General features: G+C 68.1%; 46 protein-coding genes and 3 tRNA genes (1 of these 49 cut by a window edge). 26 read left to right on the top strand and 23 right to left on the bottom strand.

Going from position 1 to position 46,224, the window contains the following annotated elements; all coding sequences use genetic code 11:
* The 3 genes from murJ to trxA all read left to right on the top strand — a co-directional run.
* Nucleotides 1-1,280 carry the 3' portion of a murein biosynthesis integral membrane protein MurJ gene (murJ, locus tag CJ226_RS04435; protein ID WP_102208454.1) on the top strand. Its footprint begins 337 nt before the window's first position, so 1,280 of the gene's 1,617 nt are visible here — the last part of the coding sequence; its start codon lies beyond the left edge, outside the window; it ends in the stop codon at nucleotides 1,278-1,280.
* Nucleotides 1,281-1,359: 79 nt separating this feature from the next.
* Nucleotides 1,360-2,334, top strand: coding sequence for a thioredoxin-disulfide reductase (gene trxB, locus CJ226_RS04440; RefSeq protein ID WP_025102858.1), 975 nt, complete (start codon nucleotides 1,360-1,362; stop codon nucleotides 2,332-2,334).
* 68 nt (nucleotides 2,335-2,402) lie between these two features.
* Complete coding sequence (trxA, locus tag CJ226_RS04445; protein ID WP_025102859.1) at nucleotides 2,403-2,726, top strand: thioredoxin; 324 nt, start codon at nucleotides 2,403-2,405, stop codon at nucleotides 2,724-2,726.
* Between the two features lie 72 nt (nucleotides 2,727-2,798).
* Here the strand turns inward: trxA and CJ226_RS04450 are convergent, their stop codons facing one another.
* The 11 genes from CJ226_RS04450 to rpmH all read right to left on the bottom strand — a co-directional run bounded on the left by CJ226_RS04450 (nucleotide 2,799) and on the right by rpmH (nucleotide 13,320).
* Nucleotides 2,799-3,323, bottom strand: coding sequence for a GrpB family protein (locus tag CJ226_RS04450; protein WP_062637735.1), 525 nt, complete (start codon nucleotides 3,321-3,323; stop codon nucleotides 2,799-2,801).
* A gap of 5 nt (nucleotides 3,324-3,328) precedes the next feature.
* Entirely contained in the window at nucleotides 3,329-3,664 is a 336-nt protein-coding gene (locus CJ226_RS04455; RefSeq protein ID WP_025102860.1) for a hypothetical protein, read from the bottom strand.
* A gap of 9 nt (nucleotides 3,665-3,673) precedes the next feature.
* Nucleotides 3,674-5,122, bottom strand: coding sequence for a sugar porter family MFS transporter (locus CJ226_RS04460; protein WP_082803015.1), 1,449 nt, complete (start codon nucleotides 5,120-5,122; stop codon nucleotides 3,674-3,676).
* Nucleotides 5,123-5,183: 61 nt separating this feature from the next.
* Entirely contained in the window at nucleotides 5,184-6,158 is a 975-nt protein-coding gene (locus tag CJ226_RS04465) for a ParB/RepB/Spo0J family partition protein (RefSeq protein WP_062637731.1), read from the bottom strand.
* The gene (locus CJ226_RS04470) at nucleotides 6,158-7,081 is read right to left on the bottom strand and encodes a ParA family protein (RefSeq protein ID WP_062637729.1); all 924 of its coding nucleotides are present in this window, start codon (nucleotides 7,079-7,081) and stop codon (nucleotides 6,158-6,160) included. The genes CJ226_RS04465 and CJ226_RS04470 overlap by 1 nt, the downstream gene beginning before the upstream one ends.
* Before the next feature lie 3,163 nt (nucleotides 7,082-10,244).
* Nucleotides 10,245-10,892, bottom strand: coding sequence for a 16S rRNA (guanine(527)-N(7))-methyltransferase RsmG (gene rsmG, locus CJ226_RS04475; protein WP_062637727.1), 648 nt, complete (start codon nucleotides 10,890-10,892; stop codon nucleotides 10,245-10,247).
* 24 nt (nucleotides 10,893-10,916) lie between these two features.
* Nucleotides 10,917-11,408, bottom strand: coding sequence for a R3H domain-containing nucleic acid-binding protein (locus CJ226_RS04480; protein WP_062637725.1), 492 nt, complete (start codon nucleotides 11,406-11,408; stop codon nucleotides 10,917-10,919).
* The gene (gene yidC / locus CJ226_RS04485) at nucleotides 11,405-12,475 is read right to left on the bottom strand and encodes a membrane protein insertase YidC (protein WP_060921330.1); all 1,071 of its coding nucleotides are present in this window, start codon (nucleotides 12,473-12,475) and stop codon (nucleotides 11,405-11,407) included. Before yidC ends, CJ226_RS04480 begins: the two co-directional genes overlap by 4 nt.
* Nucleotides 12,476-12,478: 3 nt before the next feature.
* Complete coding sequence (gene yidD, locus CJ226_RS04490) at nucleotides 12,479-12,829, bottom strand: membrane protein insertion efficiency factor YidD (protein WP_102208455.1); 351 nt, start codon at nucleotides 12,827-12,829, stop codon at nucleotides 12,479-12,481.
* Nucleotides 12,826-13,176, bottom strand: coding sequence for a ribonuclease P protein component (gene rnpA, locus CJ226_RS04495; RefSeq protein WP_102208456.1), 351 nt, complete (start codon nucleotides 13,174-13,176; stop codon nucleotides 12,826-12,828). Before rnpA ends, yidD begins: the two co-directional genes overlap by 4 nt.
* 6 nt (nucleotides 13,177-13,182) lie before the next feature.
* Complete coding sequence (rpmH, locus tag CJ226_RS04500; RefSeq protein ID WP_022879826.1) at nucleotides 13,183-13,320, bottom strand: 50S ribosomal protein L34; 138 nt, start codon at nucleotides 13,318-13,320, stop codon at nucleotides 13,183-13,185.
* Nucleotides 13,321-13,544: 224 nt separating this feature from the next.
* Here rpmH and CJ226_RS04505 point away from each other — a divergent pair, with 224 nt between their 5' ends.
* The 13 genes from CJ226_RS04505 to CJ226_RS04565 all read left to right on the top strand — a co-directional run bounded on the left by CJ226_RS04505 (nucleotide 13,545) and on the right by CJ226_RS04565 (nucleotide 27,778).
* The gene (locus CJ226_RS04505) at nucleotides 13,545-14,159 is read left to right on the top strand and encodes a hypothetical protein (RefSeq protein WP_102208457.1); all 615 of its coding nucleotides are present in this window, start codon (nucleotides 13,545-13,547) and stop codon (nucleotides 14,157-14,159) included.
* A 184-nt stretch (nucleotides 14,160-14,343) separates the two neighbouring features.
* The gene (dnaA, locus tag CJ226_RS04510) at nucleotides 14,344-15,735 is read left to right on the top strand and encodes a chromosomal replication initiator protein DnaA (protein WP_062637717.1); all 1,392 of its coding nucleotides are present in this window, start codon (nucleotides 14,344-14,346) and stop codon (nucleotides 15,733-15,735) included.
* 482 nt (nucleotides 15,736-16,217) lie between these two features.
* Entirely contained in the window at nucleotides 16,218-17,360 is a 1,143-nt protein-coding gene (dnaN, locus tag CJ226_RS04515) for a DNA polymerase III subunit beta (protein ID WP_025102872.1), read from the top strand.
* A gap of 52 nt (nucleotides 17,361-17,412) precedes the next feature.
* Nucleotides 17,413-18,627, top strand: coding sequence for a DNA replication/repair protein RecF (recF, locus tag CJ226_RS04520; RefSeq protein WP_062637716.1), 1,215 nt, complete (start codon nucleotides 17,413-17,415; stop codon nucleotides 18,625-18,627).
* Complete coding sequence (locus tag CJ226_RS04525; RefSeq protein WP_025102874.1) at nucleotides 18,620-19,129, top strand: DUF721 domain-containing protein; 510 nt, start codon at nucleotides 18,620-18,622, stop codon at nucleotides 19,127-19,129. The genes recF and CJ226_RS04525 overlap by 8 nt, the downstream gene beginning before the upstream one ends.
* A gap of 118 nt (nucleotides 19,130-19,247) precedes the next feature.
* Complete coding sequence (gene gyrB, locus CJ226_RS04530; RefSeq protein WP_025102875.1) at nucleotides 19,248-21,329, top strand: DNA topoisomerase (ATP-hydrolyzing) subunit B; 2,082 nt, start codon at nucleotides 19,248-19,250, stop codon at nucleotides 21,327-21,329.
* Nucleotides 21,330-21,401: 72 nt separating this feature from the next.
* Nucleotides 21,402-23,957, top strand: a complete 2,556-nt coding sequence (gene gyrA, locus CJ226_RS04535) for a DNA gyrase subunit A (RefSeq protein ID WP_025102876.1) — start codon at nucleotides 21,402-21,404, stop codon at nucleotides 23,955-23,957.
* The gene (locus tag CJ226_RS04540) at nucleotides 23,954-24,358 is read left to right on the top strand and encodes a DUF3566 domain-containing protein (RefSeq protein WP_025102877.1); all 405 of its coding nucleotides are present in this window, start codon (nucleotides 23,954-23,956) and stop codon (nucleotides 24,356-24,358) included. The genes gyrA and CJ226_RS04540 overlap by 4 nt, the downstream gene beginning before the upstream one ends.
* Before the next feature lie 161 nt (nucleotides 24,359-24,519).
* On the top strand, nucleotides 24,520-25,935 hold the full coding sequence (locus CJ226_RS04545) for a sensor histidine kinase (RefSeq protein WP_257996515.1): 1,416 nt from the start codon (nucleotides 24,520-24,522) through the stop codon (nucleotides 25,933-25,935).
* Entirely contained in the window at nucleotides 25,923-26,612 is a 690-nt protein-coding gene (locus CJ226_RS04550) for a response regulator transcription factor (protein ID WP_025102879.1), read from the top strand. Before CJ226_RS04545 ends, CJ226_RS04550 begins: the two co-directional genes overlap by 13 nt.
* Entirely contained in the window at nucleotides 26,609-27,517 is a 909-nt protein-coding gene (locus CJ226_RS04555) for a DUF4097 family beta strand repeat-containing protein (RefSeq protein ID WP_146008200.1), read from the top strand. The genes CJ226_RS04550 and CJ226_RS04555 overlap by 4 nt, the downstream gene beginning before the upstream one ends.
* 85 nt (nucleotides 27,518-27,602) lie before the next feature.
* Nucleotides 27,603-27,676, top strand: a tRNA-Ile gene (locus CJ226_RS04560).
* A 26-nt stretch (nucleotides 27,677-27,702) separates the two neighbouring features.
* Nucleotides 27,703-27,778, top strand: a tRNA-Ala gene (locus CJ226_RS04565).
* Between the two features lie 9 nt (nucleotides 27,779-27,787).
* Here CJ226_RS04565 and CJ226_RS04570 read toward each other — a convergent pair.
* Both CJ226_RS04570 and CJ226_RS04575 read right to left on the bottom strand, forming a co-directional pair.
* The gene (locus CJ226_RS04570; RefSeq protein ID WP_102208749.1) at nucleotides 27,788-28,909 is read right to left on the bottom strand and encodes a Xaa-Pro peptidase family protein; all 1,122 of its coding nucleotides are present in this window, start codon (nucleotides 28,907-28,909) and stop codon (nucleotides 27,788-27,790) included.
* A 50-nt stretch (nucleotides 28,910-28,959) separates the two neighbouring features.
* Nucleotides 28,960-29,406: a hypothetical protein gene (locus CJ226_RS04575; RefSeq protein ID WP_102208458.1), complete on the bottom strand. Its 447-nt coding sequence runs from the start codon at nucleotides 29,404-29,406 to the stop codon at nucleotides 28,960-28,962.
* A gap of 133 nt (nucleotides 29,407-29,539) precedes the next feature.
* Here CJ226_RS04575 and CJ226_RS04580 point away from each other — a divergent pair, with 133 nt between their 5' ends.
* Nucleotides 29,540-29,962 (top strand): NUDIX hydrolase, encoded by a 423-nt coding sequence (locus tag CJ226_RS04580; protein WP_062637704.1) that lies wholly within the window; start codon nucleotides 29,540-29,542, stop codon nucleotides 29,960-29,962.
* Between the two features lie 14 nt (nucleotides 29,963-29,976).
* Here CJ226_RS04580 and CJ226_RS04585 read toward each other — a convergent pair whose 3' ends face one another.
* Both CJ226_RS04585 and CJ226_RS04590 read right to left on the bottom strand, forming a co-directional pair.
* Nucleotides 29,977-30,459: an aminoacyl-tRNA deacylase gene (locus CJ226_RS04585; RefSeq protein ID WP_231868296.1), complete on the bottom strand. Its 483-nt coding sequence runs from the start codon at nucleotides 30,457-30,459 to the stop codon at nucleotides 29,977-29,979.
* A complete protein-coding gene (locus tag CJ226_RS04590; RefSeq protein ID WP_025102885.1) occupies nucleotides 30,456-30,953 on the bottom strand; it encodes a hypothetical protein in 498 nt (165 codons plus the stop codon). Before CJ226_RS04590 ends, CJ226_RS04585 begins: the two co-directional genes overlap by 4 nt.
* A 146-nt stretch (nucleotides 30,954-31,099) precedes the next feature.
* Here CJ226_RS04590 and CJ226_RS04595 point away from each other — a divergent pair, with 146 nt between their 5' ends.
* Together CJ226_RS04595 and CJ226_RS04600 are read left to right on the top strand one after the other, a co-directional pair.
* The gene (locus CJ226_RS04595) at nucleotides 31,100-31,657 is read left to right on the top strand and encodes a peptidylprolyl isomerase (RefSeq protein WP_025102886.1); all 558 of its coding nucleotides are present in this window, start codon (nucleotides 31,100-31,102) and stop codon (nucleotides 31,655-31,657) included.
* A 21-nt stretch (nucleotides 31,658-31,678) separates the two neighbouring features.
* Nucleotides 31,679-32,572 carry a rhomboid family intramembrane serine protease gene (locus CJ226_RS04600; protein WP_062637702.1) on the top strand — a complete coding sequence of 298 codons (894 nt, stop codon included), beginning with the start codon at nucleotides 31,679-31,681 and terminating at the stop codon, nucleotides 32,570-32,572.
* Between the two features lie 151 nt (nucleotides 32,573-32,723).
* Here the strand turns inward: CJ226_RS04600 and CJ226_RS04605 are convergent, their stop codons facing one another.
* The gene (locus CJ226_RS04605; RefSeq protein ID WP_025102888.1) at nucleotides 32,724-32,963 is read right to left on the bottom strand and encodes a cell division protein CrgA; all 240 of its coding nucleotides are present in this window, start codon (nucleotides 32,961-32,963) and stop codon (nucleotides 32,724-32,726) included.
* A 104-nt stretch (nucleotides 32,964-33,067) separates the two neighbouring features.
* Here CJ226_RS04605 and CJ226_RS04610 point away from each other — a divergent pair, with 104 nt between their 5' ends.
* Genes CJ226_RS04610 through CJ226_RS04615 form a run of 3 tightly spaced genes read left to right on the top strand, consistent with a single transcriptional unit; the run spans nucleotide 33,068 to nucleotide 34,670 of the window.
* Nucleotides 33,068-33,862 (top strand): class E sortase, encoded by a 795-nt coding sequence (locus CJ226_RS04610; RefSeq protein WP_062638016.1) that lies wholly within the window; start codon nucleotides 33,068-33,070, stop codon nucleotides 33,860-33,862.
* 23 nt (nucleotides 33,863-33,885) lie between these two features.
* Nucleotides 33,886-34,041 carry a membrane protein gene (locus CJ226_RS17800; RefSeq protein WP_036292274.1) on the top strand — a complete coding sequence of 52 codons (156 nt, stop codon included), beginning with the start codon at nucleotides 33,886-33,888 and terminating at the stop codon, nucleotides 34,039-34,041.
* Nucleotides 34,038-34,670 (top strand): aminodeoxychorismate/anthranilate synthase component II, encoded by a 633-nt coding sequence (locus tag CJ226_RS04615; protein WP_102208459.1) that lies wholly within the window; start codon nucleotides 34,038-34,040, stop codon nucleotides 34,668-34,670. The genes CJ226_RS17800 and CJ226_RS04615 overlap by 4 nt, the downstream gene beginning before the upstream one ends.
* Before the next feature lie 15 nt (nucleotides 34,671-34,685).
* Here the strand turns inward: CJ226_RS04615 and pknB are convergent, their stop codons facing one another.
* The 7 genes from pknB to CJ226_RS18005 are packed head-to-tail and all read right to left on the bottom strand — an operon-like array spanning nucleotide 34,686 to nucleotide 43,564.
* On the bottom strand, nucleotides 34,686-36,377 hold the full coding sequence (pknB, locus tag CJ226_RS04620; protein ID WP_062637698.1) for a Stk1 family PASTA domain-containing Ser/Thr kinase: 1,692 nt from the start codon (nucleotides 36,375-36,377) through the stop codon (nucleotides 34,686-34,688).
* A gap of 45 nt (nucleotides 36,378-36,422) precedes the next feature.
* A complete protein-coding gene (locus tag CJ226_RS04625; protein ID WP_082803013.1) occupies nucleotides 36,423-38,174 on the bottom strand; it encodes a serine/threonine-protein kinase in 1,752 nt (583 codons plus the stop codon).
* Nucleotides 38,171-39,625, bottom strand: a complete 1,455-nt coding sequence (locus CJ226_RS04630; protein WP_062637694.1) for a penicillin-binding protein 2 — start codon at nucleotides 39,623-39,625, stop codon at nucleotides 38,171-38,173. The genes CJ226_RS04625 and CJ226_RS04630 overlap by 4 nt, the downstream gene beginning before the upstream one ends.
* 1 nt (nucleotide 39,626) lies before the next feature.
* Nucleotides 39,627-41,012 carry an FtsW/RodA/SpoVE family cell cycle protein gene (locus CJ226_RS04635; protein WP_062637692.1) on the bottom strand — a complete coding sequence of 462 codons (1,386 nt, stop codon included), beginning with the start codon at nucleotides 41,010-41,012 and terminating at the stop codon, nucleotides 39,627-39,629.
* The gene (locus CJ226_RS04640; RefSeq protein ID WP_025102895.1) at nucleotides 41,009-42,313 is read right to left on the bottom strand and encodes a PP2C family serine/threonine-protein phosphatase; all 1,305 of its coding nucleotides are present in this window, start codon (nucleotides 42,311-42,313) and stop codon (nucleotides 41,009-41,011) included. Before CJ226_RS04640 ends, CJ226_RS04635 begins: the two co-directional genes overlap by 4 nt.
* A gap of 7 nt (nucleotides 42,314-42,320) precedes the next feature.
* Nucleotides 42,321-42,842 carry an FHA domain-containing protein gene (locus CJ226_RS04645; protein ID WP_025102896.1) on the bottom strand — a complete coding sequence of 174 codons (522 nt, stop codon included), beginning with the start codon at nucleotides 42,840-42,842 and terminating at the stop codon, nucleotides 42,321-42,323.
* On the bottom strand, nucleotides 42,839-43,564 hold the full coding sequence (locus CJ226_RS18005; protein WP_180964533.1) for a DUF3662 and FHA domain-containing protein: 726 nt from the start codon (nucleotides 43,562-43,564) through the stop codon (nucleotides 42,839-42,841). The genes CJ226_RS04645 and CJ226_RS18005 overlap by 4 nt, the downstream gene beginning before the upstream one ends.
* A 144-nt stretch (nucleotides 43,565-43,708) precedes the next feature.
* On the opposite strand from CJ226_RS18005, the gene CJ226_RS04655 reads away from it, so the two are divergent.
* The 4 genes from CJ226_RS04655 to CJ226_RS18010 form a co-directional block, all read left to right on the top strand.
* Nucleotides 43,709-43,791 (top strand) — tRNA-Leu (locus CJ226_RS04655).
* Between the two features lie 294 nt (nucleotides 43,792-44,085).
* Complete coding sequence (locus tag CJ226_RS04660; protein ID WP_102208461.1) at nucleotides 44,086-44,406, top strand: hypothetical protein; 321 nt, start codon at nucleotides 44,086-44,088, stop codon at nucleotides 44,404-44,406.
* 447 nt (nucleotides 44,407-44,853) lie between these two features.
* A complete protein-coding gene (locus CJ226_RS04665) occupies nucleotides 44,854-45,315 on the top strand; it encodes a hypothetical protein (protein ID WP_102208462.1) in 462 nt (153 codons plus the stop codon).
* A gap of 187 nt (nucleotides 45,316-45,502) precedes the next feature.
* Nucleotides 45,503-46,224 (top strand): hypothetical protein (locus CJ226_RS18010; protein WP_180964534.1); only part of this gene is annotated, 722 nt, incomplete at its 3' end.

The following is a 46,224-nucleotide window of genomic DNA, read 5'->3' on the forward strand; positions in this document are numbered from 1 at the left end:
TCGTGGCCGGGGGCCTGTCCTCGACCACCCAGGCGCTCGCGACCGCGCTCGCGTACTGGTGTCTCCCGCAGATCCTCTTCTACGGCCTCTACGCGCTGCTGGGCGAGGCTCTGAACGCGCGGCGTATCTTCGGGCCGTTCACCTGGGCCCCCGTCGTCAACAACATCGTCTCCATCATCGGGTTCCTGATCCTGGGATGGGCCTTCTCCCCGGTCTCGCGGAACTCCGCCGACTGGACGCCGGAGATGATCGCGACGCTCGGCGGCACGGCGACCCTCGGCATCGCCGTGCAGGCGCTCATCCTGCTGCTGTTCTGGAGGCGGACCGGGCTGTCCCTGCGTCCCGATTTCCATTGGCGGGGCGTCGGCCTCGGCAACGTAGGCAAGCTCGCGGGGTGGACCTTCCTGATGGCCCTGGCCTCGCTCTCCGCGGGCGTGCTGCAGGGCAACATCGTCAGCAACGCGTCGGAGTCGGGTGCATCGCTCGCCGTGACGGCCAACGCCTGGCTCATCTTCATGCTGCCGTATTCGGTCATCGTGCTGTCGATCGGAACCCCGTACTTCACGCAGATCAGCGAGCACGCCGCCGCAGGTCGCGATGACGAGGTCCGCGGGGACATCTCGCGCAGCATCCGCACTCTGCTGTTCTTCATCGTCGCCGCCGTCGCCGCCGTCGCCGCCGCGGCCATCCCCGCCTCCCGCGTCTTCACCGAGAGCCCCTCGGATGCCGAAGGCGCGGCCATCGTCCTCCTCTGCTATCTGATCAGCCTCATCCCGCTCACGATCCTGTTCATCGTCCAGCGCACCTTCTACGCCTACGACGACACGCGCACCCCCTTCTGGTTCACGATCTTCCAGTGCACGTTGATCGTCGTGACCGCACTGGCCGCGGCCGCGCTCCTGTCCGCAGAGGTCATCGCCCTGACCCAGCTGGCTGCCGCCGTGGCTCTCGGCCAGTCCATCGCCAGCACGCTGCAGACGATCGTGGCGACCTGGCTGCTGCATCGCAAGATCGGCGGGCTGGGCGTCCTCTCGTGGATGCGTGCCCTCGCGCTCTTCGCGATCGCCGCGATCCCGGCCGGTCTCGCCGGCTGGGGCACCTTCCTCCTCCTCGGCGGGACAACGGGATGGGCGACGTCCGGAGTCATTCCCGGCACCCTGGCGACCGCCGTCATCGGACTCGTCGTGGTGCTCGTCTACGTCGCGATCCTCGCGGTCTTCCGCGCCCCGGAGCTGAAGGCCGCCGGCGGGCTCGTCCGCCGCTTCCTGCCCGGCCGCTGACGCGGGAATGCCCCGCGGTTACCATGGGTTGAAGCAGTCGGACGTCTTTCGACGGCACCGCCTTTCTAACGGAGATCACATGCGTCAGGTCATCATCATCGGCTCCGGCCCCGCCGGATTCACGGCTGCCATCTACGCGGCGCGCGCGAACCTGGAGCCGCTCCTCATCGCGAGCTCCGTCGAGGTCGGCGGAGAGCTCATGAACACGACCGAGGTGGAGAACTACCCCGGCTTCCCGGAGGGCATCCAGGGCCCCGAGCTCATGGCCAAGTTCCAGGAGCAGGCCGAGAAGTTCGGCACCGAGGTGCTCTACGACGACGTCACCGAGCTCGACGTCGCCGGTCCCGTCAAGAAGGTCACCCTCGGTTCGGGCGCCACCCACGAGGCGAAGACCATCATCTACGCGACGGGTTCCGCCTACCGCAAGCTCGGTATCGAGGGCGAGGAGCGCCTCTCCGGCTTCGGTGTCTCCTGGTGCGCCACCTGCGACGGCTTCTTCTTCCGTCAGAAGACGATCGCCGTCGTCGGCGGCGGTGACTCGGCGATGGAGGAGGCCACCTTCCTCACGCGCTTCGCGGACAAGGTGTACGTCATCCACCGCAAGGACACCCTGCGGGCCTCGAAGATCATGCAGGAGCGCGCCTTCGCGAATGAGAAGATCGAGTTCGTGTGGAACAGCGAGGTCGTGGAGATCCTCGGCGACAACGCCGTCTCGGGCGTGCAGCTGCGTTCCACGGAGGACGGCTCGCTGCGCGACCTGCCCCTCGACGGCCTGTTCATCGCCATCGGCAACGACCCGCGCACCCACCTCGTCCACGAGAAGCTCGAGCTCACGCCCGAGGGGACGATCTGGGTCGACGGTCGCTCCTCGCGCACGTCGGTTCCCGGAGTCTTCGCCGCCGGCGACGTGATCGACCCCACGTACCGCCAGGCCATCACCGCCGCGGGGACGGGCACGATCGCGGCCCTCGACGCCGAGCACTTCCTCGCCGACCTGGAGGACTCCTCCGTCGAGGTCCCCGCGGCCGAGGCCGCCGAGGTCATCACGGCCTGACGACGGCCGGGAACACTTTCCCCCCGCCCGTTGTTGCAACAGGCGAACCTCGAACAAGGAGAACTCTGATGAGTGCAAAGGCAACGAGCCAGGCGACCTGGGAGCAGGACGTGCTGCAGGCCGATGGTCCCGTGCTGGTGGACTTCTGGGCCGAGTGGTGCGGTCCGTGTCGTATGGTCGCGCCGGTGCTGGACGAGATCCAGTCCGACAACCCCGACAAGATCACCATCCTCAAGCTCAACGTGGACGAGAACCCGGAGCTGGCCATGAAGTACCAGATCACGTCGATCCCGGCGATGAAGGTCTTCCAGGGCGGAGAGGTCAAGACGACGATCATCGGCGCCAAGCCGAAGTTCGCCCTCGAGCAGGATCTCGCCGCTTTCCTCGGCTGATCCCCCCGACCACGAGAAGGGCCGCACCTCCGGGTGCGGCCCTTTTCGCTCTCTCCGGGCCCCTGAGCGTGGTCAGCGCTTGTCGTACACGTCCACGGGTTCGAGACCGCGCGCGGCCCGGGCGCTGTTCACGATCTCCTGGATGACGGCCGTCTTTCCCGCGTTGTAGGAGCACACCCCGTCCGCCGCCACCCGCGCTGCGTCGTGCGTGGCGCGCTCGTATCGCTCCGCGTCTGCCGGATGCGTGCGTAGCCAGTCCCGCAACAGGCGCTGGGGCGCGAGATCCCACTCCGCGGCAGGGAAGAAGTGCGCGATGGCGAGGCGCTCCCCCGCCGACTCTCGGATCATCACCGGATGCGTGCGAACCCCGCTGCCCGTGCGCCAGCCGGCCGCCTCCAGTGTGGGCCTCCGGACGCCGAACTGCTCCCCTGTCTCCATGCGCACCGCGAGGTCGATGACCGGCTTCGCGCTCATCCCGGGAATCGCGGTCGAGCCGATGTGCTCGATGATCCAGTCGTCCGCACCGGCCGTCCGCATCGATGAGGCGAACTCCTCGAACCGCTGCGGCCACGACGGGTCGGAGGGAACGAGGAGCATCGGCGTCAGGAGGCGTCGGCGATGCGCGGGTCCCAGCGACGGTGGCGCTGCTTCTCGTCCAGAAGCCCCCAGACGGCCGGTGTGAGCTCCGGGTACTCGAGGGCGATCTGGCGCAGCACCCGGTAGTGTCGTGCGGCATTGGGTCGCACACCGTCGTTCGCAGCGATGTTGTCCGCACGGAGCAGGTAGACGACGAGTTCGTCGACGCTGGGCAGCTCCTCCATGAACTCCCAGGGGTCCTCACCGCCCAGAAGGCGCTCCTGGACGAGGACGGCGAGTTCGTCCGACGCCTCGGCGCGCAGCACTTCCAGGCTGGCGCGACGGGGGACGGATTCGGTCATCCCTCCAGCCTACGCGCGTGCGCGACGGGGTCGGCGCTCCACCTTGGCATCTTCGCTCATGTCCTCGAGCTCGCGGCCCTTGGTCTCCGGCACCTTGAAGAACACGAAGAAGAACGACAGCAGCGCGAAGAACGCGTAGAAGCCGTACGCGAAGGTGAGGCCGATCTCGGCGAACGCGGGGAACGTCGTCGAGATGAAGAAGTTGGCCACCCACTGCGCGGCCGCGGCGACGGCGAGGGCGCCGGCACGGATCGAATTCGGGAAGATCTCGCCCAGGAGCACCCACACCAGCGGCCCCCAGCTCGCACCGAAGAACACGACGAAGCCGTTGGCGCAGATGAGCGCGACGGTGGCCCAGGGGTCCGGGAGCGTCGCGGTTCCGGAGGCGTCGAGCGTGCCGAACGAGAAGGCGAGCGCCATGAGTCCGAGGGTCACCGTCATGCCGACCGAGCCGACGAGGAGCATGATCCGACGACCGACCCGATCGACGAGGAGGATCGCGACGATCGTGACGACGATGTTCGTGACGGAGGTGATGACGGACGTGAGGAGGGCACTGGACTCGTCGAAGCCCACCGACTGCCACAGCGTGGTCGAGTAGTAGAAGATGACGTTGATGCCGACGAACTGCTGGAACACCGACAGCAGGATGCCGACCCAGACGATCGGCTTGAGTCCCAGCCGGCTCCCCCGCAGATCCCGCAGCGACTCGGAGCGCTCCGTATCGATCGTGCCCGTGATCTCCTTGATCTTGGCTTCGGTGTCGATCGTCCCCGTGACGGTCTGGAGCACTTCCGCGGCGCGCTTCACCTCGCCCTTGCGGACCAGGTAGCGCGGCGACTCCGGCAGCCGCAACGACACGAGTCCGTAGACGAGCGCGGGGATGGCCGCGACCATGAACATCCACCGCCACGCGGTCAGGCCCCACAGCGGCTGGTCGGCCTCCCCCGCGATGCCCGCGAGCAGGGCGTCGGACAGGAGGGCGGCGAAGATGCCGAGGACGATGGCGAGCTGCTGCAGCGATCCGAGCCGACCGCGGATCGCTGCCGGCGAGACCTCTGCGATGTACGCGGGTGCGATCACCGACGCCGCACCGACGCCGAGTCCGCCGATCACGCGCCAGATGATGAGGTCGACGACGCTGAAGGCGAGACCGGAACCGATCGCCGAGACGAAGAACATGGCCGCGGCGACCACCATCACGGGGATGCGTCCGAACTTGTTCGAGACGGGCCCGGCGAACCAGGCGCCCACGGCGCAGCCGATCAGGGCGGACGACACGGCGAAGCCCTTGAGGCCGGTTCCGAGATCGAAACCGGAGACGTCTCCGGCCAGAGCGTCGACGGCGCCGTTGATCACCGCGGTGTCGAATCCGAAGAGGAATCCGCCCAGAGCCGCCGCGATACTGACGGCGATCACGCGACGCTTGATACTCGCTGGATCAGCTGGTCTGGACATGACATCCCCCTCGCATCGTCAAGATGACGCGAGTCTATGGCACCCCCGACCAGGGACGCGGTCACCGCGCGGAGCCGTACCCTTCTTCGCCCAGCTCCTCGAGAATGCGGTTCAGATCCTGGATCGATGCGAAATCAATCGTGACCTGGCCTTTTCGGGCACCCAGAGAGATCCGGACGCGCGTGTTGAGCCGGTCTCCGAGCTTGCCGGCGACCTCGTCCAGGTAAGCCCGCCGCGCACCCGGGGTGGGCTTGGGAGTCTTCCCTGCGGACGGCTGCGACTTGGCGGCTTCCTCCGTCGCGCGAACGGACAGGTCTTCATTGACGACCTTGTCCGCCAGCCGCTGCATCGCCTCCGGAGAGTCCACGCTGAGGATCGCGCGCGCGTGTCCGGCGGTCAGCACACCGGCGGCCACCCGCTGCTGCACCGGCACCGGAAGCTTGAGCAGGCGGATGGTGTTGCTGATCTGAGGGCGGGAGCGACCGATGCGCGTGGCCAGCTCCTCCTGGGTGATGCCGAAGTCGTCGAGGAGCTGCTGGTAGGCCGAAGCCTCTTCGAGGGGATTCAGCTCCGAGCGGTGGAGGTTCTCCAGCAGCGCGTCCCGCAGGAGATCCTCGTCGGCCGTGTCGCGGACGATGGCGGGGATCGCCTCGAGTCCGGCCTCGCGGGCGGCTCGCGTGCGCCGCTCCCCCATGATGAGCTCGTACTCGCCGTCGCTGTTCTTCCGGACGACTACCGGCTGCAGCACGCCGAACTCGCGGACGCTGTGCACGAGTTCCGCGAGATCCTCGGGGTTGAAGTGCGTGCGGGGCTGCCGCGGGTTCGGCACGATCGCCTGTGGGTCGACCTGGATCAGGTGGATCCCCGGCACCGCCTCGAGTTCGGTCTCGGGCGCGGCGTCGGCGCTCGTGGAGGGAGCCTCGGGGGTCGGAGCGATCTTCGCACCAGGGAAGAACACGTCGACGGGACGCTCGGTCTGGTCCGCCGTCGGGATGAGGGCGCCGATGCCGCGGCCGAGTCCAGTGCGCTTCGCCATTATTTCTCCTTGCTCTGCGTCTGTCGCGACGCGATTTCGACGGCGGCCTCGCGGTACGCGATCGCCCCGGCGGACTGACCGTCGTAGGCGATGACCGTCTGGCCGAAACTGGGGGCTTCCGACACACGGACGGAGCGCGGAATCACGGTGTCCAGCACCTGCGAGGGGAAGTGGGACCGCACCTCTTCCGCCACCTGCTGGGCCAGCCGCGTCCGTCCGTCGAACATCGTGAGGAGGATGGTCGACAGATGCAGACCCGGGTTGAGGTGCTTCTGAATCATCTGGATGCTGCCGAGCAGCTGGCTCAGACCCTCCAGGGCGTAGTACTCGCACTGGATGGGGATGAAGACCTCGTTCGCGGCTGTGAAAGCGTTGATCGTGAGCAGTCCGAGGGAAGGGGGGCAGTCGATGATGACGAAGTCCACCGGATGGTCCGCGAGGTAGTCCTCCAGCGCACGGCGGAGGCGGTGCTCGCGCGCCACCTGTGCGACCAGCTCGATCTCGGCACCCGCCAGGTGGATGGTGCTCGGCGCGCAGAAGAGATTCGGGCTCTCAGGGCTGGGCTGAACGATCTCCGCCAGGGGGAACTCGTCGATGAGGACATCGTAGACACTCGGGGTGTCGGCGTTGTGCGGCACCCCGAGGGCCGTGGAGGCGTTCCCCTGCGGATCGAGGTCGATGACGAGGACCTTCGCGCCCAGTCCCGCCAACGCGGATGCGATGTTCACGGCGCTGGTGGTCTTACCCACGCCGCCCTTCTGATTCGACACCGTCAGGATGCGGGTATCGCCACTGAAGTCGACGGAAACCCCTTCCAGCGCGCGGCGCCGGGCGGAGAGATCCGCGATTTCTCGCGCGAGGGGTGTATCCATCCCGAACGACTCGTTCGACGATGCCTTCTCGGACTGTTTCACGTGAAACATCCACTCCTTTCGGGGCCGCGTTCCACTCTAATCGCAGGGACCGACCTCGCATCACAGGCGCGACCAGGGAGCAGAACGCGCGCCTCCCGCAACGCGTCCCCCGAATGGACTGCATGGTGCGGACACAGACGTTTCACGTGAAACGCCTGCTGCCCTCTCGATCTGAAGATCGGCCTCAGCGCCACGTCTTGTTGCCGTGTCGTGCGGTGTGACGGGGGAAACTGGCTCCGCTGTCATCCGCGTCCCCAGGATCGCGTCGGGTCGAGAGCAGGCTTCCGTCAGGTCCGCGAATCAGCGCCTCGTTCACCAGATCCGTGGCGCTACGAGGCCCTGGCACGCCCGCCTCGGCAAACCGCAGATACCCCTCCCCGCCCCGCCGATGTTTCCGCGCAGTCCGGCAGCCCTGAATCCGTAAGGGCCCCGCCCCTGGGGCTCGTGCCGAGACATGGGCATTCCAGCACGCGCCCCCCGACCACTACGCGTCGTAATCCGAGACCGAGATTGCCGACACAGCGCCAGGCCGCCAGCCGCCAGCGCCCACAAAGCCCGCCTTTCTTGTCCGTGTCTGGGCGCCCCCTGCACCCGTCTAGCTCACCCGCACCACGCCATCCTCGTGTGAACGTCCACGCCGACCCTTGGTAGACCCCAGGAACACGGCGTAGTCCGCGTGCGCCGGGTGTTCCGGCCGCGCCTGCCTCCACCCGTCGCTGCCGCACGGGCCATGAGTGACGCACCCCCGGCACGCGCGATTCACGGGTCCGGTGAGCACGCACTGCTCATCATGTGTGAGAACAGGCGTAGAGTCCACACTTTCTGTGCCGTTTCACGTGAAACGCCCAGGGGTGCCCCCCTTGAGGCGAGCGCTCGCTTCATGTCGCCTGGTACCGCAGGTGATCCAGTAGGCCGGCGTCGTGCGACACCTTTCGAAGACCACGGGCGCTGACGCCCCCGGGAGTGCGCCCCCCACGCCGTCGCGCGATCGAGGAGCCAGCACCGGTTCTCGCCAGGGCCCGGCCCCGCGCCCGCCGCGACACCCCTAGGTCAACACACGAGTCCCGTGCGCACCCCGTCGAACCACGGCCACCGGTCGGTGCTCGGTCACGAACGAGACGTCCATGCGGTCCCCCCTCCGGAAAGCACAACTCACTCGTCCGCGCCCGCCGGGGTGCGCGCTGCCGCCTACAACCCAGAAAATCAGACAGCCCACGCCCGCCCCCCCTACGGGAGCACCCGCGCCGACCGCGACCGCGTACTGCCATCCCAAAGACCGCGTGCACCACAGTGAGCGCGACGAACACACGCCCGATCCCCCACGACTGACGCCCCACGACAGACTGACTCTCAGCGCGACGGGGTTCGCCAGATCACACAACCGCCTCCACCCCCGCCGCGCACTCGCGGCGGGGTTCACGTGAGACGGCTGTACGACGCCCGGAGCTCGGCTCTGCGCGCTGCGATCCTGGGCCGTCATCGCCGCGCAGTATGGACGCTGGGCTTGGTTCGCGAGAGGGCTATTCCCTCCACTGCCCGCCGTGCTTCCTCAGCTGCTGTCGGCCACCGTTTCACGTGAAACCGCCGGACGAGGGCCCGACGCTCGGCTCCGCGCGCTGCCGCCCTTGTTCAGCGCTGCCGCCCAGCATGAGGCACTGGCCTTAGATAGTGCGACGGGCCGTACCCGCTGCTGGCCACGCTCCCCTGCTGCTGTCCGCCACCGTTTCACGTGAAACATAGGCGCCGCACCCCACGCTCGGCCCTGCGCGCTGCACTCCCTGCCGAATCCGACGCGCAGCATCGGGCACCGAGCGCGGACAGCAAAGCCATGACCCCACTCACCGAGAGCCCTGCGCCCCCACCCAGCGTCCCCACCGTTCCTCGTGAGACCGCCGCGCAGCTCCCGACTCCCGGGCCTGCTCGCTACGCGCCTGACCCAAAGTCGCCGCGCGGCAGTACGTACCGGCCTCCGACAGCGAGACGGCATCTCCCCTGAGCGCCAGGGCGGGGCCCTCAGCTGCAGCCAGATGCCGTTTCACGTGAAACGACCGCCCACCTCCTCCACATTGCACCGGAGGTTCGGACGCCAGACGTCGCGTCTGCCGACGACACACCTCCGTGGTCCTCCCGTGCCTTACGGACCCTTGGCGAGCCGCAGTCGAGACACCTCGTCGCCCTTGTTGCACGTGAAACGGACCGGAGCCGACAGGGCGGGTCAAAACGACGCGGACCCCTCTCGTTAGGGCGTCCGAGTGGCTGAGCCCAGCCCATCGTCCGCGCCGTCGCGAGTACGCGCTGAGCAGGTCAGCGCTCGCATTGCTACCCGACTTCGAATCTGGGCGCTGCCCTCCGGATGACGGGCCCCACAACACGTGGAGCCAGACGTTCGTTACGAGTGGTTCGGCCCGGTTCTCGAACACCGTCTGGGACCCCCGGCCCCTGCTCGTGCAGGCATCGGAGCCCAGACTTGGCGACTCCCGCAAGACAAAGAATGGCAACAGTCACCGCGCGGACGCCGCCCCACCCCCAACGGGCGACGCGCGCGGCCCCCATCACTCGGATGGGCCACGTCCTGCCCTCCCCGGCAACACCTCCACCTCACCATCGCGCCGCTGGCACAACGACGTCAGCGGTACCCGCTGATGAAGCCGCAGATCGACACCTGTCAACGTATCGGCGTACGGCACTGTGCCATACTCCCCTGCGTTGCTGGCAGACCTTCTGGACGATGCAACTTTCCAGGCATGACGCCGTTTCACGTGAAACTACTTGAGTCCGCTACAGGGAGATCTGCCGTAGACCGCCCGTACTGCAGAGCTCACTCGCGCGATGCAGAGATCGAACCCGTCCAGTTCGCCGCAGCAAGTCGCAGGAGGGCCCATTGCGCGACGCACCGACTCAGCGAAGCCCAGCCTTGGCGCCTCGATCAGCGGAACATGAAGTCCATCGATTCGACAGCAGGACCAACCATGGCGGGGCGCGGTGAACGACGACCGCTCCGACTTCCATCCGTCCGAACACGTCCACAGCCGCAGCGGAGCGTCCCATGTCAGGTGTTCGCACGACAGCTCGTCAGGGAGAGAGATATCCAGGCGCAGTGTCGACGGGGCCGGGAACGTGAGGCACGGTAGGACACCGGGTCAGTCTCGTGTCCCAGGAAACGGCGACGTCTTCAGCGCACGGAGGCGCGGACGACCCGAGTGGTCTCCGGGAGCAATCCCTCGCCCAGGACCTCGACGCGAACATCCGCAAGCTTGAACTTCGCGATCTGCTTCCTCGCCGCTTCGATCTCGTTCGCGGCGTTCATCCCCTTCAACAGGGCCAGTTCCCCACCATCGCGGACCAGCGGAGCGGTGAGAGGGATCAGGGTCCGCAATGCGCTCACCGCTCGAGCCGTGACGACATCGAAGGCACCCTTCGCCCGCACGTCCTCGGCACGCGCGCGGAGAATGGTGACATTCGTGAGTTCCAGGTCGTTCACTTGCTCAGTCAACCAATTGATCCGACGCTCCATCGGCTCCACGAGCGTCCACGACACGTCGGGCCGCGCGATCGCGAGCACCAGACCGGGCAGTCCGGCCCCGGACCCGATATCCGCGACGGAGCCGTGGAAGAGGGGCGCGGCGATCGCGCTGTTCAGGATGTGGCGCGTCCACAAGCGCGGCAGTTCCAGCGGTCCGATCAGGCCCCGCTCCTCCCCCTCACGCGCAAGGGAGTCCGTGAACCGTCGAGCGAGCTGCAGTCGCTCTCCGAAGATCCGGGCAGCGACTGCCGGCTCCTGCTCGACGGTCTTCTCGCCGGGATCCTGAGTCTCGGACACGTTCCAGCGCTCGCCTTCCGCGCGTCAGTGCCGACGCAGGACCGTGTGTCGGTCCGCGCCCTCGCCGTACGACTCGGAGACGAGCCCTCGCTCGGCGGCGATGTCGTGGACCAGCTTGCGCTCGTAGCTCGACATCGCCGGCAGCGAAGCCTGCGACGAACCCTCATCGAGCTTCGCGGCGGCGGCCTCGACCAGAGTCACGAGCTGACGGCGCCGCGCGTCGCGGGATCCACCGATGTCGAGGATGAGGCGCGAGAACGAGCCCGTCTTGTTCTGCACCGCGAGACGCGTGAGCTCCTGCAGCGCCTGCACCGTATCGGGAGCGGAGAGCAACGCGAGCGCGTCACCCTCGGCCTCGACCGAGACGTACGCACGACCCTGACGGACGTCGAGGTTCAGATCACCGTCGATGTCTGCGATGTCGAGCAGCTCCTCGAGGTAGTCCGCCGCGACGTCCCCCTCGTTCTCGAGCTGCGCCACAGTGGGCTCTGTGCTCCCGGTCACGACCTCGCTCATGACGCGTTCCCCTTCTTCTTCGCACGCTTCTTGCCGACCGGCTGCTGCCGCTTCGGCGCCGCCGCCTTCGCCTTCTCGGCCTCCTCGAGCAGACGCTGCTGCTCGGCTTCGTATGCAGCCATCGGGACCACCTTGCCGGAGGAGTCGATCGCCTTCCCCTTGCGGGCGAGTCGCTCCTCGCGGGCCTTGGCGGCTTCGGAACCGGGAGTCGGCATCTCACGAATGACGAGGAACTGCTGACCCATGGTCCAGAGGTTCGAGATGAACCAGTACACGACCACGCCGAGCGGGAAGAAGACACCGGAGAAGATGAAGCCCAGCGGCAGAACGTAGAGCATGATCTTCTGCATCTGGTACGCCTGGCCGGTCTTGGCCTCCGGCGAGAGGTTCTTCGAGATGATCTGCAGCTGCGTGAAGAACTGCGACGCGATCATCAGGACGACCAGGGTGATCAGGATGATGATCGCCGTGACGTTCTGGGCCTCGATCGCGTTGCCGAGGTTCTCGTGCAGGGACGCGACGCCGAAGAGCTTGGCGTCGTAGAACTCCTGCGTGAGCTCCGCGCTCAGCAGCCCGACACCGCCGACGCCCTGCGTCGCATGCTTGCTGACGTCGCTCAGCACGCTGTAAAGCGAGAAGAAGATCGGCATCTGCACGAGCAGCGGCAGACAGCTCGACATCGGCGTCGTGCCGTGCTTCTTGTACAGCGCCATCGTCTCGCGGCTCATCGCCTCGCGAGAGAGCTGGTCCTTCTTGCCGCGGTACTTCTCCTGAACTTTGCGCAGTTCAGGAGCGATTTCCATCATCTTCCGCTGGCTCTTGATCTGCTTCACGAACAGCGGGATGAGCGCTGCACGGACCACGATCACGAGGCCGACGATCGAGAGGACCCAGGTGATGCCGGACGCCGCAGGGAGACCGACGGCCGTCAGCAGCCAGTGCCAGGCGACGAGGATGAGCTCGACGACCCACTTCAGCGGCCACAGGATCGTGCCGAGCAGATCGAATCCGCCGGATGCCGGTTCCGGGCTGGGGGTGGCACTGGCGAACAGAAGGTCAAGACCCACCGATCAGTCCTTTCGGGAGGGGACGACGAAACCGTGTGCGGTCAGGTCGTGACGGAAGTGTCGATGCGGTGTGACGTCGTCGACGCCTCCGCGAGACCAGGGGTTGCAGCGGAGGATGCGCCACGCCGAGAGCAGAGCCCCCCGCACGGCGCCGTGCTGCTGCACCGCACCTACAGCGTAGGCGGAACAGGAGGGGTAGTACGCACACACGTCCCCGTACATCGGCGAGACCACCTTGCGGTACCCCGCCAGAAAAGCCAGCACGGCGTTGCGCGGAAGGAGCGGAATGCTCCGGAGCACGTCGCGTCCGTGCATCTCGCCCGTGCCCACTGACGACGCCGGCAACGCGGTCATGATGTGGCCTCGACGGGCTCGAGCCGAGCGAGACAGCGGTGCACGTCACTGCGGAGGTCCGCATACGACGCGGTCGCCGACGCAGGAAGGGCACGGATGACGACATCCGTGCCCTGAGGAACACGCGGGAGCGCCTCCGCACAGACGGCTTTGAGTCGCCGACGGACGGTGTTGCGCACCACGGCGGTGCCCACCTGCTTGCTGATGATGAAACCGAAACGCGCTGCTCTGCTCTCACCCGTCGCCAGCATCGAGGTGAGGACGCGGGCCCCGCCACAACGCGATCCGCGTCGAACGACCAGTCGGTAGTCGCTCCCGCGGGTCAAACGGAACGGGCGGGCGAGCACAGCTGCTTACGCGGAGAGCTCGGTACGGCCCTTCGCGCGGCGTGCCGAGAGGATGGCACGGCCGGCGCGGGTGCGCATGCGAGCACGGAAGCCGTGCTTCTTGGCGCGACGACGGTTGTTGGGCTGGAAGGTGCGCTTGCTCATGAGATCACTCCGGGAATGCTGCCACCGGATTCACTTCGACCGGAGACATAGGGAACTGCCATACAGGCATAAGTCAACCGATTAAGGGTACGTCTTGGCGGCGCGCAGGGCAAATCTACCGTACGACCGTTCTCGTCCGCCCCGCGCGCGAGGGCGCCATCCGGCCGTCGATATGCTATCCGGACGGCCGATGAGCGGACGTGCCGTGCCAGCGAGAGGCCGCGATGACCCAGCAGCAGACCCCCTCCTCCGACTCCGGATCCGGGCCCGCCGGCGACGGCGGGGCAACACGTGCACTCTCCACCGCGGCGATCGCCACGAGCGCTGTCTCCCTGATCGTCCTGGTCGCCCTCGCTGTTCCGTACTACGCGCTCCAGAATCCTTGGCTGATCCCCGTGTTCGTCCTCGGCGCGGCAGCCGCGATCGGCGGTATCGCCGTCAGCGTCCGTGCACGACGGGCACCGTCGGCCGCGCGCCGGTCCGCCGGTCTCGGAGTGGCGGGGGCCGTCGCCGCCCTCATCCTCGCCCTCATCCTGCTGGTCGTCTTCCTGCTCGGACTCTGGTCGCCGCCGCTGAACACGGTGTTCCTCGAAGGAACAGGACCGCAGTCCGGGGTGACAGCCACCTTCAGCAGCGACACCGAGACCAGGACCCTCCCCTGGTCGGCGGTCGGGAACGCGCAGTACACCACGTCGGAGTCGTCGGCCTGGATCACGATCACGGCACCCACCGACAGCGACGATCAGACGGTGGGATGCAAGATCTACTGGAACGGCGAGCTGGTCGTCGAGGAGACGTCGGATTCCGGCACGGTCAGCTGCGAGTACGACGCCGACTGAAGGTACTCGCCTCCGCTCCACACAGGAGCTATCCACAGCCTCGGCCACCGCGACGGAGCCGTCACAGGGCTTGATTCTCCGCGGCAGGTTGCCGTTCCCGACGACGATGACTAGCGTGGGCATCCGTAGTTATCCACAGGGCAGCCTCTCCCGCGCTCCCTTCCCGAACATCGTCCGGAGCACCATGTCCTCACCAGCCCAGCCCGAAGTGCCGATCTGGACCACGGTGCAGGAGCTGCTGGAAGCCGACGACCGGGTCACCCCCCAGCTCCAGGGGTTCCTGAGTCTCGCGGTACCGGCCGGCGTGATGTCGGCGACGCTCTACCTCGAGGTGCCGAACGACCTCACCGCGGCCCAGATCAACAAGCGCCTCCGGCTGCCCATCATGGAAGCCCTCGCGCACGTCGGTGACGAGGTGACCTCCTACCGGGTCGTCGTGAACCACGAACTGGCCGAGCAGCCCACCGCCCCCATCGCCGTCGCGGACTTCGGTCGGCAGGAACCGGCGCGAGCCGAGTCCCCGATGGAGCAGCCCGCGGCCGTGCGTCACGAGTCGCGCCTCAACCCGAAGTACACCTTCGACAACTTCGTGATCGGCCAGTCCAACCGGTTCGCCCATGCCGCGGCGGTCGCGGTGGCCGAAGCGCCGGCCAAGGCGTACAACCCGCTCTTCATCTACGGCGACTCCGGACTGGGCAAGACCCACCTCCTCCACGCCATCGGCGACTACGCGCAGTCCCTCTATGCGGGGGTCAAGGTGCGATACGTGTCGAGTGAGGAGTTCACGAACGACTTCATCAACTCGATCGCGAACAACCGCGGTGCCGCGTTCCAGGCCCGGTACCGCGACGTGGACATCCTCCTCATCGACGACATCCAGTTCCTCCAGGGGCGCGCGGAGACGCAGGAGGCGTTCTTCCACACGTTCAACACCCTGCACGATCACAACAAGCAGGTCGTGATCACGAGCGATGTCGCGCCGAAGCACCTGACCGGCTTCGAGGACCGCATGCGCAGCCGCTTCGAGTGGGGCCTCATCACCGACGTGCAGGCACCCGACCTCGAGACCCGCATCGCGATCCTGCGCAAGAAGGCGCAGAGCGAAGCCCTCCACATCCCCGACGAGGTGCTCGAGTACATCGCCACGGTCGTGTCCTCGAACATCCGCGAGCTCGAGGGCGCACTCATCCGCGTCTCGGCGTTCGCGAGCCTGAACCGCTCGGCCCTCGACATCTCCCTCGCCCAGACCGTGCTGCGGGACATCATCGACACGGCCGAGGACAACATCATCTCGCCGACCGACATCATCACGGCGACCGCACAGTACTTCAAGCTCACCGTCGACGATCTCTACGGCTCCAGCCGCTCGCAGCAGATCGCCACCGCCCGGCAGATCGCCATGTACCTCTGCCGTGAGCGCACCAGCCTCTCCCTCCCGAAGATCGGCCAGCTCTTCGGCAACCGGGACCACACGACGGTCATGTACGCCTACAAGAAGATCAGCGAGCTCATGAAGGAGCGCCGCTCGATCTACAACCAGGTGACCGAGATCACCACGCAGCTCGGTCGTCGCTGACGCCTGAGCGCACGAGAGGGACGCCATCCGACACCGGACGGCGTCCCTTCGGCGTTTGACAGGTCCCCGACTGCCGGATCAATGCGTCTATGCACATGTGGATAACTTGTGGATGACCGTGGAACGCGCCGACGCAGATGTGTGTCGATCGGGGAAACCTGTGGATAACCGCGGGAAGGTCGAATCGCGATGGACCCTCGTCCACCCGCGGATTCCTCAGGGTCTCCACAAGTGACAAGTGTGTAGTTCCCTACTCGCGCTTGCTTTCCACCGACTTATCCACAGTATCCACAGGTGTTAACACCGTTAAGGAGTTAAGTCATTCAGGGTGCGATCCGATCACCAGACGGTGGGGAGAACCGGTCCGGCGCATGACAAGTCCTCCGGCGTAGGGAAGCGCAGGACTGTGGGGCTAGCATGGGATTCCCTGCACAGGCAGGGCCCGACGACGACCCGTCATGTTCGACGACAAGGGAGCACCCGTGAGGTTTCAGGTCAACCGCGATGTCTTCAGCGAGGCTGTGTCCTTCGTCGTCAAGCTGCTCCCTCAGCGCAATCCGCAGCCGATCCTCGCCGGAGTGCTGATCGAGGCCGATGGTTCGGGACTCACGCTCTCGGCCTTCGACTACGAGGCCTCCGCACGGACGACCATCGAGGCGACGGTCGAGACCCCGGGCACGATCCTCGTCCACGGCCGCCTGCTCTCGGACATCGCGAGCCGCCTCCCGAACGCCCCCATCGAGATCGCCGTGGAGGATGACGGCGGGATCGCGGTGACCTGCGGCTCGGCGCGCTTCACCCTCGCGGCCATGCCGGTCGAGGAATACCCGTCGATTCCCGAGGTCTCCGGATCCTCCGGCGTCGTCCCGGCCGACGAATTCGGCACCGCGATCGCCCAGGTCGGCTTCGCCGCATCCCGTGACGACGTGACTCCGGTGCTGACGGGTGTCCAGCTCGAGGTCACCGGACACACGCTCAGCCTCGTCGCCACCGACCGCTACCGGGTCTCGCTCCGCGACGTGCCCTGGGACGGGGAAGCCGTCGAGGCGACCGCGCTGGTCCCCGCTCGCACGCTCGTCGAGGTCGGCAAGACCTTCGGGCACGCCGGCACGATCCAGATCGCGTTCTCCGGAGCCGGAGACCGCGAGATCATCGCGTTCACCGCCGGCAACAAGACCGTGACCTCGCTGCTCATCAAGGGCAACTTCCCCCCGGTCCGGCGCCTCTTCCCCGAGCAGACCGACCACTACGCCGTCGTCAACACCGCCGACCTCATCGAGGCCGTCCGCCGTGTCTCCCTCGTGCTCGACCGCGCCGCGCCGCTGCGCTTCACGTTCTCGACCGACAGCGTCACGATGGACGCCTCCGGTAGCGAGCATGCCCGCGCCTCCGAGTCGGTCGACGCCATCCTCTCCGGCGGTGACGAGGTGACGCTGGGGCTCAACCCGCAGTACCTCATCGAGGCGCTCGGTGCGGTCAAGAGCGAGTTCGTGCGGGTGACCTTCACCTCCAGCGACAACGCCAACAAGCTCAGCCCCGTCCTCATCACCAGCCAGACCTCGGTAGACCAGGCAGGCCTGGACTCGTTCAAGTACCTGCTGCAGCCCAACCTCCTCCTGCGCTGAGCGCGAGCTCTCGCCCCGAGGGAGTGTCCGACCCGAAAGGTAGGCTGGCTCCGTGATTGTGGAGCACCTCAGCCTGGTCGATTTCCGCAATTACGCGACCGCGGAACTCGCCCTGCACCGAGGGCCGAACGTCCTCGTCGGGCGCAACGGCCAGGGCAAGACGAATCTCGCCGAAGCCGTGGTCTTCCTCGCGACGCTCGGGTCGCATCGGGTGTCGTCCGACGCTCCGATGGTGCGAGACGGCCAGGACTACGCGGTCATCCGTGCGCGGCTCTCCCACGGTGAGCGGCGTGTGCTCGTCGAGGTGCAGCTCAATCGGCAGGGGTCGAACAAGGCGCGCATCAACGGCTCGCCGTCGAAGACCAATGAGCTCCCCCGCTACGCGCACGTCGTCCTCTTCGCGCCGGAAGACCTTCAGATCGTCCGTGGAGACCCGTCGGCTCGGCGCCGGTTCGCCGATCAGCTCCTCATCCAGCGCACCCCGCGCCTCGCCGCGGTCCTGGCCGACTACGATCGCGTGCTCAAGCAGCGCAACGCCCTTCTCAAGTCGGCGCGGGCGCGCGGCATCCGCGGCGAGGCCTTGAGCACCCTGGATGTCTGGGACGACAAGCTCGTCTCGCTGGGATCGGAGATCATCACGGCGCGGCAGCGGTTGGCCGCCGATCTACAGCAGCCGGTGGCCGATGCCTATGCGGCGATCGCGGGCGCCGATCACCGACCGCAGCTGGACTGGGCCCTGTCCGTCGCCGGCAGCGATCCGGAGGACGACGACGATCGGGACGCCGCCGACGGCTCCACCCCCGTGGATGACGTGCGCGCAGACTCCCGTCGCATCGCCGAGATGTTCCGCGCCTCCCTCGCCGCGAAGCGATCGAACGAGCTCGACCGCGGTCTCACCCTCACCGGACCCCACCGGGACGATCTGGTGCTGCGGGTCCGCGACCTCCCCGTGAAGGGCTACGCCTCGCACGGCGAGTCCTGGTCGGTCGCGCTCGCTCTGCGGCTGGCATCCGCCGAGCTGCTGCGCAGCGAGTCTCCCGCCGGCGACCCGGTACTCATCCTCGACGACGTCTTCGCCGAGCTGGACGCTGATCGGCGCCAGCGTCTCGCCGCCCTCACGGCGGGCTATGAGCAGGTGGTGGTCACCGCGGCGGTGGAGGAGGATATCCCCGATGTGCTCCACGCCCACGTCGTGCGCATCGCAGCGGGCACCATCACCGACGAGCGCGACCGGTCGCAGGAAGAGGAGGGTGCGCAGGATGACTGACGTCGTCACGGACAGCGCAGCTCCGGCGGAGGCGCCGGAGACCGTCGCCACCTATCTGCGGCTGCGCGGGCTCAAGCCCAGCGCCAAGAACTGGAAGCGCAAGCGACGGATCTCCGTCGACGACGACAACGCGCCGTTCACTCCCGGACGCGATCCGGGAACCCTCGGTGCGGTCCTCGACACCCTCACCCGCGAATCCGGCTGGGAGACGACGCTCGCGCGGGAGGACCTCGTCCGGCAGTGGGCCGACCTCGCCGGAGCGGACACCGCGAAGCACTCGGAGCCGGTGTCGCTCGAGCGCGGACTGCTCACCGTGAAGTGCGATTCGACGGCGTGGGCGAAGAACCTGCAGTTCATGCGTGCGACCATCCTCACGGAGATCGGACGACGGTATCCGGAGGCGGGGGTGGAGAACCTCCGCTTCATCGGACCGGACGTCCCCTCGTGGAAATGGGGTCCCAGAGCCGTTCCAGGGCGGGGCCCGCGCGATACCTACGGGTAGGGCACCATGCAAGGGGTCCGAAACGCTCAGAGGGCCACACGCGGCCGTTGAGCGGCATTTCGACTCGAAACCCGGCTAGAATGGGAGTTCGAGATATCGATCTGGAGAATGCCCTCTGATGACGCCTGAATCCCCTGCTGACGAGACGGAACCGAACAACGACGCTTCGTCGGGCTCACAGGCCGGAGAATCGGCGGCACCCGCACCGAAGAAGCAGCAGCCCGGTGAGTACGGCGCCGACTCGATCCAGATCCTCGAAGGACTCGAGGCCGTGCGCAAGCGCCCCGGCATGTACATCGGCTCGACCGGACCCCGCGGACTGCACCACCTCGTCTACGAGATCGTCGACAACTCCGTCGATGAGGCGCTGGCCGGCTACGCCGACACGATCCTCGTCACCCTTCTCGCCGACGGCGGCGTGCGCGTGGTCGACAACGGGCGCGGCATCCCCGTCGACCCGCACTCCTCCGACCCGTCGAAGTCCACGGTCGAGGTCGTGCTCACGATCCTGCACGCGGGCGGCAAGTTCGGCGGCGGCGCCTACGCCGTCTCCGGCGGTCTGCACGGCGTCGGATCCTCGGTGGTGAACGCCCTGTCGACCCGCTTCGACGTGGAGGTCAAGCAGAAGGGCTTCGTCTGGCGGCACAGCTTCGCCGAGGGCGGCGTCCCGCAGCAGAAGCTCGAGAAGGGCGAGGCCACCGAGGAGACCGGGACGAGCATCACGTTCTGGCCGGACGCGGAGATCTTCCAGGAGACGGTCGAGTTCGACTACGACACGCTCCGCACCCGGTTCCAGCAGATGGCGTTCCTCAACAAGGGACTGCGCATCGAGCTGTCCGACGAGCGGCCGGAGTCGGCGTACGAGACGGAGGAAGACGGCCAGGCGGTCACGAAGCAGCCGAGCGACGTCTTCTTCTACGAGCGCGGTCTCGTCGACTACGTCGAGTACCTGAACAAGGTGCGCCACGCCGAGGTCGTCAACGAGGAGATCATCGCCTTCGAGTCGGAGGACACGGCGCGCAAGATCTCGCTCGAGGTCGCGATGCAGTGGACCACGTCCTACACGGAGAACGTGTTCACCTACGCGAACACGATCAACACACACGAGGGCGGCACGCACGAGGAGGGCTTCCGGGCGGCGCTCACCACGCTCGTCAACCGCTACGCCCGTGCGAACAACCTCCTCAAGGAGAAGGACGACAACCTCTCCGGCGACGACGTGCGTGAGGGGCTGACCGCCGTCATCTCGATCAAGCTCGGCGAGCCGCAGTTCGAGGGTCAGACCAAGACCAAGCTCGGCAACACCGAGGCGAAGGCCTTCGTGCAGAAGGTCGTCGGCGATCAGCTCGGCGACTGGTTCGACCGCAACCCGACCCAGGCGAAGAACGTGATCCGCAAGGCGATCGACGCGGCGACGGCACGCCTCGCCGCCCGCAAGGCGCGCGAGACGGCTCGACGTAAGAGCGTCTTCGAGTCGGCGGCGATGCCCGACAAGCTCAAGGACTGCACGAGCAAGGACCCGTCGATCAGCGAGATCTTCCTCGTGGAGGGCGACTCGGCCGGTGGTTCGGCGGTGCAGGGTCGCGACCCGCACACGCAGGCGATCCTCGCGCTGCGCGGCAAGATCCTCAACGTCGAGCGCGCGCGTCTCGACAAGGCGCTCGGCAACAAGGAAGTCCAGGCGATGATCCAGGCCTTCGGCACGGGCATCGGCGAGGAGTTCGACATCGAGAAGGCGCGGTACCACAAGATCGTGCTGATGGCCGATGCCGACGTCGACGGCCAGCACATCACCACCCTGCTGCTCACGCTGCTGTTCCGCTACATGCGCGGACTCATCGAGGCCGGCTTCGTGTACCTCGCGATGCCGCCGCTCTACCGCCTCAAGTGGTCGAACGCGGCGCACGAGTACGTGTTCAGCGACGCCGAGCGCGATGCGCTGCTGGCCTACGGGCTGGAGAACGGCAAGCGCATCCCGAAGGACGCCGGCATCCAGCGCTACAAGGGTCTCGGCGAGATGAACGCCAAGGAGCTCTGGGAGACCACGATGGACCACACCACCCGGACGCTCCGCCAGGTGACCATCGAGGACGCCGCCGCCGCGGACGAGATCTTCAGCGTGCTGATGGGCGAGGACGTGGAGTCGCGTCGGAGCTTCATCCAGCGCAACGCCAAGGACGTCCGGTTCCTCGACATCTGATCACCGCGGGGTCCCTGAGCGTGTGCCAGGGGATCCGACGCCTCGACAAGCTCAGCCAACCAGGAAAGACACATGACTGACGAAGAACGCCCCGACATCACCGAGGGCCACGAGCACGGCAAGATCGACCAGGTCGATCTGCAGTCGGAGATGCAGCGCAGCTATCTCGACTACGCCATGGCGGTCATCGTCGGCCGTGCGCTCCCCGATGTGCGCGACGGTCTCAAGCCGGTGCACCGCCGAGTGATCTACGGCATGTACGACGGCGGGTTCCGCCCCGACAAGTCGTTCTCCAAGTGCGCCCGCGTCGTCGGCGAGGTCATGGGTCAGTACCACCCGCACGGCGACTCGGCGATCTACGACGCGCTCGTCCGTCTCGTGCAGCCGTGGTCGCTCCGGTACCCGCTCGCTCTCGGCCAGGGCAACTTCGGCTCGCCCGGCAACATGGGCGCGGCGGCACCGCGGTACACCGAGACGAAGATGGCCCCGCTCGCGCTCGAGATGGTGCGCGACATCGAAGAGGACACCGTCGACTTCGCCGACAACTACGACGGCCAGACCCAGGAGCCGACGGTTCTGCCGTCCCGGTTCCCGAACCTCCTCGTCAACGGCTCGGTCGGCATCGCGGTCGGCATGGCGACCAACATTCCGCCACACAACCTCCGCGAGGTGTCCGATGCCGCGCTCTGGGCGCTGGACAACCCGGACCTCCCCCGGGAGCAACTGCTCGACGGGCTGATCCAGCGCATCCCCGGACCGGACTTCCCGACCGGCGCGCAGATCCTCGGCACGAAGGGTATCCACGAGGCGTACCGCACCGGCCGCGGCTCGATCACGATGCGCGCGGTCGTCAACGTCGAGGAGATCCAGGGGCGGACGTGCCTGGTCATCACCGAGCTGCCGTACCAGGTGAACCCCGACAACGTCGCCGTCAAGATCGGCGACCTCGCGCGCGACGGCAAGATCACCGGCATCGCCGACATCCGCGACGAGTCCTCGGACCGCACAGGTCAGCGCCTCGTCGTCGTGCTCAAGCGCGATGCCGTGGCGAAGGTGGTGCTGAACAACCTCTACAAGCACACGCAGCTGCAGGAGAACTTCGGCGCGAACATGCTCGCGATCGTCGACGGCGTGCCCCGGACGCTCGCGATCGACGGCTTCATCTCGAACTGGATCGCCCACCAGATCGACGTCATCGTGCGACGGACACAGTTCCGGCTGAACGAGGCCGAGAAGCGCATGCACATCCTGCGCGGCTATCTGAAGGCGCTCGACGCGCTCGACGAGGTGATCGCGCTCATCCGCCGTTCCCAGACGACGCAGGATGCGAACGAGGGTCTGCAGAAGCTCCTCGACATCGACGAGATCCAGGCCGATGCCATCCTGCAGATGCAGCTCCGTCGCCTCGCCGCGCTGGAGCGTCAGAAGATCATCGACCAGGCCAACGAGCTCGAGGCGCTCATCGCGGACTACAAGGCGATCCTCGCCGATGAGGGCCGGCAGCGGACGATCATCCGCGAGGAGCTCACCGCGATCGTCGACCGGTTCGGCGACGAGCGACGCACGCACATCCTGCACGGCTTCGACGGCGACGTGTCGATGGAAGACCTCATCGCGGAAGAGGAGATGGTCGTCACCGTCACGCGCGAGGGCTACATCAAGCGCACGCGCAGCGACAACTACCGCTCCCAGCACCGCGGCGGCAAGGGCGTCAAGGGCGCCCAGTTGCGCGCTGACGATATCGTCGAGCACTTCTTCGTCACGACGACCCATCACTGGCTGCTGTTCTTCACCGACAAGGGCCGGGTCTACCGCGCGAAGACGTACGAGGTGCCGGAGGCCGGGCGTGACGCGAAGGGCACACACGTCGCGAACCTCCTCGCGCTGCAGCCGGACGAGAGCATCGCGCAGGTCCTCGACATCCGCGACTACGCCGTGGCCGACTACCTCGTCCTTGCCACGCGCGACGGCCTGGTCAAGAAGACCCGTCTCGACAACTACGACACCAACCGCCAGGGCGGCGTGATCGCGATCCGGCTGAACGACGAGGACGAGCTGGTCAGCGCCCTCCTCGTCAACGCCGAGGACGACATCCTCCTCATCAGCCGCAAGGGGATGTCGGTGCGTTTCCAGGCGACTGACGAAGCCCTGCGCCCGATGGGTCGCGCCACCGCCGGCGTGAAGGGCATGAAGTTCCGCGAGGGCGACAGCCTGCTGTCCGCTTCGGTCGCCGCACCCGGGAAGTACGTGTTCGTCGTCACCGACGGCGGCTATGCCAAGCGCACCGCCGTCGAGGAATACCGGGTCCAGGGGCGCGGCGGATACGGCATCAAGGTCGCCAAGTTGAACGACGATCGGGGCACCCTCGCGGGTGGTCTGATCGTGTCCGAGGACGACGAGGTCTTGGTGGTTCTGTCCAGCGGCAAGGTGGTACGCTCTGCCGTGGCCGAGGTCCCCGCCAAGGGTCGCGACACCATGGGAGTGGTGTTCGCCCGCACGACGGAGGCCGACCGCATCCTCGCCATCGCCCGGAACGGCGAGCGTGGTCTCACCGAAGAGGAGACCGAGCCGGATGCCGATGCCGAGGCCCCCCAGACGACTGAGACACCCGAGGATACAGACGCATGAGCACAGTGGCCGACAAGCTGGCGAAGAAGTCGACACGGAAGACCGGCGGTAAGCAGGTCCGTCTGCGCCTCGTCTACGTCGACTTCTGGTCCGCCGTGAAGCTCTCCTTCTTGGGAGCGGTCGCACTGGCCGTGGTCACGATGGTGTCGTTCTTCCTGATCTTCCTCGTGCTCCAGGCCACCGGCATCATGTCCACGGCCGACGAGTTCGTGCGCAGCTTCACCGACGGCGCCATCCCGCTGTCGGAGCTCGTGGGTCTGCCGCAGGTCATGGCGTTCGCCGCCGTCGTCGCGATCCTCAACCTCATCGTGTTCACGGTGCTCGGTGCGGTCGTCGCGGGCATCTACAACCTGGCGGTGAAGGTCACCGGAGGGCTGCTCGTCGGCTTCATGTCGAACTGAGCCTCCGAGACCCCGTCTTTCCGCCGAAACCCCGGCCTGCGCACCGATGCAGGCCGGGGTTTCGGCGATAGGGCGGGGTTTCGGCGGGGTAGGGAAAACCCGAACGGGAGTGTCCGGCTGACTCGGTGGGCGCGGTCGCGCGGCGGCCCTACCGTGGAAGCATGACCACACAGACTGCGACCCCCGGGGCCGCTGCGACCGGGAAGCCGCCGCTGCGCATCCCGCTCACGATCCTGCATCTCGCCGGCGTCGGGGTGATCGGGGGCGGCATCTTCGGGATGCTCGGCGGCCTCCTCGGCACCGGGCTCGGCCTCCTCTTCGTCTTCGGCGTCGGCATCGTGGTGCTCGTGGGCCTCGTGTATGCGCTCTTCGGCGTGGGCTGGTTCGAGATCGCCCGCGTCGCCGGCCTGTACCGCGTGCCGAACACCCCGCTCAGGCTCCAGCCGCGGGACCGTCCCGGCTTCGGCGGCTGGCTCCGCTCGCTCGGGCGGCAGGCCATCGACGGACGGATGTGGCGCGCGGTCGCGAACTTCGCGATCACCGCCGTCCTCGGCTTCGTGGTCCTGCGGCTCTTCTGGGCATTCCTCTGGTCGATCATCATCGCCTTCGCCCCGCTGACGTCGGCCGAGACGATCATCGGCCCCTTCGGCGGCGGGCAGATCCCGGTGTCCTGGGCGCCCCTGATCGGCATCCTCGGTGCGCTCGCCTCGGCCGCCGGCATCATCGGCCTCGCCCTCCTGGCTCGCACGCTGGCGCTGGCGATCGTCGCCCGAGCCCGGGAGGTCGAGCTCACCGAGCGTGTGCGGGCATCCACCGCCCAGCGGGAGGGAGCGGTCCGCGCCGCCGACCTGGAACGGACGCGGATCGAACGCGACCTCCACGACGGCGTCCAGCCGCGGCTCGTGTCCGTCGGGATGACCCTCGGGCTCGCGCAGCAGAAGATCGACACCGATCCCGACGCGGCGAAGGAGCTCATCTCCGAGGCGCACACGTCGACCAAGGCCGCGATCACCGAGCTGCGGCAGCTCGCGCGAGGCATCCACGCGTCGGTGCTCGACGACCGCGGCCTGGACGCCGCACTGTCGGCACTCGCCAGCCGCTCCCCCATCCCCGTGCAGTTGGACGTGCGGATGGACCCTTCGACAAGCTCAGGGACCCAGGGTTACGGCTCAGGGATCCAGGGTGGCGGCTCAGGGATCCAGGGTGGCGGCTCAGGGATCCAGGGGGGCGGCTCAGGGACCCAGGGGGGCGGCTCAGTGATCCAGGGGGGCGGTGCCGGGGCAAGCCGGCCGGGGCGCGATGCGGAGGCGGCGGTCTACTTCTCCATCGCCGAGTCGCTGACCAATGCGGCGAAGCACTCCCGGGCCAGCGAGGCACGGGTCACGGTCCGGCTCCGCGAGGGGAACACCCTCTGGGCGCGGGTCGAGGACAACGGCATGGGCGGAGCCCAGGTCATCCCGGGCGGAGGCCTCGACGGCATCGCGAACCGGATCCTCGCCGCCGGCGGGACCTTCCGTCTCGACAGCCCCCAGGGCGGTCCGACCAGCCTGGAGGTGAACGTGCCATGCGCATCCTGATCTGCGAGGACTCCGTCCTCCTGCGCGAGGGGCTCGTGCGTCTGCTCGAAGACGCCGGCCACGAGGTGGTCGCCGCCCTCACCGACACCACCGACCTCCGTGCCACTGTGGCATCCACCTCCCCGGACCTCTGCATCCTCGATGTGCGGCTCCCGCCCACGTTCACGGACGAGGGCATCCGCGCGGCGCTGGACCTCCGGGCGGTGCATCCGGCGCTCGCCATACTCGTGCTTTCGCAGTACGTGGAGGAGCGCTACGCGTCCGACCTCATCGCCGCGCAGGGGGGTCCGCTCGGCTACCTCCTGAAGGACCGGGTGGCGGATGTCGCCGAGTTCATCGATTCGGTGCAGCGGATCGCCGACGGGGCCACCGTGCTCGACCCGGAAGTGGTGGCTCAGCTCCTGACCCGGCGGAACCGCGACGACCGCATGATGCGCCTCACCGAGCGGGAGCGCACCGTGCTGGCCCTGCTCGCCGAGGGCAAGTCGAACCAGGCGATCGCCGGCCTCCTCTTCCTCTCGGCGGCGAGCGTCGAGAAGCACATCACCTCCATCTTCCAGAAGCTGGGCTTCGAACAGGACGAGTCGGGCAACCGCCGCGTGCTCGCCGCCCTCGCCCACCTCGAGAACACGGGCGGCACGACGCCGCCGAACGGCCAGACAGGAGTCACACGATGACCACCGAGAACACCGGAGCACAGGGCGGCCACACCCCGATCACTCCTCCCCCGCCGCCGTCCGCGGCGTCCCCCGCGGCGGCGCCCGGCGCGCCCGGGCCCCGGCGCTCCTCCGGAGCGACCGCCGTCATGATCGTCACCGCGGTGGTCGGTGGGATCGCCCTGCTCGGAGCCGGAGGCACGGCGGCCGTCGCGGCGACCGGCACCCTCCTCTCCTCCAGCCGTCCGGATTCGGTGCGGACGGTGGACGTCGACGGCGTCACCGCGATCGATCTCGACGCCGACGCGAGCATGGTCCGAATCGACTTCGGCGATGTGGACGCGGCGGAGCTCTCCGTGACCAACGGCCACGGTGCGTGGACGTTCGAGCGCGAGGCCGACGAGCTCGTCGTCCGGAGTCCTCGACCGGCCTTCGGCTGGTGGTTCGGCAACTGGTTCGGCGACGACGAGCGCGCGGTCCTCACGCTGCCGGAGGAGCTCAGCGGCTCCGACCTCGACGCGAGTCTCACGCTCGATGCCGGCGCTCTCGACGTCTCCGGTGAGTTCGGCACGCTGGAGGTCCAGATCAACGCCGGATCCCTCGACGTCTCCGGTGCGGCCTCGGCCTTCGATGTGCAGATGAACGCGGGACGCGCGGACGTCCTCCTGGAGGGCGTCGACCAGGCGGATCTCGGTATCGCTGCGGGCGATCTGACCGTGGAGCTGACCGGCGACGCGCCGGCGACGACCACGATCGACGTGAGCGCCGGATCGCTGAATCTGACCCTTCCCGACGTGGAGTATCGGATCAGTCAGGACGTCAACGCGGGCTCGTTCGATGCCAGGGTCGACGAGTCCCCGAGCGCTCGACGCACGATCGACGTGTCCGTGTCGGCCGGCAGCGTGGACGTCAGCCCGGGACGGTGACCGGCCGAGGGCGGGGATCCCGGAGGGGGTCCTCGCCCTCGATTCGGATTTTCGGCGAAACTCCGGTAAAGTTCTGGAGGTTGACGGGGCTATAGCTCAGGCGGTTAGAGCGCTTCACTGATAATGAAGAGGTCCCAGGTTCAAGTCCTGGTAGCCCCACCCTTTCAATTCAAGAATTCCCTCACGGGGCCTTAGCTCAGTTGGTAGAGCGCCTGCTTTGCAAGCAGGATGTCAGGAGTTCGAATCTCCTAGGCTCCACCATCCTCCCCCTCACCGGTCGGTCGCCGTGAGTTCGTGCGGCGCCGTGTTCAGGCGCTCGGCCCCGTCCGCCGTCACGACCACGATGTCCTCGATGCGGGCACCCCATTCGCCGGCGAAGTAGATGCCGGGCTCGATGCTGAAGGCCATGCCCTCTCGGAGCACGAGGTCGTTGCCGGGGGCGATGTAGGGCTCCTCATGCACCGAGACGCCGATCCCGTGACCCGTGCGGTGCAGGAACGCCTCGCCGAGCCCCGCCTCCGTGAGAACCGAGCGGGCGGCCGCGTCGACCTCCGCCGCCGTGACCCCGGGGCGCACCGCGTCCACGGCCGCCTGCTGCGCGCGGACGAGGGTGGCGATGCGATCGGCTGCCACCGGATCGGGAGTTCCGACGACGTAGGTCCTCGTGCTGTCGGAGTTGTAGCCGCTCGGCACCGCGCCGCCGATGTCGACGACCACCACGTCGTGCTGCTCGATGACCCGGTCGGAGACCTCGTGGTGCGGGTCAGCGCCGTTGGGCCCGGAGCCGACGATGACGAACTCGACGGTCCGATGCCCCTCCTCCACGATCGCCGCGGCGATGTCGGCGGCGACCTCCCGCTCGGTGCGGCCGGCGCGCAGCCATCCGGGCACGCGGCGGTGCACGGCATCGATCGCCGCGCCGGCTCGGCGCAGTTCGGCGATCTCCTCGTCGTCCTTGGTCATCCGGCCCTCGCGGAGGACGGGTGTCGCGAGCTCGAGCCTGGCCTGCAGCCGTTCCCCGATCGGGACGACGTGCAGCGCGGGAAGCGCATCCGACACCCCGACGCGGGAGACGGGACCTGTCGCCGCGGCGACGAGGGCGTACGGATCGTCGCCGTCGACCCAGTCGGCGACGGTCAGTCCGAGCTCTCCGACGGCCGTGCTGCGCACCTTGGCGAGCTCCATCCGCGGGACGATGACCGTCGCCGCGCCCTGCGGCGGCAGGACGAGGGCGGTCAGCCGCTCGATGGTGTCACCCTCGACACCGAGGAGGTACTGCAGGTCGGGGCCGGGGCCGACGATGATCGCGTCGAGGCCAGCCTCCTGGGCGCGTTCCTGCGCGCGTGCCAGACGGCGGGCGTAGACGGCGGCGGAGAAGGGAAGGGTGCTCACAGGCACCACGCTAACGCGAGCGGCCCCGCTGCGTCAGACCCACTTCGGGATCAGCTGATCGCCTGGCGGATGCGTCCGGCGAGGAACTCGAGGTCCTTCTCCGTGAGCGCGGTCACCGCGTACGCGGTCGGCCAGACGGTGCCGTCATCGAGGTGGGAGATCGGCTCGAACCCGAAGGTGCCGTAGCGGACCTTGAACTTGCTGGCCGGCTGGAAGAAGCACAGCACCTTCCCGTCGCGGCCCCACGCCGGCATGCCGTAGTACGTCCGCGGCACGAGTTCCGGCGCCACCTCGGAGACCAGCGCGTGCAGCTTCTCGGCGAGCAGCCTGTCCTCGTCGGTGAGCTTCGCGACGGCCTCCTTGAGATCGGCCTCGCCGGCGGCCCGCAGCTCCTCGGGCGACTTCTTGGCCCGCGAGCGTCGGGTGCGGGCCTCCTTGGCGGCGGCCTGCATGGCCTCGCGCTCCTCGGCGGTGAAGTTCTTCTCGGTGTCAGCCATGATGTTCCTCTCGTGGGCCGGATGATGCTCCCAGCGTAGGGACGGCGCGTGATGCCGGGCTTCTCGATTCGTGATCGATCACCCCGATCGTCACGCGGCGGGGACGGCCCGAGACCCGGATAGGGTGTGACGCATGGACCTGCGCGTCGCCGCATACGGGGTCGTCACCGATGAGGGTGGACGCCTCCTGCTGGCGCGGTGGACCGAGGGCCGACGTGTGGCGTGGACGCTCCCGGGCGGCGGCCTGGAACCGGGCGAGGCGCCCGAGGACGCGGTGCGGCGGGAGCTCCGCGAGGAGACCGGGTACACGGTCCGGGTCGGACAGCTCCTCGGCATCCACTCCCGTGTCATCCCGGCAGGGCGGCGCGTGCAGAAGTCGTCAGACCCCCTGCATACCCTGCGCATCGTCTATCGGGCCGAGGTCACCGGCGGGAAGCTGCGCTGGGAGACGGACGGCTCCACCGATCGCGCCGAGTGGTTCGCGCTCTCCGCGGTCGCCGGACTGCAGCGTGTACGGCTGGTGGACATCGCGTTGCGGATGGCCGGCCTGGTCTGAGGATCGGGCGGACGTCAGCGCTCGTCGGGCACCGAGATGTCGGCGACGGTCGCGCCGTACGCCGCGATGAGGTCGTCGGCGTCGACGAACAGGCTGTAACCGTGCGCACCGGCGCCCATCGCGACCCGCTCGCCCACGATGGACTCATCGGCGTAGACCGGCCAGTCGGTGGTGCTGCCGATCGGGACGATGGTCCCGCGTTCATAACCGGTCGCCGCGAGAGCGAGCTCGGGTTCCGGCAGGCGGAGCTTGTTCACTCCGACGACGGCGCGCAGCTTCGGCCACGAGATGGACCGCCCACCAGGGATGAGCGCGAACAGATAGGTGTCGTCCGAGCGCTTCACCACGAGGGTCTTCACGATCCCGGACGGCGGGATGCCGAGGATCTCGGCGGCCTCGACGAGGCTCCGCGCCTGCGGCCGCTCGCGGATCTCGATGTCGAGTCCGCGGGCGGCCGCAGCATCCCTCACCCGCGCGTGCGGGTCGGGAGTGGTCACGCGTCGGGAGCCGACAGCGGGTCGTCGGCGACCCAGAGCTCGTCGTCGGCCCGCAGCGCCTGCCAGGCGGCGTAGAGCACGCCGACGGCGGCGGCGGCGCCCAGGACGATGGCGATGACGGATCCGAGGCCCGGACCCTTCTTCTGCGAGACCGCCTTGCGGGCCTTGTACTCGACGCCGTGGCGCTTCGCGTTCGCGACGTCCCAGGCGGTCAGCGCCGTACCCACGACCCCGCCCACGATGGGGACGACCTTGTCGTCCACGACATGCTTGCCGGCCTTCACCGAACGGTCGACGACCGGGGCGACGCGGCGGTTGTAGGTGTCCTGGACCACGGGGACGATCTGCTCGCGATTGAAGTTGCCGAGCTGGCGACCTGCCTCACGAGCGACGTCGGCAGCGTGGCCGACGAGCACCTGCTGGTCTTCCCACAGCTGGTTCGCGTCCTTCTGAAGACGACGAAGCTGCTTCTTCCGCTTGCGGCTGAGGCTCACGATGCTCTCCTGTCCATTGGAGTACGGGTTCCCCATCTTGCCACGAGAGGCTGGATGCGGCGAGGGAATCGCCCGCCCCTTGCATCATCCGCCCCCGCGTTGTACGCGCCCGGCCCGCTCACCGGAAGCTCTGCGAGAATGAACGCATGGTTCACGCTTCCCACGTCGCAACTCTGCACACCAACCACGGTGACATCGTCATCAACCTCTTCGGCGACCACGCCCCGAAGACGGTCAAGAACTTCGTCGGTCTCGCCGACGGCTCCCAGGAGTGGACGCACCCCGCCACCGGCAAGCCGGGCGAGGGTCCCCTCTACAAGGACGTCATCTTCCACCGCATCATCCCGAACTTCATGATCCAGGGCGGCGACCCGCTCGGCCAGGGCGTCGGCGGTCCGGGGTACAACTTCGACGACGAGATCAACAACGAGCTCAACTTCAACGAGCCCTACATCCTCGCGATGGCCAACGCGGGCCTCCGCCGCAACGCCATCACCGGCAAGGTCGAGGGCACGAACGGCTCGCAGTTCTTCATCACCACCGACCCGACCCCGTGGCTGCAGGGCAAGCACACGATCTTCGGCGAGGTCGCCGACGACGCATCGCGCAAGGTCGTCGACGCGATCTCCGCGGTCCCGACGGCGGCGGGCGACCGCCCGATCGAGCCCGTGGTGCTGCAGTCGATCGACATCGTCGCCGCCTGACGACAGCGACGGCCGATCCGGATGACGACGCCCGAGTTCACGAACAATCGTGAGAACTTCTGCTACCGGCATCCGGATCGGCAGTCCTTCGTGCTCTGCCAGCGGTGCCTCCGCACCATCTGCCCCGAGTGCCAGACGCCCGCCCCGGTCGGCGTCATCTGCCCGGAGTGCATGAACGCGGAGCGCAAGAACCGCACCCCCGCTCAGAAGAGGGCTGCGCGACGCTGGCGCGGCGGCGGCGCCACGACCATGGGGGCCGTGCGCAGCGGCAAGCCGGTCGTCACGTACGTCCTGCTGGCGGTGACGTCGTTCATCGGCCTCGTGCAGCTCATCCCCGGGCTCAACGCCCCGATCATCCAGGCTCTCGGCTTCTACGCGCCGTTCCTCTACCCGAACCTCTCCCTCCTGCCGTTCGAGCCGTGGCGACTGCTGACCGTGCTGTTCGTGCATGGGGGTTTCGTGCATCTCGCCCTGAACATGCTCGCCCTGTGGATGCTCGGGCAGAACCTCGAACCGATGCTCGGTCGTGTCCGCTATCTCGCGCTGTACCTCATCAGCGGTCTCGGCGGATCCGTCGCGGTGGCCGTCCTCGCGCCGGAGACGTGGACGGTCGGCGCCTCCGGGGCGATCTTCGGGCTCCTGGCGTCGCTCCTGATCATCGGGCGCCACATCGGGGCCAACGTCACGGGCATCCTCGTGATCCTCGGCATCAACTTCGCCTTCGGGTTCTTCGCCGGTGGCATCTCCTGGCAGGCGCACCTCGGCGGCGCGATCACGGGCGCGCTCGTGGCCCTCATCTACGTCCGCACGAAGCGCCGCGACCAGCGGACCTGGCAGATCGTGTCGCTCGCCGCCCTGGTGGTGCTGTTGATCGTCGTGGTCGCCGTGGTGCCGCCCCTCATCCTTTTGGCCTGATCCCGAGTTGTTAACAGGGTTGTTAACCCCTGTGAATAACATCGGTGTAATTCTCCCCAGTGTGGGGATAACCTGTGGATAACGTCGGACTCTCGGACAGACGAAAGAACCCCTCGCCGCGGTGGCGAGGGGTTCTTGTCGTTGCCGGCGGTCAGCGCCAGCGTGTGGTCATGAGGAATCCGATGAGGGCGATGCCCAGACCGATGGCCAGATTCCAGTTGTCGAGGCCGGGGATGGGGAACTGCATGCCCGAGATGTAGAAGACGAGGATCCAGGCGAGGCCGAGGAGCATGAAGCCGATCATCACCGGCTTGAACCAGACGGCGTTGGGAGCGGCGTCGCCCTCGGCGCGCTCGACGGCGGGTTCTTCGGTCTTGCGGTCACGTGCCATGCCGTCATTGTACCCGGGAGACCTCGGCGCCGACGAGACGTGAGGACGCGGATCGGCGGCGCCCCGACTCCTGCTGCACAGGTCCGGCGGATATGATCACGCCCATGACTGCATCTGTCGTGCCTGGGGGGCGGCGCGGACGGCGGCAGCGACCCCGGTCGCGCGCCACGTTCGCGAGTGTGCTCGGCGAACTCCTCCTGACCGCCGGCGTCATCGTGCTCCTCTTCGTCGCCTGGCAGATGTGGATCGGCGACATCATCATCGCCGCCCAGAAGAACGAGGAGGGCGCCGCGATCTCGCAGCAGCTCGCCGCGGGCGAAGCCCCCGAGCCCCCGCCTCTCATCGAGACGGACGACGGCGAGACGGTCTATCAGGCGCCGGTCCCGGCGGCACCGGCCGACGGCGAGTGGTTCGGGCAGATGCACATCCCCCGGTTCGGGGCCGACTACAACTTCGGGATCTACGGGGGGACCAGCCGGGCGCGCACGCTCGATCAGAAGGGCATCGGGGTCTACACGCAGTCGAAGATGCCCGGAGAGGTCGGCAACTTCTCGCTCGCCGGCCACCGCACGACCTGGGGCAAGCCGTTCAACCAGCTCGACAAGCTGCACGTGGGCGACGCGATCGTGGTGGAGACTCCGGACGGGTGGTACACCTACCGGTTCCGCACCCTGGAGTACGTGAAGCCGACGCAGACCGACGTGCTCGCCGACGTGCCGCAGATGCCGGAGCAGCAGACGGGGGAGCAGTACATCACGTTGACGGCGTGCTCGCCGCTGTACTCGCTCGCCGAGCGCATCGTCGCGTACGGGGTCTTCGAGAGCTTCCAACCGCGAGCCGAGGGGCCCCCGCCGGCCCTGACCGATCCCCCGCCGCCGCCGGCCGCGCCGTCCGTGTGACCCCCCCAGGAGAGAGAAGACCCATGTACGCCGCACTCTGGCGCCTGCTGCCCGGCCCGTGGTGGCTGCGCGTCCTCATCCTGCTCGTGGTGATCGCCGCGGTGCTCTACGCCCTGTTCTGGTACGTGTTCCCCTGGGTCAGCCCCCTCATCTCCCCCGGCGAGGTCGACGTCGAATGACGCGCGTCCTGGTGGTCGACAACCACGACAGCTTCGTGCACACCCTCGTCGGTTATCTCCGGGAGCTCGGGGCGGACACCACCCTCGTCGAGTCGGACGCGACGGACGCCGCGGCGGTCGAACGGATGCTGGACTCCCACGACGCCCTCCTCCTCTCTCCCGGCCCCGGGGCCCCTGCCGACGCCGGGGTCTCGGTCGAGGCTGCCCGGATCGCGATGCGCCGCGGCGTGCCCACGCTCGGCGTGTGTCTGGGACACCAGGTCATCGGAGCCGCGCTCGGGGCACCCGTCCGGTCGGCACCTGCGGTGATGCACGGCATGGTCTCGGCGGTCCGTCACGACGGCTCCGCGCTGTTCGCCGGCCTTCCGTCGCCGTTCGACGTCGGGCGCTATCACTCGCTCGCTCTCGCCGTCGGCGACCTCCCCGCCGACCTCATCGTGACCGCCACCGCGCCCGACGGCACCGTGATGGCCCTCGCGCACCGGACATTGCCGCTGCACGGGGTGCAGTTCCATCCGGAGAGCGTGCTCACCCGTGGTGGTTATCGGCTGCTTGCGAACTGGCTCGGGCTGTGCGGGGACGAGGAGGCCGTCTCCCGATCCGCTCGCCTCGATCCGCTGGCACGCTGAGCCGGCGGGTCTGGGTCAGGATCCGGTGCAGTAGCGGAGCTCGACCGACGACCCGACGGGAACGTCGCCGGGCGCGACGGACATCGAGTGCACGGTCGCCGGGTCCGTCGCCGGGCACTCCGGGGCGGCGGTCGGAACCGGTGTGAGCCCGAGATCCTCGAGCTCCTGCGTTGCCGAATCCAGGGACCAGCCGACGACGTTGTTCAGGGTGATCTTGCCGCTGGCGACCTCGAGGTTCACCACCGTGCCGGGAGCCACCTCGGCATCCGCGTCTTCACTGGCGGTCATGACGGTGTTCGCGGCGAGAGCCTTGTCGTTGCGCTGGGTCACGGTCCCCAGTTCGAGCCCGGCGTCCTTGAGCGCCTTCGTGGCGGCATCCAGGGACATGCCCTCCAGCTTCGGCACGACGACGGTCTCCTCGCCCGAAGACACGTAGAGCGTGACGGTCGAGCCCTGCTCCACGGACACACCGCCCTCCGGATCGGTGCGGATGACGTTGCCCTCCGCGATCGAGGGACTCGACTCGATGATGATCTTGGAGGAGAGGTCGAGTTCGGCGAGGTCGTCCTGCGCGCGTTCCGAGGCGACGTTCGTCAGATCCGGGACGACCCGCGAGGTGCTGGGCACGTCGGCGGGGCGCATGCTGATGGTCCACACCCAGAACAGCACAGAGGCCAGGAGGACCGCGAGCAGGGCGACGCCGGCCCAGATCCACGCGACGGGCGGCCCCGACTGCGTGCGGGCCATGGTGGTGTCGGTGCTGAGCTGCCGGAGAGATCGCGCCGTCTCCTGCGCCTGCCGCGGATTGGGCCCGTAGAGCTCGCTGGTCAGAGCGCCGATCTGCTTGCGTGTCGGTGCCGCGCCCGTCACTGCGGCGTCGAGGGCGGCGCGGAAGTGCGCGGCATCCGGATACCGCTGGTACGGGTCCTTCGCGAGGGCGCGGAGCACGATCGGATCGAGGGCGGCCGGAGCCTCCTCGTTGACCTCGGAGGGCGGCACCGGCGTCTCGCTGACATGCTGGTAGGCGACGGCCACCGGGGACTCTCCTCGGAACGGCTGGCGTCCGGTGAGCAGCTCGTACAGCACGACCCCGGTGGAGTAGAGGTCTGCACGCGCGTCGACGGGCTCGCCCTTGGCCTGCTCGGGGGAGAAGTAGGCGGCGGTGCCGATGATCTGCGTCGTCTCGGCGACCGTGGAGGAGGAGTCGGACACCGCGCGCGCGATGCCGAAGTCCATCACCTTCACCTGGCCCTTGTCGGTGACCATGACGTTGCCGGGCTTGATGTCGCGGTGCACGACGCCGGCGCGGTGCGAGTAGTCGAGCGCTTCGAGGATGCCGTCGACATAGCGCACAGCGTCCTGGACGGGCACCGGGCCGTCGGCGATGATCTTCTTCAGAAGCGTGCCCTTGACGAGCTCCATCACGATGTACGGCGGCTCGTCCGAGGAGCTGTCGACCGTCGAGGGGTCACCGGCGTCGTACACGCGGACGATCGACGGGTGCGACATGCGTGATGCCGCCTGCGCCTCGAGCCGGAAGCGGGTGCGGAAGCTCGTGTCCCGCGCGAGCTCGGGATCGAGGATCTTGATCGCGATCTCGCGGCCCAGCGTCAGGTCGTACCCGCGGTACACCTTCGCCATCCCGCCATGCCCGATGAGCTCGTCGACGCGGTACCGGCCCGCGATGACTCGTGGCTCTGTGGACACGGATGAACCCCCTGGAAACGACTGCGGCTGGACTGGATACTCAGGCTACCCTTGGGTGGCGTTCCCGCCGTCACCCTCGTCATCCTGCGGATCGAGGATCGTGACGGACAGCGGCGGCGAGGCGTTGGACGTCCGCTGGTCTCCGCCGGAGCACAGTCCCTGGTAGGTGGCGATGAGCTGCTGGCCCGCCGCGTCGCCGACCGTCACCTGCGCGTTGCGCTGGGTGGGCTGGAAGTTCGGGCCGCCGGAGACGAAGGTCCCGTTCTGCAGGGAGACGACGTATCCGGAGAGGGTCGTGCCGCTGGGGCAGGTGAATCCCGTGCCCCAGGAGATCGTCACGGTGCTGCCCGCGATCGGCTCTCCCGTGATCGTGGGCTGATCGGTGGGCGTCGGAAGCGGCGTGCGCGCTGCGTAGACGGTGAGGGTGATCGGTGTCGTCGTCTCGACGTTGCCCGTGGGCTGCACGCGGTAGACGGTACCGACCTGAGCGTCGGTCGGTGCGGGGTCGCCGTCCGCGCACGAGATGTCGGTGAAGCCGGCCTCTTCCAGGGTGGCGGTCGCCGTACCGCAGTCCATGCCGTTGAGGTTGAGCGCCGTCACGTTGACGCGCGTCTCCTCCGGGGTGGGTGGCGGCGTCGGTGTCTGCGCCTGGGTCTGGGTGGGCTTACGGGTCGCGGATGCCGTGGGATCCGGGTCGGCGTCCTTGCCCTGGTTGCCGAACAGCGCCCACAGGGTGGGGACGGCGACGACGAGCAGCAGCACGATCAGCGCGATGAGAGGCCACGTCCAGGCGCTCTTCTTCTTCTTTTTCTTCTCCTGCTCCTCCGCGGCGGCCTCGTCGGTGGGAAGCTGCGCGGTGGTGGGGAGGATGCGTGTCGTGCCGTCGTCACCGGTCGCGGTGAGCATGCGCGTGGCGTCGTCGTCGCCGGCGATGCCGCCCGTCGCGATGGCGGGCACGGCGATGGCCGCGGAGTTCAGGTCGCCGCGACGCAGGGCCTGGGCCGCACGGGCGACCGTGGCCGAGGACGAGGGGCGATCCGCCGGCTTCTTGGCGATCATCGCCATGACCAGGTTCTGCACGGGGATCGGGACCGTCGGCGGCAGCGGCGGCGGCTGCTCGTTGATCTGCGCCATGGCGATCGCGACCTGCGACTCGCCGGTGAAGGGGCGCTTGCCGGCAAGGCACTCGTACGCGACGATGCCCAGCGAGTAGGTGTCGGTCGCGGGGGAGGCCGGGTGACCCGACGCCTGCTCCGGCGACAGGTACTGCACCGTGCCCATGACCTGGCCGGTCGCGGTGAGCGGGACCTGGTCGGCGATGCGGGCGATGCCGAAGTCGGTGATCTTCACACGGCCGTCGGGCGTGATCAGGAGGTTCCCCGGCTTGATGTCGCGGTGGACGAGACCGGCCGCATGCGCGGCCTGCAGGGCCGAGGCCGTCTGGGCGACGATGTCGAGCGTCTTGTCGGCGCTCAGCGAGCCGTCGCGCTCGAGGATCGTCGAGAGCGCCTCGCCGGGCACGAGCTCCATGACGAGGTAGGCGCTGCCGTTCTCCTCGCCGTAGTCGAACACGCTGGCGATGCCCTCATGGTTGACGAGAGCGGCATGCCGAGCCTCGGCACGGAAACGCTCGAGGAACCCGGGGTCCCCCATGTACTCGTCCTTGAGGATCTTGATCGCGACGGTACGTCCGATGACGTGATCCGTCGCTTCCCACACCTCGCCCATGCCACCGATCGCGATACGCGACTGCAGCTCGTAGCGACCACCGAACGACACACCCTGCGTCGGCCTCATCTGCCCAGCACCGCCTCTATGACCTTCTTCGCAATCGGAGCGGCGATGGTGTCCCCGCTTCCTGATTGACCCTGTCCGCCGCCGTTCTCGACGACGACCGCTACCGCGACCGCGGGGTCGTCCGCGGGGGCGAACCCCGTGAACCACAGCGTGTGCGGCCTGTTTCCGTTCTCCGCCGTTCCCGTCTTACCGGCTACGTCGACCCCGTCTATTCTTGCACCCTGCGCGGCGCCGTTTGAGACGCTCGCGACCATGGCGGAGGTGACCTCGTCGGCGACGTCGGCCTCCATCGCCCGGCCGAACTCCGTGCTCTCGAACGATCGGACGACGGAGAGGTCGTTGCCGATCACGGCGTCGACCATCTGCGGGTTCATGACCACGCCGTCGTTCGCGATGCCCGCCGAGACCATGGCGATCTGCAGCGGTGTCGCGGTGACCTGACCTTGTCCGAATCCGGTGAGCGCGGTCTGTGCGTCGTCCAGGCCCTGGGGGTAGCTGGAAGGCGTCGAGGTGAGCGGCGTGTCGAAGCTGCGGTTGAAACCGAACTTCTCCGCCATCTCCCGGATCGTGTCGTCGCCGAGTTCGACAGCGAGCTCGGCCATGGGGATGTTGCAGCTCAGGCGGATCGCCTCGGCGATCGTGACGGTCTCCCCGGGCCCACAGGCGCCTCCCCAGGCGTTGGAGACCCGACTGTTCGAGCCGGGGAGCGTGTACGAGGTGGGGTTGGGCAGCGTCGACTCCGGAGTCCAGTCCCCGCTCGCGTAGGCGGCGGCCGCCACGACGATCTTGAAGGTCGAGCCCGGGGGGTTGAGGTCACCCGCGATCGCCCGGTTGGACAGCGGCTTGCCCGGATCGGCCACCAGCTCGTCGTACGTGGCGTTGGCCGCGTTCGCGTCGTGCGTCGCCATGCGGTTCGTGTCGAAGCCCGGAGTGGAGGCCATCGCGAGGATCCGCCCGGTCTTCGGGTCCATCGCGACGACCGCTCCCTGCAGGCCGTCCAGGGCCTCGACAGCGGCGCGCTGTGCGGCGGTGTCGAGGGAGAGTTCGACGCTGAAGCCGCGCTGAGGCTGGCCGGAGAGGATGCGCTCGATCTCGGCGAAGAAGGCGTTCGAGCCGGTGCCGGAGAGATCGGCGTTCATCGCCTTCTCGATGCCCGTGGCCGAGCCCAGGGCGGGGTTGAAGTACCCGGTGACGGGTTCCCACAGGCCCGGGTCGGTGTACACGCGCTGGAACCGGTACTGGTCATCGCTCGGGACCGAGTTGGCGATGGCGGTGCCGTCGACGATGATCGCGCCGCGCTGGATCTCGTAGCTGTCCAGCCGCGTGCGCTTGTTGTGCGGATTCTGCGACAGGACATCGGTCTCGACGACCTGGATCCAGCTCGTGGCGGCGAACAGCGCGACGAACATGAACAGCATGACGATGCTGAGTCTGCGGAGCTCTTTGGTCATGTCAGCCGATCACCACCCGGGGCTGACGGCGGACGCCGTCGGAGATGCGGAGCAGAAGCGCCACGATGAGCCAGTTCGCGACGAGGGAGGAGCCGCCGGCGGCGAGGAACGGCGTGGTCAGACCCGTCAGCGGGATGACCCGCGTCACGCCGCCCACCATGATGAAGACCTGGAGGGCGATCGTGAACGACAGCCCCGTGGCGAGCAGCTTGCCGAAGTCGTCCTGACCCGCGAGCCCGATGCGGACGCCGCGGCTCACGAACACCATGTAGAGGCAGAGGATCGCGAAGAGGCCGATGAGGCCGAGCTCCTCGCCGAGGCTGGTGATGATGTAGTCGCTGTGCGCCAGCGGGGTGATCTCCGGGCGGCCCTGGCCCCAGCCGGTGCCGATGAGGCCGCCGCGGGCGAGACCGAACAGTCCCTGCATGGGCTGGTAGCCGGCGACGTCGGGGTCGACCTTGGAGGAGTCGAACAGGAACAGCCAGTTGATGAAACGACCCTGCACGTAGCTGAGGATCTGCGAGGCGGCGGCGACGCCGGCCACCACGAGGCCGAGACCGATCAGCACCCAGCTCGTCTTGCCCGTCGCGACATAGAGCATCGCCACGAACATGCCGAAGATGAGCGTTCCGGTGCCGAGGTCGCGCTGGAAGACGATGATGCCGAGCGAGACGAGCCAGACCACGAGGACCGGACCGAGTTCGCGCATGCGCGGCCAGGTGATGCCGAGCACCCGCTTGCCCACCGAGGTCAGGCTCTCCCGCGTGCGCACGAGGTAACCGGCGAAGAAGATCGCCAGGCAGATCTTGGCGAGCTCGCCGGGCTGGAAGGCGAACATGCCGCCCAGCGACACCCAGACCTGGGCGTTCGCGTCGGGGATCCGCAGACCGGGCACGAACGGCAGGAGCAGCAGGAGGATGCCGGCGAGGCCGAAGATGTAGGTGTACCGGAAGAGGATCCGGTAGTTGCGCAGCATGATGACCACCGCGATCGCGCCGGCGAGGGAGATGGCCGTCCAAGCGAGCTGCTTCGTGGAGTAGGCGTTCCACCCGGTGTTCCCGAACGCGATGTCGATCCGGTAGATCATCGCGACGCCGAGGCCGGTGAGCAGCGTCGCGATCGGGACCACGAAGGGGTCGGCGTCGGCGGCGACGAAGCGGAGCACGACGTGCAGCGCGAAGGCGAGGGCGGCGAGTCCGCCGCCGATCGCCAGGATCATCGGGTCGATCGTGCCGAGAGCGCCGAGCTGGACGAGCGTGAGGGCGGCGCCGCTGATCGCGCAGGCGAAGAGGAGCAGCCAGAACTCGCGGTTGCGCTGCGTCTGGGGCATGCGCAGTCGGCGCAGGGCCTTGATGACGGTGGTGTCGGCTTGGACGTCGGTGCTCATCCGGCACCTCCCGACGGCGTCTCGCTCGGCGAGGGGAGCGGGGTGGGCAGCGGCGTCTGCTCGATGATGTTGGCCTCGGCGCCGGAGCGGAGCCGGTCGACGATGGCCATCGCGTCCGAGAGCGAGCGGGCGCTGATGGTGCGCTCGACCGAGGCCCGCTGATACGGCGGCAGATCGGCGAGGAGGATCTCGGTGTCATCGACCGGGGTCGACAGGGTGATCGGACCGATGTTCTGCTGCACGCCCTGGAAGATCACCACGCTGTCCTCATCGGCGCCGATGAAGTAGCGCGTCTGCGTCCAGCTGTATGCCGCGAACGCGGCGAAGCCGAGCATCGCGAGGACGACGACCGCGCCGGCGATCCAGCCCAGTCGGCGGCGCTTGGCGCGACGGCGATCCTCCTCGATCAGCTCCTCGAGGTACTCGGGCGCCGGCTCGAAGTGGCTCGGCTCGTTCGCGGCCTGCCGCACCGGGTGCAGCCAGTTGCTCCGCGGCGCGCGGACCGGCGGCACGTAGACCCCGGACGGGTTCGACGCCGCGCCGACGATCGTGGCCGTGCCGGAGTGGACGGGGTGCTGTCCGCCGACGTCGACGATCACGATCGTGACGTTGTCCGGGGCGCCGCCGTCGAGGGCCTGCTTGAGGAGGTTGTCGGCCGTGCGCCCCGGGGCGAGCCCGAGCTGCATGGCCTTGAGGATGCGGGCCTCGTCCACCACGCCCGAGAGGCCGTCGGAGCAGAGCAGCCAGCGGTCGCCGGGCTGCGCGTGCATGACGAACATGTCGAGCTCGGGGTCGGCGTCCATGTCGCTGAGCACGCGCATGAGGACGGAGCGCCGCGGGTGGTACCTGGCCTCTTCCGGGGTGATGCGACCAGAGTCGACCAGTCGCTGCACGAAGGTGTGGTCCGCGGTGATCTGCGTGAGCGCGTCGTCGCGGTAGAGGTAGATGCGCGAGTCGCCGATGTGGCCGATGACGGCGTACTCGTCGACCATGATGATCGCGCTGAGCGTGGTGCCGAGCCCGGCGAGCTCGGGACGATCCTTCGCGGCGCGGATGAGGTCGCCCGCGGCCGTCGTGGCGGCGGCCTGGAGGGCGGCCTGCGCGTCTTCCGTGGAGGAGTACGGCTGATCCAGCGGCTCCATGCGCTGGATCGCGATGCTGGAGGCGACGTCGCCGCCCGCGTGTCCGCCCATGCCGTCGGCGACGACGAACAGGTTCGCCCCGGAGTACCCGGAGTCCTGGTTGTTGGAGCGGACCTTCCCGGTGTGGGAGATCGCGGCGCTCGAGCCTTCGAAGACCATGCCGGCGTCAGGCCCTCAGCTCGAACGTCGTCGCGCCGACCTTGACCGGGGTGCCGAGGCTGAGGGAGACCGGGCCGCCCGTCACCCGCTGGCCGGCCACGAACGTGCCGTTCGTCGAGTCGAGGTCCTGGATCGCCCACGTGTCGCCGCGGAGCAGGAGCCGGGCGTGATGGCTGGACGTGTAGTCGTCGCGGATCACCAGGGCGGATTCGCTGGAGCGGCCGATCGTCATCGCGTCGGAGCCCAGGGGCAGTTCAAGACCCGCCTTCGGTCCGGACGTGATCACGAGGCGCTTCGCCGTGGCCACGGTGGCGGGACCGGTCGACGGTCGCGCCGACGAGGGACGGGGCGGGGCGGCCGGTGCCGCGGCCGGAGCGGCGGCGGGTGCTCCCGCTGTCGCCTCCGCGGGGAGCTTCCGAGCCCGCACCCCGAACAGGTCGGCGCGCAGGGAGTACACGACCCCGAACACGAAGAACCACATCAGCACGAGGAAGCCGATGCGGAGCAGGAGCAGGACCAGTTCACTCATCCGAGGGCTCCGAACACGCGGGTCGCGTCGTCGTCGGGGCGGGACGACCGCGACGGGGTGGCGACGGGGACGATGCGGAACACGAGGTCGGTGCGACCGATCGTGATCGTGGTGTCGGAGGGAAGGGCGGCCTCGCGGAGCTTCTGCCCGTCGACCTTCGTGCCGTTGGTGGATCCCATGTCGCGGAGCATGGCCCGCTCGCCGTCCCAGAGGATCTCGGCGTGACGACGGCTGGATCCCGCGTCGGCGATGGTGATGTCGGCGTCGGAGCCACGGCCGATCACGGTGCGGGCACGGGTGAGGGTGTGCCGGCGTCCGTCGACGTCGACCACGGCCTGCCAGCTGACGCGTCCTTCGACGGTGCCCGAGGTGACGCGCACGGTGCCGGTGGCGACCTTGTCGTCCGCCTCGAGCGCGAGGGACAGGGGGCCGGCGAAGCTGTAGCCCTGCGACTTCGCGTGCTTCGTGAGGAGTGCGTGCAGCTCGTCCGTCAGCGCGCCGCCGAGCTCGCGCATGCGCTCCGCGTCGTCGGGGCTCAGGCGCACGACGTAGTTGTTGGGCGCGATGATGCGGTCACGGCTCACCACGGCCGCAGTGGTATCCGCCTCGCGTCGCAGCGCCGAAGCGATCTCCACGGGCTGGATGCCGCTGCGGAAGGTCTTCGCGAACGCGCTGTTCACTGCGCGCTCGAGACCCTTCTCAAAGCTGTCAAGTAGTCCCACTGGGCTCCTCTGGCATGCCGACCGGTAGGGACATCGTAGCCAGGTGACCTGGGGGAACGCCGCCGACGCCCCTGCCGGGGTGTGCAACGCGGGCGAAAACGCGTGATATCCTCGGAAAGTTGAGTTCTTCGGAGCGAGACGCTCGCGCGAGTGGCGGAATGGTAGACGCGCTGGCTTCAGGTGCCAGTGTCCGTATGGACGTGGGGGTTCAAGTCCCCCCTCGCGCACAGCGGGCCCTGTTCGTTGATTCAGGGCAGTCTGTTCGTAAATGGAGAGCCGGTCAGGTGTAAAAACCGACCGGCTCTTCTCGTTTCACGGACTCACCTCGACACATGCCGCAGTCGTGGCGAACAACCTCCGTACCTCGGATCCGTCGTCGGCCTCGCAACATCCACATCGGTGAGCACCTAGACGGCACCCGGCCCCTGCTCAATGCGGTGCTGTGCAGGTCCTCCGCTACAGTCTCGTAGCTGTGCGATGCGACCGCGGCGCAGGTCCGAACCCCGGAGATGAGTGAGCGAATGACCGACAGCCCGGAGAATCAGCAGCAGCACCCCACGGGGGATGAGGCGCAGGATCCCCGCGCCCGACTGAACGAGGTGACTGCCGAACTCGAGGACATCTCACGGCGGCGGCTCCGGCGTCTGCCGAACTCATGGACCCCCACCATCGAACGGCGATCCGAGGAGCTTGAAGAAGAGGCTGACCAGCTCCGGACCAGCCTTGGCGAGCCGCCGGCCACCGGGCGCCCGCCGAAGAGGGCCTGGGTCGGATGGGTGATACTCGTGGGAGTCGTCATCGTCGTAGCTGTCGCCCTCGCTGCATTCAACGGGATCTTCTAGCTAACTCGTGGGCGTGCGCGGGCGTTGCCGAGTTGGCGGGAGTGGACCCCACAGTGCATCGCGGCCTCTATGCCCGAGTAATCTGCTGCGCTGGCGCGGGCGACCGACTTGGGTCTGTTGCATAGCTGTCGCGGTTCCTGTCTGCAGTTCCGCAGCCGCGCGGATCGCGTCCGCGAACCCCGATCCTGTCTGTGTCGCCTCGGCGGGTGAATTGCATTAGTTCGCCGAACCCGCACTATTCCTTGACGTGAGATCCGACCGTCGCAGTGCTGCGGTCGCCCCTTCCCGATAGAGACATACGCAACTCGTACTTCCCGCAGATCATGTGGCGGGTTCGGGGCCGTGAAGAAACGAACATGGCCACAGGGAGACATTCATGAAAGAGTCGGTCAGAGTCTGACCGGCTCTTTCTGTTTCCCCGCGAACGCTTATCGAACGGTCCCCCGCATGAGCCCCTGGATGCACACCGTCGGACTCGTCCTCGTCCGTATCGTCTTCCCCGGCGCCCTGGCTCTGACCGCCTTGTCGCTCCTCTGGTACGGCTTCGGCGTTCTGGACGAGACGCCCGGGTTCGCCTGGGTGATGATCGCGACGGGGGCCGCAGGGTTCCTTCTCTCCCTTCTGCTGCTCTGGCGACTCAACAATGCCCGCGGTCGCGAGGATTTCCGGTGGTACGTCGTGCCGGAGGACGAGGCGGAGCAGGCCGTCCCGCCGGAGCCGATCTCGGCCGAGGAGAGGGAGCGCCTCAGCCTCGAGCTGGACGAGGTGAACCGTCGGTGGCGGGAGGCGCTGGAGGCCGGTTTCCTCTCCGGTGGCTCGCTCGCCGCCCACGAGATCCGCGCGGAACTCGAGGAACGCGCGACGGCTCTGCGCCGTCGACTCGAGGCGCCTTCCCCACCCGGGCAGTGACGAAAGTCCTCATCCTGTAGCGACGAAAGGTGACCTGGAGTTCCGTCCAGAGCCGCCCTACTCTCAGCCGTATCCCAGTTCGGAGGGGTGGGTGGACTGGGCACGGAACAGGGGAGTGTTCATGCAGTTCTCTCTGCATACGAATTCGGCGCGTGAAGAGAAGAAGGACCGGAGAACGCGACGGCGGTTGCTGTCGCCGCGACGTCCGTGGGCGGTGGCGACCATGCTCGCCCTCGTGCTCGGATCGCTCGTCGCGCCCGTGCTCCCCGCGACGGCGGCCCCGGGTGACCCGGCTCAGCTGTACCTCGGCGTCTCCTACGAGGGTCCGATCGTCGGCTCCGCCAAGGACCTGACCGCCCCGACGGAGTGCCCGGCGAACTCGGTCCTCACCGCGGTGCGAACGGAGAACCGAACGGCGGAAGCCCCCGGATCGACCGGCAACTCCATCCTCACGCGCTTCAGCCTGCAGTGCTCGACGATCACCCTGAGCAACGCGGGCGTCATCACCGCGACGGTGAACCCCACCTGGGTCGAGGGTCCGGTCTACGACCAGAGTCGCGGGAACGTGCAGACCGCGACGTGTCCCGCGAACACCTTCGTGCACCGCATCACCGGCACGACCTTCGTCGGCGACAACGGCGCGCGCTGGCCCTCGTCCGTGCAGATCACCTGCCGCCCGATGACCTTCACGGCCGCGGGAGAGCTGCGGATCAACCTCGCGGCGCCCCCCACCGTCCTCACGGCGGGCGAGAACTTCAACACCAACGGCGGTCTGGACACGCCGACACCCCGATGCGGCCCCGCCGGGACGACCGGAACGAGCGACATCGTCGTACGCGGCTACCGGGCGCAGAGCGGTGGCGAGGGCATCGACGGGTTCAACCCCTCCTGTACGACCATCCCCGACGA

The organism is Microbacterium sp. UMB0228, from assembly GCF_002871415.1.
Lineage (GTDB): Bacteria > Actinomycetota > Actinomycetes > Actinomycetales > Microbacteriaceae > Microbacterium.

What these genes read in the sequence shown, in the direction of transcription:
- trxB (WP_025102858.1), top strand. Translation starts at nt 1,360, where the DNA reads ATGCGTCAGGTCATCATCATCGGCTCCGGCCCCGCCGGATTCACGGCT.
- trxA (WP_025102859.1), top strand. Translation starts at nt 2,403, where the DNA reads ATGAGTGCAAAGGCAACGAGCCAGGCGACCTGGGAGCAGGACGTGCTG.
- CJ226_RS04450 (WP_062637735.1), bottom strand. Translation starts at nt 3,323, where the DNA reads ATGCTCCTCGTTCCCTCCGACCCGTCGTGGCCGCAGCGGTTCGAGGAG.
- CJ226_RS04455 (WP_025102860.1), bottom strand. Translation starts at nt 3,664, where the DNA reads ATGACCGAATCCGTCCCCCGTCGCGCCAGCCTGGAAGTGCTGCGCGCC.
- CJ226_RS04460 (WP_082803015.1), bottom strand. Translation starts at nt 5,122, where the DNA reads ATGTCCAGACCAGCTGATCCAGCGAGTATCAAGCGTCGCGTGATCGCC.
- CJ226_RS04465 (WP_062637731.1), bottom strand. Translation starts at nt 6,158, where the DNA reads ATGGCGAAGCGCACTGGACTCGGCCGCGGCATCGGCGCCCTCATCCCG.
- CJ226_RS04470 (WP_062637729.1), bottom strand. Translation starts at nt 7,081, where the DNA reads ATGTTTCACGTGAAACAGTCCGAGAAGGCATCGTCGAACGAGTCGTTC.
- CJ226_RS04480 (WP_062637725.1), bottom strand. Translation starts at nt 11,408, where the DNA reads ATGAGCGAGGTCGTGACCGGGAGCACAGAGCCCACTGTGGCGCAGCTC.
- yidD (WP_102208455.1), bottom strand. Translation starts at nt 12,829, where the DNA reads ATGACCGCGTTGCCGGCGTCGTCAGTGGGCACGGGCGAGATGCACGGA.
- rpmH (WP_022879826.1), bottom strand. Translation starts at nt 13,320, where the DNA reads ATGAGCAAGCGCACCTTCCAGCCCAACAACCGTCGTCGCGCCAAGAAG.
- CJ226_RS04505 (WP_102208457.1), top strand. Translation starts at nt 13,545, where the DNA reads ATGACCCAGCAGCAGACCCCCTCCTCCGACTCCGGATCCGGGCCCGCC.
- dnaA (WP_062637717.1), top strand. Translation starts at nt 14,344, where the DNA reads ATGTCCTCACCAGCCCAGCCCGAAGTGCCGATCTGGACCACGGTGCAG.
- CJ226_RS04525 (WP_025102874.1), top strand. Translation starts at nt 18,620, where the DNA reads ATGACTGACGTCGTCACGGACAGCGCAGCTCCGGCGGAGGCGCCGGAG.
- gyrB (WP_025102875.1), top strand. Translation starts at nt 19,248, where the DNA reads ATGACGCCTGAATCCCCTGCTGACGAGACGGAACCGAACAACGACGCT.
- gyrA (WP_025102876.1), top strand. Translation starts at nt 21,402, where the DNA reads ATGACTGACGAAGAACGCCCCGACATCACCGAGGGCCACGAGCACGGC.
- CJ226_RS04540 (WP_025102877.1), top strand. Translation starts at nt 23,954, where the DNA reads ATGAGCACAGTGGCCGACAAGCTGGCGAAGAAGTCGACACGGAAGACC.
- CJ226_RS04545 (WP_257996515.1), top strand. Translation starts at nt 24,520, where the DNA reads ATGACCACACAGACTGCGACCCCCGGGGCCGCTGCGACCGGGAAGCCG.
- CJ226_RS04550 (WP_025102879.1), top strand. Translation starts at nt 25,923, where the DNA reads ATGCGCATCCTGATCTGCGAGGACTCCGTCCTCCTGCGCGAGGGGCTC.
- CJ226_RS04555 (WP_146008200.1), top strand. Translation starts at nt 26,609, where the DNA reads ATGACCACCGAGAACACCGGAGCACAGGGCGGCCACACCCCGATCACT.
- CJ226_RS04575 (WP_102208458.1), bottom strand. Translation starts at nt 29,406, where the DNA reads ATGGCTGACACCGAGAAGAACTTCACCGCCGAGGAGCGCGAGGCCATG.
- CJ226_RS04580 (WP_062637704.1), top strand. Translation starts at nt 29,540, where the DNA reads ATGGACCTGCGCGTCGCCGCATACGGGGTCGTCACCGATGAGGGTGGA.
- CJ226_RS04595 (WP_025102886.1), top strand. Translation starts at nt 31,100, where the DNA reads ATGGTTCACGCTTCCCACGTCGCAACTCTGCACACCAACCACGGTGAC.
- CJ226_RS04600 (WP_062637702.1), top strand. Translation starts at nt 31,679, where the DNA reads ATGACGACGCCCGAGTTCACGAACAATCGTGAGAACTTCTGCTACCGG.
- CJ226_RS04605 (WP_025102888.1), bottom strand. Translation starts at nt 32,963, where the DNA reads ATGGCACGTGACCGCAAGACCGAAGAACCCGCCGTCGAGCGCGCCGAG.
- CJ226_RS04610 (WP_062638016.1), top strand. Translation starts at nt 33,068, where the DNA reads ATGACTGCATCTGTCGTGCCTGGGGGGCGGCGCGGACGGCGGCAGCGA.
- CJ226_RS17800 (WP_036292274.1), top strand. Translation starts at nt 33,886, where the DNA reads ATGTACGCCGCACTCTGGCGCCTGCTGCCCGGCCCGTGGTGGCTGCGC.
- CJ226_RS04615 (WP_102208459.1), top strand. Translation starts at nt 34,038, where the DNA reads ATGACGCGCGTCCTGGTGGTCGACAACCACGACAGCTTCGTGCACACC.
- CJ226_RS04625 (WP_082803013.1), bottom strand. Translation starts at nt 38,174, where the DNA reads ATGAGGCCGACGCAGGGTGTGTCGTTCGGTGGTCGCTACGAGCTGCAG.
- CJ226_RS04630 (WP_062637694.1), bottom strand. Translation starts at nt 39,625, where the DNA reads ATGACCAAAGAGCTCCGCAGACTCAGCATCGTCATGCTGTTCATGTTC.
- CJ226_RS04635 (WP_062637692.1), bottom strand. Translation starts at nt 41,012, where the DNA reads ATGAGCACCGACGTCCAAGCCGACACCACCGTCATCAAGGCCCTGCGC.
- CJ226_RS04640 (WP_025102895.1), bottom strand. Translation starts at nt 42,313, where the DNA reads ATGGTCTTCGAAGGCTCGAGCGCCGCGATCTCCCACACCGGGAAGGTC.
- CJ226_RS04645 (WP_025102896.1), bottom strand. Translation starts at nt 42,842, where the DNA reads ATGAGTGAACTGGTCCTGCTCCTGCTCCGCATCGGCTTCCTCGTGCTG.
- CJ226_RS04660 (WP_102208461.1), top strand. Translation starts at nt 44,086, where the DNA reads ATGACCGACAGCCCGGAGAATCAGCAGCAGCACCCCACGGGGGATGAG.
- CJ226_RS04665 (WP_102208462.1), top strand. Translation starts at nt 44,854, where the DNA reads ATGAGCCCCTGGATGCACACCGTCGGACTCGTCCTCGTCCGTATCGTC.